The organism is Extensimonas vulgaris (assembly GCF_003337425.1).
In the GTDB taxonomy this organism is placed as follows: Bacteria; Pseudomonadota; Gammaproteobacteria; order Burkholderiales; family Burkholderiaceae_C; genus Extensimonas; species Extensimonas vulgaris.
On the sequence record NZ_QPJU01000004.1, the window covers coordinates 57,672 to 115,029 of the forward strand.

Genomic DNA, 57,358 nt, shown 5'->3' on the forward strand with positions numbered 1-57,358 from the left:
TCGAGGTCGCTGCCGCGCAGCGCCTTGAAAAAATCTTCAAGCGTGGCTTGCATGGGACACCTCTGCGTCCTTGCGGGCTTGTTGCAACAGATTCCCCATCTGCTCGTTCGCCGTGGCGATGTCCTGCTCGAACTTGAGGAACACGTTGAGCGTGTCGCGCACCAGGTCCAGGCTCAGGTGCTCGGCGTTGAGCAGCAGCAGCGTTTTGGCCCAGTCTATGGTTTCGCTGACCGAGGGGAGCTTCTTGAGGTCGAGCTGGCGCACCGCCTGGACGAAGGCGACCAGTTCGCGGTTGAGCGTGTCGGACAGGCCTGGCACGCGCCGCTCGAGAATGCGGCGCTCGAGCGCCGGTTCGGGGAAGGTGATGTGCAGGTGCAGGCAGCGGCGCTTGAGCGCGTCGCTCATCTCGCGCGTGTTGTTGCTGGTCAGGAACACGATGGGCTTGACCTTGGCCTTGATGGTGCCGAGTTCGGGCACCGAAACCTGGAAATCCGACAGCACTTCGAGCAAAAAGGCCTCGAATTCAGGGTCGGACTTGTCGATTTCGTCGATCAGCAGCACGCAGCCTTTTTCTTGGTGCAGCGCCTGGTACAGCGGGCGCGGCTCGAGGAAATGCTCGCTGAAAAACAGGTCGTCGTGCGCGTGCAGACGGTCCATGGACTCGGCCAGGCCCTGGGCGCCCTGCATCATCTCGCCGAGCTTGTCCTTGAGCAGCTGGGTATAGAGCAGCTGCTTGCCGTATTTCCATTCGTACAGCGCCTTGGATTCGTCCAGGCCCTCGTAGCACTGCATGCGGATCAGCGGTACGTCGAGAATCTCCGCCATGCTCTTGGCGAGCTCGGTCTTGCCCACACCGGCGGGGCCTTCGATGAGGATGGGCTTTTCGAGGTGAAAGCCCAGATAGACCGAGGTGGCGATCGCGGGGCTTGCGATGTAATCGACAGAAGCGAAGCTCTGGGCGACGCGGTCTATGGATGAAAAATGGTCGGAATGCTCGGTTTTCATGGGTGGAGTGACTGGAGCAACTGTTGCCCCGTTTGGAGTTGACGAGAGTGCGCGACGCCGCGCGCGATGCCCAGCACCAGACGCAGATCACGGGTGAGAGAGGGCAGCGCTGCGATGCCCAAGGCTTGTGACGCCGCTTCCCAGGCGTTTTCATACGCTGTCTGCCAGCGTTCGAGCAGGCGGCGCGCGCCTACGGTGGCAAAGGCCAGTGCGTCGTCGCAGCCGTGCACTTCGAGCTGGCGGGCGACGGCGTCGCGCACGGCGTGCAGCGCTTGCCATTCGAGTTGCAGCGCACCGAGTTCGCGCACGGCGTCGCTGGCAGCTGTGTCGGCAGTGCCCGCAGCCACGGCCGACGTGCCGAGGGCATGCGCGAGCGCTTCGAGCTCGCACTGCATGGCGCCGAGCAGCGGGCCGAGCAGCAGCGCATCTTCGACGGCGCGCACGGGCCGCGCGATGGTTTCGAACGCCCGTCCGGGCGGGCCGATGCGCCGGCTTGCGGGCACGCGGCAAGATTCAAGCCGCAGGTCGCAATGCCCCAGCGGCGCCAGCCCTTGCACGCGCGCGTTCGCCTCGCGCGTGAGGCCGGGGGTCTGGGCGTCGAGCAAAAAGGCGTCGAAGCGCTTGCGGCCCTCGTGCACGGCACTCACGGCAAGCACGATGATCGCGTCGGCCGCAGGGCCGTTGCTGACGAAGGCTTTGTGCCCGTCGAGCACCCAGTCGCCGTCACCCGCTGCGCCCGATGGCTGCACGGCGCGCGTGCGCAGGTGCTTGGGCTGCGCACCCACGCCGGGCTCGGAGATGGCCAGAGCGAGCAGGCATTCGCCCGCCGCCATTGACGCTAGCAGCTTGGTGAGCAATGCGTGTGATGCGTCCAATGCGCCCGCGGCACCCTGCTGCACGAGCGGGCCGAGCACGTAGCGCCCGAGCATCTGCTGCATCATCCAGGCCATGCCCAGCCCCAGGCTGCCGGTGGCGTGCGTGATCTGCCCCGCGAGCGCGCTGACCTGCACCGCGTCGGCTGCACTTGGGCGCCCGTCCAGCGAAAACCCCAGCCCCAGCATGCCGCAGCGGCCCAGATGCGCCCACCAGGCGCGCGGAAAGCCGCCGGCGCCGTCAGAGCTGCCTGTGGGCGGCGCCGTCTGCAATGCCTCGCGCAGGGCGCGGTGCAAGTCTTGCTTGGTTGCGCCAGCTGCGGCAGCAGTGGCCGGGGCGGAGGGTGTCTCGGGAACCACGGGTTACTACCTTAGATATAGCTGCCAACGCAGGATAGACGAGCTCTAGAGGCTGATTTCATGCATAAAACCCGAGCTGGCGCGAGGCCAGGTCGCGCATGACTTCCTCGGCGCCGCCGCCGATCGCGTTGACCTTGACCTCGCGGTAGATGCGCTCGACAGTGACGCCGCGGATGAAGCCCGCGCCGCCGTGGATCTGCACGGCCTCGTTGGCGCAAAAAGCCATGGTCTGCGTGGCCTGGTTCTTGAGCAGGCAGATTTCGCCCACGGGCTGCTCGCCCTGCTCGACGCGCCAGGCCAGCAGCTCGAGCATGGCCTGCGTGGCCTCGATGCGCATGGCCATGTCGGCGAGCTTGTGGCGCGTGACCTGCATGTCGATGAGCTTGCCGCCGAACATCTCGCGCTGCTTGGCCCAGGCGAGCGCCTCGTCGAGGCACACGCGCGCAAAACCATTGGCGCCCGCGGCGAGGAAGATGCGCTCGCGGTTGAAGTTCTTCATGATGGCCTTGAAGCCCTGGTTCTCCTGGCCGACGAGGTTTTCCACGGGCACGCGGCAGTTGTCGAAATACAGCGTTGCGGTGTCGGAGCACAGCCAGCCCATTTTGCGCAGCGGCGTCTGCGTGAAGCCGGGCGTGCCTTTTTCGATCAACAGCAGCGATACGCCGCCGGGCCCGGGGCCGCCGGTGCGCACGGCCACGGTGTAGAAGTCGGCGCGTATGCCCGAAGTGATGAAGGTCTTGGAGCCGTTGACGATGTAGTGGTCGCCCTCGCGCCGCGCCGTGGTCTTGAGGTTGGCCACGTCCGAGCCGCCCGAGGGCTCGGTGATGCCCAACGCGCTGATTTTTTCGCCGCGCAACACGGGTGGCAGCACGCGCTGTTTGAGCGCTTCGCTGCCCACGTTGACGATGGGTGGGCAGCCTATGGTGTGCGACAGCAGGCTCGCGAGCACACCACCCGCGCCGCAGCGCGCGAGCTCCTGCGAGGCGATGATGGTCATGAACAGGTCGCCATCGTTGCCGCCGTAGGCTTCGGGAAAGCCCAGGCCCAGCAGACCGACTTCGGCGGCCTTGCGGTAGAGCTCGCGCGGAAAGCTGCCGGCGTCGTCCCATTCATCGACGAAAGGCGTGATTTCTTTTGCGACGAAGCGGCGCATCACGTCGCGAAAGGCCGCGTGCTCGGCCGTGTAAAAAGGGCTGGAAGCCCCCTGGGCGGTGCTGGACATGGGCGTCTCCTTGGATCTTGGCTTGGATGGTGAGGGTGGTGAAAGCGTGGCTGACCGATCAAGCGCTTTCTTCTTCGACCAGCGACACGAGCACGGCTTTCGCCGGCACCTGGTCGCCTGGGCGCACGAGCACCTGATCGACCACGCCGTCGCGGCGCGCGAGCAGCTGGTGCTCCATCTTCATGGCTTCGAGCACGGCCACGCGCTGGCCTTTTTCGACGCGGTCGCCAGGCTGCACGAAAACGCCCAGCACCTTGCCATTCATGGGCGCAACGATGCGCGCCTCGGCGCTGCCTTCGGCGCCCGCGGGCGGCGCGTAGGTCAGGTCTTCGAAGCAGGCGCTGAGCGTCTTGAATTCCAGATGCAAGGAGCCGTCGTGGAACGCCGCGAGGGCGTGCTGGCGCACGCCGTCGGCGAGCAGACTGAGCCGGGCACCGCTGCGCTCGAGCACGCGGATCTGGTGCACTTGCGCGCCCACCTCGACGCGGTAGTCGTGCTTGTCCAGTGCAGTGACGAAAATGAGGTGGCGGCGCTCGTTTTCGCCCAGCGTCATGGGCCAGCGCGCCGGCCCCGTGGTGCGCCAGGGGCGCGCGCCTGCAGGCGTTTTGGCCTCGAACCAGAGCACGGCCGCGAGTGCGAGTGCGAGCGAGTCGGGCTGCGGGCGTACCCATTGCGTGGCATCGAAGTTCTGTGCGATGAAGGCCGTGGTGGCATTGCCCGCGGCAAACACCGGATGCTCGGCCACGGCTTCGAGAAACGAGCGGTTGTTCGCGATCCCCAGCAGCTGCGTGTGTTGCAGCGCGCCGATCAGGCGCCGGCGTGCTTCTTCGCGCGTCGCGCCGTAGGTGATGATCTTGGCGATCATGGGGTCGTAGTGCGGGCTCACGGCCTGGCCTTCGATCAGGCCGTGGTCCACGCGCACGCCGGGCCCGCTGGGCGGCTGCCACACGAGCACGTCGCCGCTTTGCGGCAAAAAGTCGGCGTAGGGGTCTTCGGCGTACAGGCGCACTTCGATCGCGTGGCCCGCGAGCTGCACCTGTTCCTGCGTCAGCGGCAGCGCCTCGCCGCGCGCCACGGCGATCTGCCAGGCGACGAGGTCCAGCCCCGTGACGCACTCGGTCACCGGGTGCTCCACTTGCAGGCGCGTGTTCATTTCGAGGAAGTAAAAATTGCCGTCGCGGTCGAGCAAAAACTCCACCGTGCCCGCGCCCACGTAGTTCACGGCGCGCGCCGCGGCCACGGCGGCGGCGCCCATGCGCGCGCGCAGCTCGGGCGAGACGGCGGGCGAGGGCGCTTCTTCGAACACTTTCTGGTGGCGGCGCTGGATCGAACAATCGCGCTCACCGAGGTGGATGATGTTGCCGTGGCGGTCGCCGAACACCTGGATTTCGACGTGGCGCGGCTCGATCACAGCGCGCTCGAGGATCAGCTCGTCGCTGCCGAAGGCATTTTTGGCTTCGGAGCGCGCGCTCGTGAGCGCGTTGGGCAGGTCTTCGGGCCTGGCGACGAGGCGCATGCCACGCCCGCCGCCGCCCGCTGCGGCCTTGACCATGATGGGGAAACCGATTTCGCGTGCCTGCGCGATCAGCGTGGCGTCGGACTGGTCGGCACCCTGGTAGCCGGGCACGCAGGGCACGCCCGCAGCGAGCATCAAGCGCTTGGCGCCGGCCTTGTTGCCCATGTGCAGGATGGCTTCGGGGTCTGGCCCGATGAAGACCAGCCCGGCGTCCTGGCAGGCTTGCGCAAAGGCTTCGTTTTCGGACAAAAAGCCATAGCCCGGGTGCACGGCGTCGGCGCCCGTGCTGGCCGCGGCGCGCAGCAGCGCCTGTATGTTCAGGTAGCTCTCGCGCACGGGCGGCGGGCCTATGCACACGGCTTCGTCGGCCAGGGCGACGTGCAGGGCCTGGGCGTCGGCCTCGCTATAGACAGCCACGGTGCGGTAGCCCAGGGCTTGGGCCGTGCGGATCACGCGGCAGGCGATTTCGCCACGGTTGGCGATCAGGATTTTGCTAAAACGCATGGGCTTTCTCACATCCGGGCCACACCGAAGGTGTTGGGGTTCAGTTGACGGGCTTCGGCCTCGCGGCACACGGCCAGGGCCATGGCCAGCACGCGGCGCGTGTCGCGCGGGTCGATGATGCCGTCGTCCCACAGGCGCGCCGTGGCAAAGAAGGCGTGCGACTCCATGTCGAAGCGCTGCAGGATTTCCTCGCGCATGGCCTGCATGGCATCGGCGGGTGGCGTCTTGCCCATGCGGGCAAATTTTTCTTCGGTGACGATGCGCATCACGGTTGCGGCTTGCTCGCCTCCCATCACGGCCACGCGCGCATTGGGCCAGGCAAAGACGAAGCGCGGGTCGTAGGCGCGACCGCACATGCCATAGTTGCCGGCGCCGAAGGAGGCGCCGATCATCAGCGTGATGCGCGGCACAGTGGCGTTGGTGACGGCCTGGATCATCTTCGCGCCGTGCTTGATGATGCCTGCCTGCTCGACGTCCTTGCCCACGAGAAAGCCCGTGGTGTTCTGCAAAAAGACGAGCGGCGTGCCCGATTGGCAGCACAGCTGGATGAATTGCGCGGCCTTGGTCGCGCCTTGCGGATCGATGGGGCCGTTGTTGCCGAGGAAGCCGCAGGGCTGTCCTTCGATGGAGCCCATGCCACACACCGTGGCGCTGCCGTACAAGGCCTTGAACTCGAGGAAGTCGGAATCGTCGATGATGCGCGCGAGCACCTCGCGCACGTCGTAGGGGTGGCGAAAATCGACGGGCACCGTGCCCACGATTTCGTCGATGGCGTAGCGCGGCTCTTTCCAGCTTTTAGGGGCGCGCAGTGGCAGCTTGTCGTTCCAGGGCAGGCGCGCCATGATGTCGCGCGCAATGCGGATGCCGTCGGCGTCGTCCTCGGCCAGGTATTCGGCCACGCCCGAGGTAGTGCAGTGCATTTCGGCCCCGCCCAGTTCCTCGTCGGTGGCGATTTCGCCCGTCGCGGCCTTGAGCAGTGGCGGGCCGGCCAAAAAGGCCTTGGCGCGTCCGCGCACCATGATCACGTAGTCGGACATGCCGGGCAGGTAGGCGCCGCCGGCCGTCGAGTGCCCGTGCATCACGCAGATCTGCGGAATGCCTGCGGCCGACAGGCGTGCCTGGTTGGCAAAGCCGCGCCCGCCCTCGATGAAGACCTCGCCCACGTGCATGAGGTTGGCGCCGCCCGATTCGACGAGACGGATGACGGGCAGCTTGTTTTCCATCGCGATGGCTTCTGCACGCAAGCCCTTGCGCATGCCCATGGGTGTGATGGTGCCGCCCTTGATGGCACTGTCGGACGCGATCACCACGCAGCGCACGCCCGACACCCGGCCGATGCCGGTGATGATGCCGCCACCGAGCACGTTCTTGTCGCCATCGTCGTCGTGCATGCGCAGGCCCGCGAGCGTGGAAAACTCCAGCCATTCGGAGCCGCGATCGAGCAGCAGCGCGATGCGCTCGCGCGGCAGTAGCTGCTTGCGCGCGCGAAACTTGGCCTCCTGGCTGTTGGAGGTGTTGCGCACGCGGTCTTCATAGTCGCGGAAGTGGTGGATCAGCGCGAGCATCTGCTCGCGCTCGCGCTGAAAGCTCTGCGATTGCGGATCGACTTGGCTTTGGATGACGGGCATGGGGGCTTTCCCTCGCTCAACGGGTGTAGAAGGCGGCACCGCGCTGGGCCATGTCGCGCAGCAACTGGGGCGGGGCGAAACGCGGGCCGACGCGCTGCGCCAGCGCATCGCAGGTCTGGACGAACTCGGCCACGCCCACGGTGTGGATCTGGCCAATCGGGCCGCCGAGGTAGGGCGGAAAGCCCCAGCCCAAAATGGCGCCCACATCGGCGTCGATGGGCGCGAGCAGCACCTTTTCTTCGAGGCAGCGCGCGGTTTCGACCGACTGGATGAACATCAGGCGTTGCTTGACGTCCGCCACGCTGGGCTGCGTTGCGGCTTGTGGGAACTCCTGCGCGAGGCCAGTCCACAGGTGTTTGGGCGCGCCTTGCGGGTAGTCGTAAAAGCCCTGGCCGGTTTTTTTGCCCAGGCGCCCGAGTTTGTCCACCATGCGCTCGCAGACCTCGTCGATGGCGCTGCGCTGGTAGGCTGGGCCGAGGTCGGCCGCGGTTTGTTTGCGGATGCGTGCCATGAGTTCGAGCGACACTTCGTCGGCCAGTGCGAGCGGCCCCACGGGCATGCCGCACATGCGGCCGGCGTTTTCGATCAGGGCCGGCGCCACGCCCTCGGCGAGCAGCGCCAGGCCCTCACCGACGTAGGTCGAGAACACGCGGCTGGTGTAGAAGCCGCGGCTGTCGTTGACGACGATGGGCGTCTTGCGGATCGCCTTGACGAAGTCCATGGCGCGTGCGAGGCACTCGTCGCTCGTCGCCTTGCCGCGGATGATCTCGACAAGCGGCATCTTGTCCACAGGTGAGAAGAAGTGCAGGCCGATGAAGTTCGCCGGGCGCGCCGAGGCTTCGGCCAGGCCCGTGATGGGCAGCGTGCTGGTGTTGGACGCAAAGATGGCCGTCGGTGCGAGCTGGGCTTCGGCCTTGCGCGTGACCTCGGCCTTGATGGCGCGGTCTTCGAACACGGCCTCGATCACGATGTCGCAACCGGCGAGCGCAGCGAAATCGGTCGTGGGCTGGATCAGCGCAAGCTTGGCGTCGCGCTCGGCCTCGCCCATGCGCTTGGCGGCCACGCGCTTGTTCCACAGCTCTTCGCTATAGCCCTTGCCTTTGTTCGCAGCATCGAGGCTGGTGTCGAGCAGCACCACCTGCATGCCCGCTTCGGCACACACATAGGCAATGCCCGCGCCCATCATGCCCGCGCCCAGGACGCCGACCTTGCGGTAGCTGGCCTTGGGTACCCCCTTGGGGCGCGAGGCGAGCTTGTTCGCGTCGCCGATGCCGAAGAACAGCGAGCGGATCATGTTCTTCGACACCTTGCCCGTCGCGAGCTTGACGAACTCGCGCCCTTCGACCTTGCAGCCCGTGTCTATGTCCACCTGGCAGCCGTTATAGACGCTGCTCAGGATGGCTTCGGGCGCCGGGTAGTTGCCGAAAGTCTTGGCGTGCAGCATGGCGTTGCCGACCGTGAAGATCTCGTAGCCCACGGGGCTTTGCACCGCGCCGCCGGGCAGCTTGAAGCCTTTGCGATCCCAGGGCTGTACGGCGTTCTTCGGGCCTTCGGTGAGCAGCCACTCTTTGGCGCGCGCGAGCAATTGCTCGGCGGGCACGACCTCATCGACGAGTCCGGCTTCGAGGGCCTTTTGGGGAGCCAGCTTTTTGCCTTCGAGCAGCAAGGGCAGGGCACTGCGCAAGCCGATCAGGCGCGGCAGGCGCTGCGTGCCGCCGCCACCAGGCAGCAGGCCGATGGAGACTTCGGGCAGGCCGATCTGGGCCTTGGGGTTGTCGGCCGCAATGCGGCGGTGGCAGGCCAGCGCGACTTCGTAGCCGCCGCCGAGCGTGGTGCCGTTGAGCGCGGCGACGAAGGGCTTGCCGCTTTTTTCGATGCCGCGCAGCAAAGTGTGCAGGCGCGCGACGAAGTCCATCAGGCCTTGCACGTCGGTGATCGCGAGCATCATGTTCAGGTCGGCACCGGCGATGAAGTCGGGCTTGGCCGAGGCGATGATCACGCCCTTGACGGCAGCGTCTGCCACGGCCTTGCGCACGGCCTCGCTGAACGCGGGGATGGATTGTTCGTTGAGGACGTTCATCGGCACGTCCTGCATGGCCCAGGTGATGGTGGCGATGCCGTCGGCATCCACCTTGTAGTCGATCGTCATGGTGAAAATCCTGGTGAAATGGAGTGAAACCTGCGTGCTCCGGGGTGCAGCCGGGTCAGACGCGCTCGATGATGGTGGCGGTGCCCATGCCGGCGCCCACGCACAGCGTGACCAGCCCGGTAGCAAGGTTGCGGCGCTCGAGTTCGTCGAGCACGGTGCCCAGGATCATCCCGCCCGTCGCGCCCAGCGGGTGCCCCATGGCGATGGCGCCGCCATTGACGTTCATCTTGTCGTGCGGCACGTCCATCACGTCCATGAAGCGCAGCACCACCGCGGCAAAGGCCTCGTTGAGCTCGTACAGGTCGATGTCCGAGGCCTTCATGCCCGCGAGCTTGAGCGCTTTTTCGGCCGAATACGATGGCCCCGTCAACATGATGGTGGGCTCGCTGCCGACAGAGGCGAAGGCGCGGATGCGTGCACGCGGCTTGAGGCCCATGCGCTGACCGACCTCGGCGTTGCCGATCAGCACGGCCGAGGCGCCATCGACGATGCCGGACGAATTGCCCGCGTGGTGCACGTGGGTGATGCGCTCCAGCGTGGGGTAGCGCTGGATGGCGACGCCGTCGAAGCCATATTGCTCGCCCTGCACCTTGAATGAAGGCTCGAGTTTGGCGAGCGACTCGAGCGTGGTTTCCGGGCGCATGTGCTCGTCGTGGTCGAGCACGGTGCAGCCGTTGACGTCCTTGACGGGCACGATGGACTTGGCAAAGCGCTTTTCTGCCCAGGCCTGCGCGGCGCGGCGCTGGCTCTCGACGGCGTAGCGGTCGAGATCCTCTCGGCTGTAGCCATACAGGCTTGCGATGAGGTCGGCCGAAATTCCTTGCGGCACGAAGTAGGTCGGGATGGCGACGGCCGGATCGACGGCCCAGGCGCCGCCGCTCGTGCCCATGGGTACGCGGCTCATGCTTTCGACGCCGCCGCCAATGGCCAGCGGTGACTGGCCGGACATGACTTTGGCCGCAGCCATGTTGCAGGCTTCGAGCCCGGACGCGCAAAAACGGTTCACCTGCACGCCGGCCACGCTCTGGTCGTAGCCCGCCGTGATCGCAGCCACGCGCGCGATGTTCGCGCCCTGTTCGGCCGCGGGTTCGACGCAGCCAAGAATCACGTCATCGACCAGGGCGGTGTCGAGCTGGTTGCGGTCGCGCAGCGCCTGCAGCGCCGTGATCGCGAGCTGGATCGGCGTCGTGCCGTGCAGGGCGCCGGAGCTGCGGCCCTTGCCGCGCGGCGTGCGCACGGCGTCGTAGATGAAGGCTTCGGTCATGGTGGGGCTTTCCTCGAGAGTGGATTTCGGGGGTCGCATCAAAGCGTGCGGCCGATGATTTCTTTCATGATTTCGTTCGTGCCGCCGTAGATGCGCGTGACGCGCGTATCGGCAAAGGCGCGGGCAATGGGGTATTCCCACATGTAGCCGAAGCCGCCGAACATCTGCAGGCATTGATCGACGATCTTGCAGTGCAGGTCGGTAGTCCAGTATTTGGCCATGGCCGCGGTGGCGGCGTCGAGCTGGCCTTGCAGCAGCAATTCGAGCAATTTATCGACGAACACGCGCGCCACCTGCACCTCGGTCTTGATCTCGGCGAGCTTGAAGCGGTTGTGCTGGAAGTCGATCACGGGCTGGCCGAACACCTTGCGCTCTTTGGTGTAGGCAAGCGTCCAGTCGAGCGCGGCCTCGGCGCCCGCGACTGCGGCAATCGCGATCTGCATGCGCTCCCAGGCAAGCTCCTGCATGAGCAGGAAAAAGCCCTTGCCTTCGCCGCCGAGGATGTTGCTCACGGGCACACGCACGTTATCGAAAAACAGCTCCGACGTGTCCTGCGCCTTCATGCCGATTTTTTCGAGGTTGCGTCCGCGCTGAAAGCCGGGGCGGTTCGTCTCGACGAGCACCAGCGTCGTGCCCTTGGCGCCCTTGTTGGGGTCGGTCTTGGTGACCACGATCACCACGTCGGCGTTCTGGCCGTTGGTGATGAAGGTTTTCTGGCCGTTGATGACGAGTTCGTCACCTTCGCGCAGCGCCTGTGTGCGCACACTCTGCAGGTCGCTGCCGGCGCCGGGTTCGGTCATCGCAATGGCGCCTATGGCTTCGCCTGCGGCCATTTTGGGCAGCCAGGTTTTTTTCTGTTCTTCGGTGCCATAAGCCAGGATGTAGGGCGCGACGATGTCGGAATGCAGGCCAAAGCCCAGGCCGCTGGCGCCAGCGCGCGCGACCTCCTCGATCAGCACGGCGCTGTGCAAGCGCGTGCCACCGCCACCACCGTACTGTTCGGGGATCGCCGGGCACAGCAGGCCCGCGGCACCGGCCTTGCGCCAGACTTCGCGCGGCACGATGCCTTGTTCTTCCCAGGCGGCATGATGGGGGATGACCTCTTCCTCGAGAAAGCGGCGAACCTGGTCGCGGAAAAGTTCATGTTCTTCCTGAAAGATGGTGCGAGCGAGCATGACAGTCCTGTGGTGGGAGTTGAAAAGAATGAAAGGCGAGGGAAACAAGAAACCCGATCCGAGGTCAATCAAACGCTTGTTAGTTATGCTAAAGTTTACACCATGAAAAAGCCTGCTGCCGACGACCAAGTTCCTGCGCTTTCGCGCAAAGAGGAAATCCTTGCCGCAGCGGCAAGCCTGTTTCGGCAGCAGGGCTTCGAGCGCACTTCGGTACGCGAAATCGCTCAGGCGCTGGGCATGACCTCGGGTTCGTTGTTCTATCACTTCGCCTCCAAGGAAGATCTGCTCGTGATGATCATGGAAGAGGGCTTGCGCGCGATCACGCGCTCGGTGCAGCAGGCACGGGACAGCGAAGCACAACTGCCGCAACGCTTGCTTGCGATGATGCGCCGCCATCTGGCTGCGCTGCTCGGCCCGCGGCTCGATGCGATGAGCGTTTTGCTTTATGAGTGGCGCAGTCTTTCGCCCGCAGCTCAGGCGAAGGTGTTGGCTTTGCGCGATGCCTATGAGGATTTGTGGACGCAGTCTTTGCAACAAGCTGCCGATCAAGGCTGCATCGATGCGGACGTGGCGCTGGTGCGCCAGACTTTGCTCGGTGCACTCAACTGGTCGGCGCAGTGGTACAAGCCCGGTGGCCGCCTGGATATAGACACCCTCGCGCAGCGCATGTTCGTCATGCTTTTTCCACGCATGGCGGTATCGCTGCCGCAGTCGCTGGCTGTCGCCTGACAGCCCATGGCGTAGCCCAACAATAGTTCACCATACTCGGGTAACTGCTGAGACGCAGCGGGCCGAGCACCCATAAAAATACCCCTTTCCCCGCACCCTTAAGGAGACGAATGAACATGCAAAAGTCCAGCATCCCCTCGACCATGATGCAAGTGCCCCTGTCGCTCAACCATTTTCTCGAGCGCGCCGGCGTCTATCACGGCAAAAGCGAAATCGTCTCGCGCCTGCCGGACAAGTCTTTGCACCGCTACACCTACGCAGACTTCCACCGTCGCGCCAAGGCGCTCGCCGAGGTGCTGGTCAAGGCGGGCGTCCAGCCCGGCGATCGCGTGGCCACGCTGATGTGGAACCATTACGCGCACCTCGAGTGCTACTTCGGCATTCCAGCCGCGGGCGCGGTGATGCACAACCTCAACCTGCGCCTGTTTCCGCACGACATCGCCTTCATCGTGAACCACGCGAAGGATCGCTTTCTGCTTGTCGATGACGTGCTGCTGCCACTGCTCGCCCAGTTTGCCAAGGACGTGAATTTCGAGCGCATCATCGTCGTGCCGCTCACGGGCCAGCCCGTCCCCGCGCCTTATGAAGACTATGAAAAGTTCATCGGCGCCGCCACGGGCGACTTTCAATACGTCGAGCTCGACGAAAACGCCCCCAGCGGCATGTGCTACACCTCGGGCACCACGGGCAACCCCAAGGGCGTGGTGTATTCGCACCGCTCCACGGTGCTGCACTCGCTGGTCGCGGCCTTGCCTGGCGGGCTGAACATTTCGGGGGCGGACACGGTGCTGCCCGTCGTGCCCATGTTCCACGCCAACGCCTGGGGATTGCCCTATGTGGCGACGTTCATGGGCGCCAAGCAGGTGTTCCCGGGGCCGCACCTCGATTCGGAATCTCTGCTCGACCTGTACCAGCGCGAGCGCGTGACGATCACGGGTGGCGTGCCCACGATCTGGCTCTCGCTGCTGCAAACCTTGCGCTCCAATCCTGGCAAATATGATCTGGTACCGGGGATGCGCATGCTCGTGGGTGGCTCGGCGGCGCCGGAATCTCTGTTCCGCGGCTTCGACGAACTTGGCCTGGTGGTCGGTACCGCTTGGGGCATGACCGAAACCTCACCGCTGGGCACCGTCTCCACGCTCAAGCCGTGGATGCTCGCCTTGCCCAAAGACCAGCAATACGCCTACCGCGTCAAGCAGGGTATGGCGGCGCCGCTCGTCGAGATTCGCCTCATGGGCGATCATGGCGAGGTGCCGTGGGATGGCAAATCGGTCGGTGAAATTCAGGTGCGCGGCCCCTGGATCACGGGCAGCTACCACGAAACCCCGGTAAGCGAGGCCAATTTCACCGCCGATGGCTGGCTGCGCACCGGCGACGTCGGCACCATTGACCCCGAGGGTTTTTTGCAGCTGACCGACCGCACCAAGGACTTGATCAAGTCCGGCGGCGAGTGGATCAGCTCGGTCGATCTCGAAAACAACCTCATGGGCCACCCGGCGGTGCTCGAGGCCGCCGTGATCGCCGTGCCGCACCCGCGCTGGGCCGAGCGTCCGCTCGCCGTAGTGGTGCTGCGCCCCGGAATGAGCGCTACGGCCGAAGAGCTGCGCGAGCATCTGGCCAAGACTTTCGCGAAGTGGCAGTTGCCCGACGCTTTCGTGTTTGTCAATGAAATCCCGCGCACCTCGACGGGCAAGTTCCTCAAGACCAAGCTGCGCGAGATGTACAAAGACTGGAAGTGGGAGCAAGAGTAAGCGGGAAGCAGTCATCCCCATCCTCCATCTATACCAAGGAGACAAAACCATGGCCGCTTACACCTCCTCTTGCACGCCCGTCACGCAGGGCGTGCCGCCGCCAGGCGCGATTGCGCGCGTGGCGATCGGTGACTTTTTGCGCCGCTCGGCGGCACGCGATCCGCACAAAACCGTGTTTGTGCTCGGCAAACAGCGCATGAGCTACGGCGAATTCAACGACCAGGTCACGCGCTGCGCGAATGCGCTGCTGGCGCAAGGCCTCACGCGCGGCGACCGCGTGGCCACGCTGTGCAACAACTCGCTCGAATTCCTCATCGCCATGTTCGGTATCCATCGCGCCGGGCTGATCTGGGTGCCGATCAACACCGGTCTGGGACTGGAGGACGTGCGTTACATCCTCGAGCACTCGGAAGCGCGTTTCGTGCTCGTCGATGCGGCCTTGTTCGCGCGTCCAGAATTGCGCGACTTGCTTCAAGCCCAGCCCGGACGCGGCTGGGTGCTCGAGGGCGAAGGTTCAGGGTCTTTTTCGGCCTTTGCGCCCGCCATTGCCGCCCAATCAGCTATCGAAACAGAAGTGGAACTCCACGACCGCGACGTGGCGCAGATCATGTATACCAGCGGCACCACGGGGCGCCCCAAGGGCGTGATGCAAAGCCATCTGTCCGTGGTCATGGCGGCAATGAACAACGCGATCGAATTCGGTCTGTGGCGCGATGCCGTGAACATCGCCGTGCTGCCGCTGTTCCACTGCGCGCAGCACACACTGATGTGCGGCGTGCTGGCTGCGGGCGGCACGGTGATCGTGATGCGCGCCTTCGACCCCGGTGCCGTGCTCGACGCGATCGAGAACGAGCGGGTGACTTTTCTGATCGGCCTGCCGCTGATGCACCAGGCGATCCTCGACCACCCTTCGCGGCCGGGGCGCGACCTCTCCAGCCTGCGCATGTGCGTCTATGCGATGGCGCCCATGCCCGAGACGCTGCTGCGCCGCTTGATAGCAGAAATCTGCCCGAACTACGCGCTCGGCACGGGTCAGACCGAGATGTATCCGCTGACCATGGCGTTTCGCCCCGAAGAGCAGTTGCGGCGTTTCGGCTCCTACTGGGGCGTGAGCGCGCTCATCAACGACACCGCCGTGATGGACGACCAAGGCAACATCCTCGGCCCCAACGAGGTCGGCGAGATCGTGCACCGTGGGCCCAACGTCATGGAGGGCTACTACAAAAATCCCGAAGCCACGGCCGAGGCGCGCGCGTTCGGCTGGCACCACACGGGCGACCTGGGTATGTGGATCGATGGACAGATGATGTTCAAGGATCGCAAAAAGGACATGATCAAGACCGGCGGTGAAAACGTCCCTTCGGTCAAGGTCGAAGCCGTGCTGCTGCGCCATCCCGCTGTGGCAAATGCTGCCGCCGTGGGTTTGCCGCACCAGCGCTGGATCGAAGCCGTGACGGCCTTCGTCACGCTCAAGCCGGGTGCGCAGGTCGATGAAGCCACGCTGATCGCGCACTGCAAGGAGCACCTGGGCGCGTTCGAGGTGCCCAAGTCAATCCGCATCGTCGATGCGCTGCCCATGACATCGACCGGCAAGGTGCAAAAGCATCCGCTGCGCGAAAAATACCGCCATCTGTACGAGCTGGAAAACTGAACCAGCGGTTTGCCGCCCTCCCTTCGTTATGGCGGACGAGGGAGGGTGAATTCAACTAGCTGAACCTAACTAACAACTGTTCTGCTAACATAGCGGCTCCCGGTCTGCGCAAAGGCACCTCATGCACTGCGATCGAGCCGGGCGTGTTGGTCGTTTCGTTTCTCACTCTGTCCGCGCCATCGAAAGTCCCCATGTCTGCCCAAGCCTCCATTTTGTTCAACACCGATGCCGATGGTATTGGTACGCTCACGCTCAACCGGCCTGAGCAGCTCAACGCCTTCGACATGGACATGGTCGATGCCTGGCGCGCGGCGCTGGAAGCCGCGGAGGCGGATGAGCGCGTCAAGGTCATCGTCGTTACGGGGGCAGGGCGTGCGTTTTGCGCAGGCGGCGATTTTGCCGAGATGGCCAAGTTCAGCGGCATGGACAGCATGGCGCGCAAGGATTTTCTCTACCGCCACGTGCACCGTATCGCGCTGACACTCGAGCGCATGGAAAAACCCGTGATCGCGGCGATCAACGGTGCGGCGCGTGGCGCCGGCTGCGACATGGCGCTGATGTGCGACATCCGCATCATGGCGAACTCGGCCACGCTGGCCGAGAGCTACATCAACATCGGCCTCATGGCGGGTGACGCCGGCGCGTGGTTCTTGCCGCGCCTCATAGGCACGGCGCGCGCGCTCGAGCTGTTCTGGACGGGGCGCGTAGTGGGCGCCGAAGAAGCCGAGCGCATCGGCATGGTGAACCGCGCCGTGCCCGATGCGCAGCTGCTGCCCGTCACTTACGAGCTTGCGCGCACCATCGCCTCCAAGTCGCAGCAGGCCGTGCGCTTTTTCCGCCGCGCCGTCTACCAAAGCCAGACCATGGCGCTGGCCACGCACCTCGACATGGTGTCGTCGCACATGGCGGTGCTCGAAGATACGCCCGAGCACCGCGCGGGCATCGCCGCCTTTTTCGAGCGCAACCAAAAATAAGGCAGGCCAGGGCATGCAAGGCGTTTTGCACGGCATCACCGTCCTCGACCTCTCGCGCCTGATCGCCGGCCCCTACGCCGCGATGGTGCTCGCGGATCTCGGGGCGCGGGTCATCAAGGTCGAGGCGCTGGCCGGCGAAGAAGGGCGGCATTTCGGCCCACCTTTTTACGGCGAGGACAGCGTCACCTTCGTCAACTGCAACCGCGGCAAGGAGTCGATCGCGCTCGACCTGCGCAAGCCCGAAGGGCGCGAGGTGCTGCACCGCCTGATCCGCCAAGCGCACGTGCTGGTGCACAACTTCCGCCCTGACTTCGCTGAAAAGCAGGGCCTGACCTACGAGGACGTGCGCGCCATCCACCCGGGCATCATTTATTACATGGTGAGCGCATTCGGCGAGCAGACCGCGTACCGGCTGCGCCCAGCAGTGGACAGCGTGGTGCAAGGCATGGCCGGCGCCTTCTACGCGAGCGGGGAGGAGGGCGATCCGCCCATACGCATTGGCTTGCCGGTGATCGACGTGGTCTCGGGCATGTGCGGCGCGCTCGGCGTGCTCACGGCCGTGATGCACTGGCAAAAGACCGGCGAAGGCCAGCGCGTGGAGCTCTCGCTGGCCGACACCATCCTCAACATCATGGCCAACAAGTTTGGCGAGCTCGCGGTCACGCACCGGGAGCCCGTGCGCTCGGTGAACCTGCCGATCGCCGTGCCGAGCCGGCATTTCTGCGCCGCCGACGGCGCCTGGTTCAGCGTCTCGGTGGTCAACGAAGGGGCGTTCAAACGCTTCTGTGCAGTGCTCGACAAGCCCGAGTGGCTCAGCGACGAGCGCTATCACAACAATACCGCGCGGATTCGCCACAGCAAGGAATTGCTTGCCGAACTCGAAGCCATTTTCCGCACCCGCCCGGCACACGAATGGGTGGCCGCGTTCGACGCAGCCGACATCCCCTGTGGCCCCGTGAACACGGTCACGCAGGCCATGGCCGATCCGGTGCTTGGCGGGCGTTTCGTGCAGCATCCGCAAATGCCGGGCTACCCCTTGATTCCTTTTCCGGCACAGCCCGCGGCGGGCATGCGCAAACTGAGTGACATGGCGCCGCCCCCCGCTTTGGGTCAGCACACGGCGGCCGTGCTCAGCGAATTGGGCTACGCCGCGTCCGAGATCGAGCGCCTGGCGACGGCCGGCGTGGTGCGCTTGCAGGATAGCGCCAAAAAATCCTCCATGGAGCAATGACACGATGAGCAGTGAAACGCCAGAGATTCTGTGGACACCCTCGCCCGAGCGCGTCGCGAAGGCCGAGCTCACGCGCTTTCAGCAATGGCTGGAGCGCGAAAGAGGCTTGCGCTTTGCCGACTATGCTGCGCTGTGGCAATGGTCGGTCGATGACCTCGAAGGCTTCTGGAGCGCGATCGTGCAGTATTTCGATCTGCCCCTCGAGAACTGGAACGGTCAGGTGCTGACCGAGCGCAAGATGCCCGGCGCGCAGTGGTTCGTCGGCGCGCGCACCAACTATGCACGCCAGGTATTCCGCCATGCCACCGATGCGCGGCCCGCGATCGTGTTTCGCAACGAGGTGGGCGAGCGCTCCGAAATGTCCTGGCGCACGCTGCAAGAGCAAGTCGCGGCGCTTGCGCAGTGGCTGCGTGAAGCGGGCGTGCAGCCCGGCGACCGCGTGGCGGCGTACCTGCCCAACATCCCGCAGACCATGGTGGCCTTTCTGGCCGTGGTGTCGGTGGGTGCGATCTGGTCGGTGTGCTCGCCCGACATGGGCGCGCCCACGGTGCTCGACCGCTTCCGCCAGATCGAGCCCAAAGTGTTGCTTGCCGTCGATGGCTACCAATGGGGTGGGCGCAGGTACGAGCGCCGCGACACCGTGGCCATGCTGCTCGAGGGCTTGCCGAGCGTGCAGCGCTGCATCTTCCTGCCTTATCTGGACACGAACGCGCGCCCCGATGGCCTGCGCAACGCCGTGCTCTGGAGCGAAACCCTGGCCAAGCCCGCCGAGCTGCAGATCGCCGCGCTGCCGTTTGATCATCCGCTGTGGATCGTCTATTCCTCGGGCACCACGGGCTTGCCCAAGCCCATCGTGCACGGTCACGGCGGCATCGTGCTCGAACAGGTCAAGCTCATGCGCCTGCACAACGACCTCGGGCCCGAAGACAACTTCCATTGGTTCTCGACCACGGGCTGGATCATGTGGAACTGCCAGATCGGCGGCTTGCTCGTGGGCGCGACGGCCTGCGTGTACGACGGCAATCCCGCCTGGCCCGATTACGGCACTCTGTGGCGCTTTGCGGGTGACGTGGGGCTGCACTTCCTCGGCGCGAGCGCGGCGTTTTTTGCTGCCTGTCAAAAACATGGCATAGAGCCGCGCGAGATCGCCGATTTGCGCTCTTTGCGCGGCGTTGGCTCGACCGGCTCGCCGCTTGCGCCCGAGAGCTACCACTGGCTCGCTGAAAAACTTGGGCGCGAGGTTTGGATCGATCCGATTTCCGGCGGCACCGACTTTGCCGGAGCCTTCGTCGGCGGCGTGCCCACGCTGCCGGTGTATCTCGGCGAGATGCAGGGCCGCTGCCTGGGCGCGCGCGTGGAGGCTTTCAACGAGCAGGGGCAGCCGGTGATTGACGAGGTGGGCGAGCTGGTCTGCACCGCGCCCATGCCTTCGATGCCGCTGTATTTCTGGAACGATCCAGGCAACAAACGCTACCTCGAGAGTTACTTCGACATGTTCCCGGGCGTGTGGCGCCACGGCGACTGGATTCGCATCACGCCGCGCGGCGGCGCCATCATTTACGGCCGCAGCGACACCACCATCAACCGCCACGGCGTGCGCATGGGCACGAGCGACATCTACAGCGTGGTCGAAGCATTGCCCGAAGTGCTCGACAGCCTGGTCGTGGACCTCGAATACCTGGGGCGCGAGAGCTACATGCCCATGTTCGTCGTGCTGCGTCCCGGGGTTACCTTGGATCAGCCGTTGATCGAGCGCATCAAAAATGCCATCCGCACCTCCGTCTCGCCGCGCCATGTGCCCGACGAGGTGTTCGTCGTTCCCGAGGTGCCGCGCACCCTCACGGGCAAAAAGCTCGAATTGCCCATCAAAAAGCTGCTGCTCGGGCACCCGCTCGAAAAAGTCGTGAACCGTGATGCGCTCGCCAATCCCGCGAGCCTCGATTGGTTCCTCGAATTCGCGCGCCGCCGCGCCGCGCAGACGCAGTAAGGCCTGCTCCAGGGCATTTTTTCTTCACCCCCCCGCCACCCTCATCACCAAGGAAGCACCATGAGCGACAAAGAAATCATGTACGACGTCAAAAACTACGTCGCCACGATCACCATCAACCGCCCCAAGACGCTCAATGCGTTCACAGGGGACAACATCAAGGAAATGGAAAGCCTGCTGGCGCAGGCCGCGGCCGACTCCAAGGTGGGCGTGATCGTGCTCACGGGCACTGGCGAGCGTGCATTCTGCGTCGGCGGTGACGTGAACTGGGAAAAGGGCACGGGCGGCAAGAGCGGGCTGCAAGACTTGAACTTCACCTTCAACCGGCAAATCGTCGAATGCCCCAAGCCCGTGATCGCGCGCGTCAATGGCTATGCGATCGGCGCCGGGCACCATATTGCCTATTTCTGCGATTACACGATTGCAGCTGAACACGCCATCTTTGGCCAGAATGGCCCGCGCGTGGGTTCGCCCGCAGGGGGTTACATCGTCGCGCATGCGGCCAATGTGCTGGGCCACAAGCGTGCGCGCGAGCTGTGGATGCTATGCCGCCGCTACACCGCGCAGCAGGCTTACGAGTGGGGTCTGGCGAACGCCGTCGTGCCCATGGCCAAGCTCGACGAAGAAGTGCAAAAGGTCTGTGAGGAATACCTCTCGCTTTCGCCCACCTGCCTCAAAATCGTCAAACGCTCGTTCTACCACCACATGGAGCCCATCCTGAAGTACGACATGAACGACTTGATCAAGGAAGTCGCCCCGAACTATTTCAGCACCGGCGAGCAGCAAGAAGGCGCGAGCGCCTTTCTCGAAAAACGCAAGCCCGATTTCAGCAAGTTCCGTTGATTGCAATAGCTATTTTTTAGATAGCTGCTTGCGCTTTATGGACGGGCGCTAAGGGCTGTTTTTGTTCAAATTTGCCAAGTGCCTTTGGCAATCCGCCCAGTCGTGTCCTTGGCTTACCTTCGTTTCCAAAATGACCACCACCGAACGCTACCCCGAGTTGCGCGCCGCGCTGCGCGATCTTTTCAAGCGCTTTCCTGACGAATACTTTCGCAAAATCGACGAGGCCCGCGGCTACCCTGAGGAATTCGTCGATGCGCTCACGCAGGCCGGCTGGCTCGCCGTGATGATTCCGCAGGAATACGGCGGCGCGGGGCTCGGGCTGGCGGAGGCTTCGGTGGTCATGGAGGAAGTCAACCGCTGCGGCGGCAACGCTGGCGCCTGCCACGGCCAGATGTACAACATGGGTACCTTGCTGCGCCACGGCTCGCCCGAGCAAAAGCGCCGCTACCTGCCCAAGATCGCGAGCGGCGCTTTGCGCCTGCAATCCATGGCAGTGACCGAGCCCACCACCGGCACCGACACCACAAAAATCAAGACCACGGCGACCAAGCAGGGCGACCGCTACGTGGTCAATGGCCAGAAGGTGTGGATCTCGCGCATCCAGCACTCCGATTTGATGATTCTGCTTGCGCGCACCACGCCGCTCAAGGACGTCAAGCGCAAGTCCGAGGGCATGTCGATCTTCATCGTCGATTTGCACGAGGCGATTGGCAAGGGCCTTACCGTGAAGCCGATCCGCAACATGGTCAACCACGAGACCAACGAGCTTTTCTTTGACAACCTCGAAATCCCCGAAGAAAACCTCATCGGCCAGGAAGGGCAGGGCTTCAAATACATCCTCGACGGGCTGAACGCCGAGCGCACGCTGATCGCCGCCGAGTGCATAGGCGACGCGCGCTGGTTCGTCGAGCGCAGCGCCCGCTATGCGCGCGAGCGCCGCGTGTTCGATCGCCCCATAGGCCAGAACCAGGGCGTGCAATTCCCGATTGCCGAGGCGCACATCGAAACCGAAGCCGCCGACCTCATGCGCTGGCGCGCCTGCGAGCTGTTCGACGCGCACCAGCCCTGCGGCGCCGAAGCCAACATGGCCAAATACCTTGCCGCCAAGGCCTCGTGGGAGGCCGCGAACACCGCGATCCAGACGCACGGCGGCTTCGGTTTTGCCTGCGAATACGACGTGGAGCGCAAATTCCGCGAAACGCGCCTGTACCAGGTCGCGCCGATCTCGACCAATCTGGTGCTGAGCTACGTGGCCGAACACGTGCTCGGGCTGCCGCGTTCTTTTTGAAGGGGACTCGCATGCGTCCCTTGGAAGGAATGCTCGTCGTCACGCTCGAGCACGCGATCGCCGCACCGTTTTGCACGCGCCAGCTCGCCGACCTCGGCGCGCGCGTGATCAAGGTCGAACGCCCCGGCGAGGGCGACTTCGCGCGCGCCTACGACAGCCGCACGCACGGCCTGGCCTCGCACTTCGTCTGGTGCAACCGCTCCAAAGAGAGCCTGACGCTGGACCTCAAGCACCCCGAGGGCCGCGCCATCCTGCAAAAGCTGCTGGAGCGCGCCGACGTGCTGGTGCAAAACCTCGCGCCGGGCGCAGCCGCGCGCATGGGGCTGGACCACGCGCGCCTTGCCGCGGTGAACCCGCGCATCGTCGTGTGCGGCATTTCGGGCTACGGCGACGGCGGCCCCTATACCGAGAAAAAAGCCTACGACCTGCTGATCCAGAGCGAATCGGGGTTCGTGTCCATCACCGGCACGCCCGAGCAGCCCTGCAAAGCCGGCCTGTCGATCGCCGACATCGCCGCCGGCATGTACGCCTACAGCAGCATCCTCGCAGCCCTGCTCGAGCGCGGGCGCACGGGCCAGGGCCGGCAGATCGAAATCTCCATGCTCGAAGCCATGGCCGAGTGGATGGGTTATCCGCTGTACTACACCATAGACGGCCAGCCGCCGCCCGTGCGCGCTGGCGCCGCGCACGCCTCCATTTACCCCTATGGCCCTTTCACCTGCGGCGACGGCAAGCAGGTCGTGCTCGCCGTGCAGCACGACCGTGAATGGGCCACGTTCTGCGAAAAAGTCCTGCAGCGCCCCGACCTGGTGCAGCCCTACCTCGGCAACGCCAAGCGCCTGGCCGAGCGCGAGCAGCTGCGCGTGGTGATAGAGCAGGTCTGCGCCACGCTCACCGCGGCGCAGCTCGTCGAGCGCCTCGACGCCGCGCAGATCGCGAACGGCCAGCTCAACGAGATCGCTGACCTCTGGCAGCACCCGCAGCTCGCCGCGCGCGGGCGCTGGACGCAGATCGATTCTCCCGCGGGCCCGCTGCCCGCGCTCTACCCGCCGCACCACCTGCAGGGCAGCGAGCCGCCGCCCATGGGGCCGGTGCCGGCGCTCGGTGCGCACACCGAGGCGATCCTTGCCGAACTCGGCTATGCCGATGCCGATGTCGCGCGCCTGCGCGCCGCCAAGGCCATCTAAGAGCGCCAGCCATTGTGTAGAACGACTGATTCCATGACCGAAAACGCCACCCCGAGCGCCACGCTGGCCGCCTTTGCCGCGGGCCTGCAGTTCGACGCCATTCCCGCTGCGGTGCTGCGCCGCACCGAAGACCTGTTCCTCGACTGGTTCGCCTCAGCCCTCGCGGGCAAGGGCGCACGCCCCGTCGAAGCCATCGAAAGCTATGCGCGCGCCATGGGGCCCGCCGACGGCAGCGCCGAAGTGCTGATCTCGCGCCGCATGACCTCGCCGCATTTCGCCGCCATGGCCAACGCCGCGGCCTCGCACTACGCCGAGCAGGACGACGTGCACAACGGCTCGGTGTTCCACCCCGCGGCCGTGGTGTTTCCGGCGGCGCTTGCCGTGGCGCAGGAGCGCGCCGCGAGCGGGCGCGAATTTCTCACCGCCGTGGTAGCGGGCTACGAAGTCGGCATTCGCGTGGGCGAATTCCTCGGGCGCTCGCACTACCGCATCTTCCACACCACGGCCACGGCGGGCACGCTCGCCGCGGCCGCTGCTGCCGGGCGCCTGCTCGGGCTCGACGCCGCGACCATGCTGCACGCCTTCGGCAGCGCCGGCACGCAGGCTGCGGGCTTGTGGGAGTTTTTGCGCGACGCGGCCGATTCCAAGCAGTTGCACACGGCGCATGCAGCTTCGAGCGGCCTCGCATCGGCCTACCTGGCGCGCGCGGGCCTGACCGGCGCGCGGCAAATCCTCGAAGGCCCGCAGGGCATGGCCGCCGGCATGTCGAGTGACGCCGATCCCGCGCGCCTCACCGACCAGCTGGGCACGCGCTGGGCCACGGCAGAGACCTCGTTCAAATACCACGCCTCGTGCCGCCACACGCACCCGAGCGCCGACGCCTTGCTGAGCCTGATGCAAACGCACGGCCTGCAGGCCGACGACATCGAAAGCGTGACCACGCTCGTGCACCAGGGCGCGATCGACGTGCTCGGCCGCGTGACGGTGCCCAGCACCGTGCACCAGGCCAAGTTCTCCATGGGTACCGTGCTCGGCTTGATCGCTGAGTACGGCTACGCGGGTCTCAACGAATTCGAGCAGCACTTCCTGAACCCGCGCGTGGCCGCGTTTCGCGACCGTGTGCGCATGGAGCTCGACCCCGAAGTCGATGCCGCCTACCCGCAGCGCTGGATCGGCAAGGTGCTGGTGAAAACGCGCGACGGCCGCACGCTGAGCGCGCGCGTCGATGAGCCCAAGGGCGACCCGGGCAATACGCTCACGCGCGCCGAACTCGAAGACAAGGCCCAGCGCCTGGCCGCCTACGGCCGAGCCGCGACGCCCCAGGAAATGCAGGCATTGATCGCGCGCATCTGGACCATTGCCGACGCACCACACATCGGCCGCTGGCTGGCCCCCGCAGCATGAGTAGCAGCACCCCCGCATTGCCGCCGGCGCTGCCGCGCACTTACTTGTTCGTCCCCGCAGACCATCCCGAGCGCATCGCCAAGGCGCGCGCGAGCGGTGCCGACGTGGTGATCATCGACCTCGAAGACGCCGTGCCCCCCGATGCCAAGCCGCGCGCGCGCGAGGCGCTGGCCCAGGTGCTCGACCAGGCCATGGCCCAGACGCCCACGCAAGGCGCCGGCTCCGGGGCGGTTTTGCTCGTGCGCATCAACGCCGCGGGCACGCCCTGGTTCGAGGACGACCTCGAACTGTGCCGCCACCCCGGCGTGGACAGCATCATGCTGCCCAAGGCCGAGGGCATAGACGAGGTCTGCGCGGTGGTCGAAACCACGTTCAAGGACGTCATCCCCATCATCGAATCGGCGCGCGGCGTGCACGAGACGGCGCAGGTTGCGCGCGTGCCCGGCGTGGTGCGGCTGGCTTTCGGCAGCGTCGATCTGGCGCTTGACCTGGGCATAGACTGCGCGCCCGAGGGCGAAGAAATCGAACTGCTGCCGTTTCGCGCGCAGCTCGTGCTCGCTGCGCGGCTCGCCGGCCTGGCCGCGCCCATAGACGGCGTCAGCACCGCGATCCATGACCTGCCGCGCCTGCAAAAAGACGCCGAGCGCTCGCGTCGCCAGGGTTTTGGCGCCAAGCTGTGCATCCACCCGCAGCAGATCGCCACCGTGCGCGCCGTGTTTGCGCCGAGCGCCGAGCGCGTCGCCTGGGCGCAGCGCGTGTGCGCGGCTTTCGACGCGGCAGGCGGGGCGGCCGTGGCCGTCGATGGCCAGATGGTGGACTTGCCCGTCTACCAGCGCGCCCGCGCCGTGCTGCGCGATGCGGGATTGCTGGGCTGAAAGCCGGCCCACGCCAGTCCGAAGACCGTATCACCCACGCGATTTTTCATTCACACTGACCGAACCAGGAGTCTCCCCATGGCCCGCAAAAGCAAACCCATCCGCTCCGATATCGCCTGGAGCACGCCCGACCGTATCGAAGTGCGCGGCAAGAGCCTGCCCGACGAACTGCTGGGGCACATTCACCTGGGCGACATGGCCTTTTTGCAGATCCTCGGCCGTATGCCCACGCCGCAGGAGTCCAACGTGTTCAACGCCATCGCGGTCACGCTGGTCGAACACGGCATCACGCCGAGCGCGCTGGCGGCGCGCCTGACCTACGCTGGTGCGCCCGAAGCCTTGCAGGCCGCCGTGGCCGCCGGCTTGTGCGGCCTGGGCAGCGTGTTCGTGGGCAGCACCGAGGGCACGGCCAAGATGCTCTATGAAGCGCTGCCGCCAGGCACCCAAGGCGCCGACCTCGAACGCATCGCCGTCGATACCGTGGCCGCCTACCGCGCGCGCGGGCAGATCATCCCGGGCCTGGGCCACCCGCTGCACAAACCCGTCGATCCGCGCGCGCCGCGCCTGTTCCAGATTGCCAAGGACAACGGCTTTTCGGGCGACTACATCCGCCTCGAACAATTGATCTGCGCAGAAGCCGAGCGCGCCGCGGGCAAATCGCTGCCCGTGAACGCAACGGGTGCCATAGGCGCGATCTGCTGCGAGCTGGGCCTGCCGTGGAAAATCGTGCGCGGCATCGGCGTGTTTGCGCGTGCGATCGGCCTCGTCGGCCACATCCTCGAAGAGAGCAACAACCCGATCGCCGTCGAAATCTGGCAGCGCGTGGAGGACGAGGCCACGCAGCACATCCGGCCGCAAAGCTGATTTTGCTTACCGAGCCGGCGGCACTTCGGCGGCTGCTCGGTGTTTGTCGCGCGCGGGCTTGCCTGGCGGGGCCTCGAAGGGCTGGCCGTTGACCGTCAGCCCCTCGGCCGAGAGCCGCGCCGCCGAGCGCGGGCCTACGCCGGGCACGCGGGCGAGGAAGTCGCTCCAGTCTTGAAACGGCGCCTGTTCGCGCGCCGCGAGGATGCGCCGCGACAGTGCCGGGCCTATGCCTTTGAGGCCATCAAGCTCGGCCACGCTGGCGCGGTTGAGTTCGATGGGGCCCGCCTCGGCAGCGAATGCAGCAGCCGCGCCAAGACCCAGCAGGGCGTACACCAGAATGCACGTGGATACGATGCGCTGCAACATGATGGGGTGCTCCTTGCGTCACTTCTTTGGCTGGATTCACAGCTCCTCGACGCGCCGCGGCGGGTAGCTGTCCCACGACTGGCAGCCGGGACAGTGCCAGAAATGCTGGCGCGCCTCGAAGCCGCAGGCTGCGCAGCGGTAGCGCAGCAGTGGCTTGGTGGCGTGGTCGAGCGCACGCTGCACCTGTGGGTGGAACTCCTCATGCGCGAACTTTTCCGTGCTCAGCCATTGCGCTGCGGCGACGAGCGAGAGCTCTGTGTCCAGGTGCTTGACCCACCACTGGCGCGCCTTCTGTGGGTTGTCCGATTGCACCGCCTCGAGCGTGACGATGGCCTGCAGCAGGTCGAGCGCAGGCGCCGCAGCGTAGTGGGTGCGCAGCAGGGCGAGCGTTGGCTCTACCTGGCCCGCGGCTTGTGCCACCTCGGCCAGCAGGGGGGCCGCCAAAGGCAGTGCAGCGGGTGCGCGTTCGGCGAGGGTTTGTAAGCTTGCGAGCGCTGCGGCGCTGTGCCCTTGGGCATGCTGCATTCGGGCGAGCTCCAGGCGCGGGCGCGGTGCATCGGGCGCGGTGGCCGCTGCTTGCTCTAGCAGCGCCAGCGCGGCTGGAGTGTCGCCCGCGGCGTGGCGCGTCTGCGCCTGTTCACACAGGTAATGCGCGAGCCGCGTGCTGAAATCGCCCTGTCCGGCGGCATGGAGCTTGTGCGCGATCACTGCGGCCTGTGGCCAGTCGCGCGAGCGTTCGTAGAGCGCGAGCAGGGCCAGGCGGGCCTGCGCCTCGAAAGCCGTGCCTTCGAGTGGCAGCAAAGCAGCTTCGGCGCGGTCCAGCAGCCCGGCCTTGAGGAAGTCCAGCGCCAAGGCGTACTGCGCGCGTTCGCGGTCGCCCTGGCTCAAGTCGCCGCGCGCGATCAGGTGCTCGTGCACGCGCACGGCGCGGTCGTACTCGCCGCGACGGCGAAACAGGTTGCCCAGGGCAAAGTGCAGTTCGGAAGTGTCGGGGTCGCTTTGTACGGCTTCGATGAAGGCGTCTATGGCTTGGTCTTGCTGCTCGTTGAGCAGAAAGTTGAGCCCTTTGAAGTAAGCCTTGGGGGCGCTGCGGTTTTCGGTGCGCAGCTGCCGCAGGTCCATGCGCGAGGCCAGCCAGCCCAGCATGAAGGCCAGGGGCAGCCCCAGCAGCAGCCAGCTGAGGTCAAATTCCATGGAACGGCGGTATTTCTGTAGCAGGGGAGGGGGACGAGTGCACTGCGCTGGATGGTGTAGCGGAGATGGCGGCATCCGGCGTGGCTTGAGCATGCAGCGCCTGCATGCGCTGCGCCGCACGGCGGTGTTTCCACCAGCGCGGCACCATCACGAGCATGCCGCCGACGAGCCCCAGGGCAAAAGCGGCCAGCACCACCAGCACCAGCGGGGCGCGCCACTCCATGCCGAAAAAGAAATGCACGGTGGCATCTTGCTGGTTGTTCAATGCAAAAGCGAACAGGGTGAAAAAAATGGCTGCCTTGAGCAGCCACAGGAAGTATTTCATGCGCCTCTCCGATGGAGCTGCGATTGTAGAAGGGGGCGCGCCGGCCTGCGTTCTATCACGACATGCAAATGCGGTGAATTTGCGGCGTCAGCGCCCATTTCGTGAGCCCGAAGAGCTCCTTTTTTGGGAGCTTTGCGGGAGCGCATCACCGTCCTGTGCAGATGCGGGGCGCAGGTCGACGGCTTCGCGCAGGGCCTTGCCGGGTTTGAAACGCGGCACGCGCCGCTCGGGGATGGCCACGGCAGCGCCACTGCGCGGATTGCGTCCTATGCGGGCCGGCAGGTGGTTCACGAAAAAACTGCCAAAGCCCCGAATCTCGATGCGCTGCCCGTGCACCAGCGCGTTGCCGAGCGCATCGAGGATGGTCTTCACGGCCTGTTCGGCATCGTGTTGCGTCAATTGATCGAAGCGCTCGGTCAAGGCTTCGACGAGTTCTGAGCGGGTCATGGCGTAGCCCCTGAGAGCGATAAGGCATGAGAAAAAAACGGGCGCACTAGCAGCCTGTCGGACTTTGGGCGTCGAAAGCGAGAAGGCGCCCCAGCGAGGCCAGTTTTTGCCGGGTTCGCCGCCCCATAGCGGGACTATGGGGCAAGAAGACGGTAAAAAATGGGCCGCTGCGGCGCATTCGCAGCCGACGATTCCAAAGTCCGACAGGCTGCTAGGCGCCCGCGATTGGAGAAAAGGCATGCTGGAACGCAGAGCGCCCGCATACCCTACACGGCTTACGCTTACTTTTCGGCAGTGTCGAGCTTGGCGCGCAGCAAGGCGCCCAGGCTGGTCGTGCCGGCGTTTTCGCGGGCAGACTGTTGCGTGAGGCTTTGCATGGCCTCTTGCTGATCGGCCATGTCTTTTTGCCGGATCGACAGCTGGATGTTGCGGTTCTTGCGGTCGATGTTGGTGATGACGGCCGTGACCTCGTCGCCCTCCTTGAGCACGTTGCGTGCGTCATCGACGCGGTCGCGCGAAATCTCGGAGGCGCGCAGGTAACCGACGATGTCTTGCCCCAGATCGATCTCGGCGCCCTTGGCATCGACCGACTTGACCTTGCCGGTGACGGTCTGGCCCTTGTCGTTGACGGTCACGAAGGTCGTGAACGGGTCTTGGTCGAGTTGCTTGATGCCCAGGCTGATGCGCTCGCGTTCCACATCGACGGCGAGCACCACCGCTTCGACCTCTTGGCCCTTTTTGTAGTTGCGCACTGCAGATTCACCGGGCTCGTTCCAGGACAGGTCGGACAAGTGCACCAAGCCATCGATGCCGGCGGCCAGACCGACGAATACGCCGAAGTCGGTGATCGATTTGATGGGCCCCTTGACGCGGTCGCCACGTTTGGTGTTTTGCGCAAATTCTTGCCAGGGATTGGGCTTGCATTGCTTCATGCCCAGGCTGATGCGGCGCTTGTCTTCGTCGATTTCGAGCACCATGACTTCGACTTCGTCACCGAGCGAAACCACTTTGCTCGGGGCGACGTTTTTGTTGGTCCAGTCCATTTCGGAGACGTGCACCAGACCTTCGATACCGGGTTCGAGCTCGACGAAAGCGCCGTAGTCGGCGATGTTCGTGACCTTGCCGAACAGGCGCGTGCCGGCCGGGTAGCGGCGCGATACACCCATCCACGGGTCGTCGCCCATTTGCTTGAGGCCGAGGCTGACGCGGTTTTTCTCGGTGTCGAACTTGAGCACCTTGGCGGTGATTTCCTGGCCCGGTTGCACCACTTCGCTCGGGTGGCGCACGCGACGCCAGGCCATGTCGGTGATGTGCAGCAGACCGTCGATGCCGCCCAGGTCCACGAAAGCGCCGTATTCGGTGATGTTCTTGACCACGCCGTGCACGATTGCGCCTTCTTTGAGCGTTTCCATGAGTTTGGCGCGCTCTTCACCCATGGAGGCTTCGACCACGGCGCGGCGGCTCAGCACCACGTTGTTGCGTTTGCGGTCGAGCTTGATGACCTTGAATTCCATGGTCTTGTTTTCGTACGGCGTGAGGTCTTTGACCGGACGCGTATCGATCAGCGAGCCCGGCAGGAAGGCGCGGATGCCGTTGACCATCACGGTGAGACCGCCCTTGACCTTGCCGGTGGTCGTGCCGGTAACGAATTCTCCCGTTTCGAGCGCACGCTCCAGGCTCATCCACGAAGCCAGGCGCTTGGCCGTGTCGCGCGAGAGAATGGTGTCGCCATAGCCGTTTTCGATCGAGCTGATGGCCACCGAGACGAAGTCGCCGACCTGGACTTCGACTTCGCCCTTGTCGTTTTTGAATTCTTCCAGCGGGATGTAGGACTCGGATTTGAGTCCGGCGTTGACCACGACGAAGTTGTGTTCCACGCGCACGACTTCGGCGGTGATGACTTCGCCCGGACGCATTTCCGTGCGCTGCAGGGATTCTTCGAAAAGGGCGGCAAAAGATTCTGACATGGGTTTCCTTGCCGCAAACAGGTTTCCGTCAGCACCATTGCTGCCGTTTTTAGGGCTGCTTGCGGTCGTTTGTGCGGCTGGGCCGCGGGTTGAAGTGGAGCTGCATCCTTGATTTGCAAGGCTTTGCAAACCGGCATGCAACGAAATCAGCCCTGCGCACCGAGAGCGAAGGGCTGACGCTCCTGCCACCAGACCCACACCTGCTCGACGGTTTGCTCTATCGTCAAATGGGAGTTGTCCAGCACCAGGGCATCCTGCGCTGGCTGCAAAGGCGCGACGCTGCGCGTGCTGTCGCGTGCGTCGCGCGCCTCGAGGTCGGCGCGAAGGTCTTGCATATTAGCATTAAAGCCTTTAGAAATCAACTGCTTATGGCGCCGCTCGGCACGTTCGGCCACGCTTGCAGTCAGAAAGACTTTGAGCCGGGCGTCAGGGAAGATCACGGTGCCCATGTCGCGTCCGTCGGCGACCAGGCCGGGCACGCGCCGAAAACCATGCTGCAGCGCGACGAGTGCCTGGCGCACGGCCGGCAAGGCGGAAACGCGCGACGCGTTCATGCCGGCTTCTTCGGTGCGGATGGCGGAGCTCACATCTTCATCGCCCAACAGGATACGCTCGCCTTCGAAGCGCACAGGCAAACTCTGCGCCAGAGCCGCGATCTGCGCTTCGTGCGCGGCGTCAATGGCAAGACCGCTGCGCAGCGCCGCAAGCGCCGTGATACGGTACATCGCGCCCGAGTCCAGGAAGTGGTAGCCCAGGCGCTGCGCGAGCCGCGCCGCCACCGTGCCCTTGCCCGAGGCCGTGGGGCCGTCGATGCAGATCACGGGGATGTGCTGGGGTGCGGTCTGCACGACAGAGAACAGCGTCTCGAAGTAATCAGGAAAGGTCTTGGCCACGCACTTGGGGTCTTCGATGCGCACGGGCAGGCGCGCCGGGTTGAAGGCCGCGAGTGCAAAGCACATGGCCACGCGGTGGTCGTCGTAGGTATGGATGCTTGCGGCGCGCCAGTCGGCCGCCCGTGCGGGCGCGGTGATGCGCAGAAAGTCCGCGCCTTCTTCGACCTGCGCGCCGAGCTTGCGCAGCTCGGTCGCCATCGCGGCGAGGCGGTCGGTTTCTTTGACGCGCCAGCTCGCGATGTTGCGCAAGGTGGTCGTACCCTCGGCGTAGAGCGCCATCACGGCGAGCGTCATGGCCGCGTCGGGGATGTGGTTGCAGTCCAGCTCCAGCGCCTGCAGGGGCCAGCGGCCGCGCTGTACCTGCAGCCAGTTGGGCCCGCCCGTGACCTGCGCGCCCATGGCGCGCGCGGCCTCGACGAAGCGGATGTCACCTTGGATCGAGTCCAGGCCCAGCCCCATGATTTTGATGCCATTTTGCCCCTCAGCGCTTGCTGCGATTGCGCCAAGAGCTATGAAATAGCTAGCAGATGAGGCGTCGGCCTCGACGTGGATGCTGCCGGGCGAGCGGTAGCGGCTGCCTGCGGGGATGGTAAAGCGCTGCCAGTTTTCATGCGCCACCTCGATGCCAAAGCGCGCGAGAAGCTGCAGCGTGATCGCGATGTAGGGCTTGGAAATCAGCTCGCCCTGCACCTCGATGTGCACGTCCTGCTGCGTGGCGACGAGCGGTAGCGCCATGAGCAGGGCGGTGAGGAACTGGCTCGAGACGTCGCCGCGCACGCGGATCGGCGCCTGCAGCGCGAGCGCGGGCACGCCTTGCGCGTGCGCGATGCGCAGCGGTGGATAGCCTTCGTTGCCCAGGTAATCGATGCGGCAGCCGAGCTGGCGCAGCGCATCGACCAGATCTCCAATGGGGCGCTCGTGCATGCGCGCAACGCCAAAGAGCTCGAACTCGCCGCCGAGCAGCGCCAACGCCGCCGTGAGCGGGCGCATGGCCGTGCCTGCGTTGCCGAGGAAAAGCCGTGCCGGCGAACGTGGCGCGTGCGTGCCGAGCCCGGTGATGCGCACGCTGTGCGGCTGCGCGCCCGGCTCGACTGCGCAGCCGATGTCGCGCAGCGCAGCCAGCATGACGCGCGTGTCGTCCGAGTCGAGCAGGTCGTCAATGGTGGTCGTGCCCTCGCTGAGCGCGGCAAGCAGCAGCACGCGGTTGGAGATGCTCTTGGAGCCCGGCAGTTGCACCGTGCCGCCCGCGGTAGTGAGCGCAGGCAGGTCGAGGAAAGCGGTGGCGTACATCGGCGCTGCGTCGTCAAGACTGGGGAGGCGTGGGACTCGTCGCGCCCTCGACGCCCATGCGCCAATGCGTGCGCATGCCGCTCGCGAGCGTGAGCATGTCCTCGAGCGCCTGCGCGTCGCCCGCGCGCATGGCCTGCTCGAAGGCATGCAGCGCCTGCTGGAACAGCTGCGACTGTTCCAGCACTTGCTCTCGATTGGTGAGCAAAATGTCACGCCACATCTTCGGTTCACCCGCGGCGATGCGGGTGAAGTCGCGAAAACCCGGCCCCGCGAGTGCAAGGAATGCGTCGCCCTCGGGTTGGCCGGCGATGCTTTGCATGAAGGCGAACGCAAGCAGATGCGGCAGGTGGCTCACGGCGGCAAAGGCTTGGTCGTGTGCTTGCGGCGACATTTGGCGTACTTGGCATCCCAGCGCCTCCCATAGTTGTTCTGCTTTGCGTAGCTGTGTGTCACCGGTGTGTTCGGTTGGCGTGAGCACCACCTGACAGCCACGGTACAGGCTGGCGTCGGCGAACTCCACGCCCGAAACCTCGCGCCCCGTGACCGGGTGCGCAGGCACGAAAGCGCTGGCCATGCTGCCCAGCGCCCTGCGCGCAGCCTGCGCCACGTCGGCCTTGGTCGAACCCACGTCCATGACCAGCATGTCGCGCGTGACCAAGTGTTTGATGGATTTGAGCGTGGTTTCGGTCGCTGCCACGGGCACGGCCAGCAGCACCAAGTCGGCACCCGCCACCGCAAGCAGCGCCGACGGCGCTGCCACGTCGATCACGCCGAGCTCGCAGGCGCGCTCGGTGGTCGAGGGCGACTTGCTATAGCCGACCACGCGCCGTACCAGCCCGGCTTGCTTCATCGCCAGTGCAAACGAGCCACCCATGAGACCGCAGCCGATCAAACCGAGTTGTTTGAACATGGTGACTCCTCAACCTGCCACGGGGTAAGCGCCGAGCATTTTGTAGAACGCGCAGAGCCCACGCAATTCCTCGAGAGCACGCGCCACGTGTGGCTGCGATGGATGGCCGTCGAGGTCGATGTAAAAGTAATACTCCCAATGGCCGGTGCGCGCGGGGCGCGACTCGAAGCGCGTCATCGAGACGCCGTGCGTCTTGAGCGGCACGAGCAGGTCGTGCACCGCGCCCGGGCGGTTGGGCACCGAGACGACCAGGCTGGTGCAGTCCTTGCCTGAAGGGGGCGGCATGTCGAGCGTGTGCGGCAGGCAGATGACGGCAAAGCGCGTGCGGTTGTAGGCGTCGTCCTGGATCGCGTGCGCGACGATGTAGAGGCCAAACTGCGCGGCCGCGCGCTCGCTCGAGAGCGCAGCCCAGGCCGGGTTGGTGCTGGCCAGGCGCGCGCCCTCGGCGTTGCTCGACACCGGCCGGCGTTCGGCGTGCGGCAGATGCTTGGCGAGCCAGGCGTGGCACTGCGCCAGCGCCTGCGGATGCGCGAGCACGGCCTCGATGCCGTCGAGCGAATTGAGCGTGCGCATGAGGTTGTGCCGCACCAGCAGGCTGACCTCGCCGACGATGTGCGTGGGCGAGTGCAAGAACAGGTCGAGCGAGCGCGCGACCACGCCTTCGGTGGAGTTTTCCACGCCCACGACGCCGAATTGCGCGCTGCCTGCGGCCGTGGCGTGGAACACTTCGTCGAAGGTGGCGCAATACATCAGGTCGGCCGCGCCGCCGAAGAATTCGATTGCGGCCTGTTCGCAGAACGTGCCTTCGGGGCCGAGCACGGCCACGCGCTGCGGCGCCTCGAGCGCGAGGCAGGCGGACATGATCTCGCGCCAGATGGCGGCCACGTGCGCCCCTTTGAGCGGGCCGGGGTTGGCGTTTTGCATCTTCTCGATGACCTGCGCCACGCGGTCGGGGCGGAAAAACGGCGTGCCTTCGCGCTTTTTGACCTCACCGACCTGCTCGGCCACGAGCGCGCGGCGGTTCAGCAAGGAGAGCAGTTCCTGGTCAATGGCGTCGATCTGCGCACGCAGTTTGGCGAGTTCAGGGGAAGCTTGGGGTTCGGTCATGGAATGGAAAGGGGCGTACCGGCAGGTTCAGGCCTGCGTGCGTTCAAATTCTTGCATGTAGTCGACCAGCGCCTGCACCCCTTCGAGTGGCATGGCGTTGTAGAGGCTCGCGCGCATGCCGCCCACCGATTTGTGGCCTTTGAGCTGCAGCAGACCGTGCGCGCGCGCGCCGGCCAAAAAGGCCTCGTTGCGGCTCTCGTCGCGCAGGAAGAAGGGGACGTTCATACGCGAGCGGCAGTGTGGCGCGACTTTGTTGTAGTACAGCTGCGACTTGTCGATGGTGTCGTAGAGCAGTGCAGCCTTGGCGATGTTGCGCTGCTCGAGCGCGGCCACGCCGCTGAGCGCGCCTTCGCGCTGGCGCAAAATCCACTGGAACACCAGCCCTGCGACGTAAATGCCCCAGGTCGGCGGGGTGTTGAACATCGACTGGTGCTCGGCCACGTTGCGCAAGTCGAAGGCGCTCGGGCACACGGGCAGCGCGTGGCCCAGCAGGTCTTCGCGCACCACCACGATGGTCAAACCCGCGGGGCCGAGGTTTTTCTGCGCGCCCGCAAAGGCAAGCCCGACGCGCGACCAATCGACGCTGCGCGAGGCCACGTGCGAAGAGAAGTCGATCACCAGCGGCGCCTCGCTGCCGAGCTGGCGCAGGTCGGGCAACTCCTGAAACTCCACGCCGTGGATGGTCTCGTTGCTGCACAGGTGCACGTAGCTCGCGCCGCGGCTCAGCGCCCAGCTCGCGGGCGGCGGCACGGTGGTGAAACCGCTGTCCGCGCTGGATGCGACGATGTTCACTTCGCTCGCGTACTTGTGCGCCTCGCGTTCGGACTTCTGACTCCAGCTGCCCGTGACGACGAAGTCCACCACCCCAGCGCGCGAGAGGTTCAGCGGCACGATGGCGTTCTGCGCGAGTCCGCCGCCTTGCATGAACAGGATGCGAAAGTGCGCGGGCACGGCGAGCAGCGCACGCAAGTCGGCCTCGGCCTGCTCGTAGATAGCGATGAACTCCTGGCCGCGGTGGCTCATCTCCATCACACCCATGCCGCAGCCGTGCCAGTCGAGCATCTCGGCCGCGGCTTGTTCCAGCACCTCGACGGGCATGGTCGCAGGGCCGGCGGAAAAGTTGTAAGGGCGCTTCATGGTTTATAAGAAAAAAAGGGCATTAGCGCAGATGTATCAAGCGCAAGCAGCTCTTCATTCAATAGCATAGGCTTCAGGCGGAATCGTCACCCGCGTCTGCATCGTCAGCGTCCCCAGCATCGCCGCCACCGGCCTGTGCGTCGTTTTCGACGATGCGCTGCAGGCCGATGAGCTTGGCGCCTGCGTCGAGCGCGATCAGCGTCACCCCTTGCGTGGCGCGGCCGAGCTCGCGGATTTCACTTACGCGCGTGCGCACGAGCACACCGGTGTCGGTGATGAGCATGATCTCGTCGTCGGGGCGCACCAGCGTCGCGGCCACGACCTTGCCATTGCGCTCACTTTGCTGGATCGCGATCATGCCCTTGGTGCCGCGGCCGTGGCGTGTGTATTCGGTGATTGGCGTGCGTTTGCCGTAGCCGTTTTCGGTCGCGGTGAGCACGCTCTGCGTTTCGTCCTCGGCCACGAGCATGGCGATTACGCGCTGGCCTTCCTCGAGCTGCATGCCGCGCACGCCGCGCGCGTTGCGGCCCATGGGGCGCACGTCGTTTTCGTCGAAGCGCACGGCCTTGCCGCCGTCGGAAAACAGCATCACGTCGTGCTTGCCGTCGGTGAGCGCGGCGCCGACGAGAAAGTCACCCTCGTCGAGATCGACCGCGATGATGCCGGCCTTGCGCGGGTTGCTGAATTCAGACAGCGCAGTTTTTTTGACAGTGCCCATGCTCGTGGCCATGAACACGTAGCGGTCCTCGGGGAAGCTGCGTGCGTCCCCCGTGAGCGGCAAGACGACGTTGATTTTTTCGCCCTCGGCGAGCGGAAACATGTTCACGATGGGCCGCCCGCGCGAGCCGCGCGATCCCGTAGGCACTTCCCATACCTTGAGCCAATACAGCCGCCCGCGGTTGGAAAAGCACAGAATGTAGTCGTGCGTGTTGGCGATGAAGAGCTGGTCTATCCAGTCGTCCTCTTTGGTCGCCGTGGCCAGTTTGCCGCGCCCGCCGCGTTTTTGCGCGCGGTATTCCGACAACGGCTGCGCCTTGATGTAGCCCGCGTGGCTCAGCGTGACCACCATGTCGGTGGGCGTGATCAGGTCTTCGGTCGAGAGGTCTTGCGCGCTGTATTCGATCACGCTGCGGCGTGCGCCGAGCTTGGTCTGGCCGAACTCCTGTTTGAGCGTCGCGAGCTCCTCGCCCATGATGGCCGAGACGCGCTCGGGCCGGGCGAGGATGTCGAGCAGGTCTTCGATCGCCGCCATCACTTCCTTGTATTCGGCCACGATCTTGTCCTGCTCCAGGCCCGTGAGGCGCTGCAGGCGCATTTGCAGGATTTCCTGCGCCTGCGTCTCCGACAGGCGGTACAGCCCGTCGGCCTGCATGCCGAAGGCGCGCTCCAGCCCTTCGGGGCGGTAGTCGTCGGCGTTCACCACGCTGCCGTCTTCGCGGGCGCGCGTGAGCATCTGGCGCACGAGCTGGCTGTCCCAGCTGCGCGCCATGAGCTCGCTCTTGGCCACCGGCGGCGTGGGCGACTCGCGGATGATGCGGATGAACTCGTCGATGTTCGCGAGCGCTACGGCCAGGCCTTCGAGCACGTGGCCGCGCTCGCGCGCCTTGCGCAGCTCGAACACCGTGCGGCGCGTGACCACTTCGCGGCGATGCTGCAAAAAGACCTCGATCAACTCCTTGAGGTTGCACAGCCGCGGCTGGCCATCGACCAGCGCCACCATGTTGATGCCGAAGGTGTCCTGCAGCTGCGTCTGCTTGTAGAGGTTGTTGAGCACCACCTCGGGCACTTCGCCGCGCTTGAGCTCGATCACCAGACGCATGCCGGATTTGTCGGACTCGTCCTGGATGTGGCTGATGCCATCGAGCTTTTTCTCGTGCACGAGTTCGGCCATGCGCTCTTGCAGCGTCTTTTTGTTGACCTGGTAGGGCAGCTCATCGACCACGATGGCCTGGCGCTGGCCGCGGTCTATGTCTTCGAAGTGGCACTTGGCGCGCATCACCACCTTGCCGCGTCCGGTGCGATAACCCTCTTTGACGCCGTTGATGCCGTAGATGATGCCCGCGGTGGGGAAGTCCGGAGCGGGGATGATCTCCATCAGCTCGTCGATCGTGGCCTCGGGGTGCTGCAGCAGGTGCAGACAGGCGTCGATCACTTCGTTCAGATTGTGTGGCGGGATGTTGGTCGCCATGCCCACGGCGATGCCAGCCGAGCCGTTGACGAGCAGATTGGGCAACTTGCTCGGCAGCACCAGCGGCTCTTTTTCGCTGCCGTCGTAGTTGGGGCCGAAATCGACCGTTTCCTTGTCGATGTCGGCGAGCATCTCGTGCGCGATTTTTGCCAGGCGGATCTCGGTGTAGCGCATCGCGGCCGCGTTGTCACCATCGACCGAGCCGAAGTTGCCCTGGCCATCGACCAGCATGTGGCGCAGCGAAAAGTCCTGCGCCATGCGCACGATGGTGTCGTACACCGCAGAGTCGCCGTGCGGGTGGTATTTACCGATCACGTCACCGACGATGCGGGCCGATTTTTTGTAGGGCCGGTTCCAGTCGTTGCCAAGCTCGTGCATGGCGTAGAGCACGCGCCGGTGCACGGGCTTGAGGCCGTCGCGCGCGTCCGGCAGGGCGCGGCCCACGATCACGCTCATCGCGTAGTCGAGGTAGCTGCGCCGCATTTCTTCTTCGAGGCTGATCGGCAGGGTTTCTTTGGCAAACGGATTCATGAAGGCGGCAGGTGCGACGGCTGTGACGGAATTCGATGGCGCATTTTAGGTGCAAGGTCATGTAGCGATAGCGCAACACATCGCGCAGAAGCTGCTTTTGTGTCCTTTGCCAGCGCTTACAAGCCTGCGACAGGCCCGCTACGTATGGCACAATGAACTCAGCGTTTTGGTGGTGGTCATCAAAGACGTTCCATAGTTCCTATATCTCGCAGCGCGGCTGCGGCTTTTTCCCCAAAGAGGAGAACCATGAAGAAACTGAACAAAGTAGCAATACTGTTTGCCTCTGCAGCACTCGCAACCGCCGTGAGCGCCCAATCCTCGGACAACTGGAAGAACGGCACCGGCGAGTTGGTGTGGAAGAACGGTACGAATGAATTGTGCTGGCGCAATGCCAACTGGACGCCCGCAACGGCCGATCCACGGTGCGACGGCGCTATCAAGCCGCCGGAGCCCGCCCCTGTGGCGGCAGCATCCGAGGCGACCCCCGCTCCGGCACCTGCACCTGCCCCAGCCCCTGCACCGGTCACCGCTTCGAAAGTGACCTATGCGGCTGATACATTCTTCGATTTCGATAAGGCCGTTCTCAAGCCGCAGGGCAAGGCCACGCTCGATGATCTGGTATCCAAGATCAAGGACATCAATCTCGAGGTGGTCATCGCCGTCGGCCATACCGATTGGATTGGCTCTGATGCTTACAACCAAAAGCTCTCGGAGCGTCGTGCCGCAGCGGTCAAGGCTTATTTGGTGTCCAAGGGCATCGACAAGAACCGCATCTACACCGAAGGCAAGGGTGAAAAGCAGCCCATCGCCGACAACCGCACCAAAGAAGGCCGCGCCAAGAATCGTCGCGTGGAAATCGAAGTGGTCGGTACTCGTCGCACCGACGCCCAGTAAGGCATTCAACGGTTCTGCCGTTTTGCCGCCAAGAAAAAAGCCCCGCAACAAGGGGCTTTTTTCTTGCATGTGCGGTGTGCGGCAGGCGGTATGGCAAGGCCGCCGCGCACCGGCACTGCCTTATTCCACCTTGGCTTTGCTGCGCAATTCTTCTTGGAATTTGGCGAGCTTTTGCTGCTGCAATTGCTGGGCGATTTGCGGCTTGATGTCTTCGAGCTTGGGCAATTGTGCTTCGCGCACGTCATCGAGGCGGATCACGTGCCAGCCGAATTGTGTTTTAACCGGCGTCTCTGTGATCTTGCCCTTGTTCAGCTTGACCAGCGCTTCGGTAAATTCGCTCACGTAGCTGGACGGATTGGCCCAGTCCAAGCTGCCACCACGTGCAGCAGAACCTGGATCTTTGGATTGTTTCTTGGCAAGGTCTTCGAACTTCGCTCCTTTTTTGAGGGCCGCGATGATGGCCTTGGCGTCGGACTCTTTGTCGACGAGGATGTGGCTGGCCTTGTATTCCTTACCAGTATTCGCCGCCACGAATTTGTCGTATTCAGCCTTGATTTCGGCGTCCGTGACGGGGTTCTTTTTCTGGTAATCGGCAAACAGTTCTCGAATCAGGATCGACTGGCGCGCCAATTCCATTTGTGTCTTGAAATCCGGCGTGGCATCGAGACCGCGCTTTTGCGCCTCTTGCATGAAAATTTCACGCGCGATCACTTCTTCTTTGATCTGGTTTTCGAGCTCGGGCGTGATGGGTCGGCCTGCGCGCTCGATTTGTTGTTTGAACACCTCGACCCGCTCTTTGGGGACGGGTTTGCCATTGACGATGGCAATGTTTTGCGCAAAAACGGGCAGGGTTGTTGCACCCAGCACGGCAGCGGCCACGAGGCCGGACAAAAGGCTTTTCTTCATGGGAATACCAAAGTGGTGAACAGGCCGGCGCATGGCCGGCAAAGAGAAAAGAAACGTCAAAACGTCGGGGGGAAGGGAAGTCAAAGAATCTCAATGGCCAAGGCATGCACGCCCTGCACCATGAAACTCTGCAGCGCATCATACACAAGCCGATGCTGCGCCACACGGCTTTTGCCCGCAAAGACGGGCGCCGCAATGCGCACCCGAAAGTGTGTGCCCATGCCGCTGGCATTTGCGCCGGAGTGGCCCGCATGCGCGGCGCTCTCGTCGATCACTTCGAGATGGGTCGGCTCAAGTCTGCCGCGCAGGCACTCGGCCAGGGCTTGTGCCGTAGGGACTATGGTCTGCATCGTGGGCTCATGGCTTGGGGCTATCGGTGCCCGGGGGTTCTTTGATGAAACGGCTCAAATAAAGGGCCTGACCAAGTGCGAACAGGAACATCAGCCCCAGCCCGCCAAAGAGCTTGAAGTTGACCCAGATGCTGGTTTCGAAACGATACGCTATCCAGAGGTTCAAAGCCCCCATGCAGCCAAAAAATGTGGCCCAGGCCCAGTTCATGGTGCGCCAGACCGGGTCGGGCAACTCGAGTTGGCTGCCTAGCAGCCATTGCAGCAGGTTTTTGCGAAAAACCATCTGCCCGAGCAGCAGCGCACCGCCCATGAACCAGTAGAGCGCGGTGGGCTTCCATTTGATGAAGGCCTCGTCGTGCGCGAGCAGCGTGGCGCCGCCGAACAGCACGATGATGCCCAGATTGACCCACTGCATGGGCTCGATCTTGCCGTGGCGCCAGCGCAGGTAGCCGATTTGCAGCACGGTCGCAGCAATGGCAACCGCCGTGGCCGTGAAAATGCCCCAGAGCTTGAACGCGGCGAAAAACAGGAAGATAGGAAAGAAGTCGATCAGGAGTTTCATGGTGCCCGCGGCGTCTCGCCGTGCAAATCAGGTATTGTCGGCTTCTTTCCGGGCGGCGTTGTCGGCGTCGAAGTCGAGCGCGGCAGAGTTCATGCAGTAGCGCAGACCGGTCGGCGCCGGGCCGTCTTCAAACAAATGACCCAAATGAGCGCCGCATCGTGCACACAAGGTTTCGGTGCGCACCATGCCGTGGCTGCGGTCTATGCGCTCGACGATGGCGCCGGGAACGGCTTGCCAAAAGCTCGGCCAGCCGCAGCCGGCGTCGAATTTGGTGGCGGAGTCGAACAACTTGGCCCCGCAGCAGATGCAGTGGTAGCTGCCATCGGCCCAATGCGCCTCGTACTTGCCTGTGAACGGGCGCTCGGTGGCCGCATGGCGCGTGACTTCGAAGGCGAGCGGCTCGGCGCCTTTTTGCGCGAGCAGCGCGCGCCACTCGGCCTCGGTTTTCTGGATCGGGAAGCTCATGAGGAACAACTGACGGTGATGGATGCGGCCCAGTCGGGCGGGAAGTCGGCCCAGGCTTCGTGGCCTGGGTGCTCGGCGAAGGGATTTTCGAGCAGCGTCTGCAGGGTGCGCAAGGGGGTGAAGTCGCCTTGCTGGGCGGCGCGGATGACCTGCTCCGCCAGGTGGTTGCGCAGCACGAACTTTGGGTTGGTTTTGAGCATCAAATCGGCCGCTTGCGCTTGATCTACCTGCGCTAGCTGCTCTTGGTATGAGAGCAGCCAACGCTCCCAGCCGCTGCGCTCGGCAAACAAGGCAGCGACGGGCTCGAAGTCGCCGCTGGCGACGGCGTGCGACAGACGCCGCCAGAAAATCGGGTAATCGACGCGCTGGGCTGCGAGCAGCTGCAGCAATTGGCCGACGAGCGCAGCCAGATCAGGGTTGCCGTCAGGCGCACCCGCACCCGCATCTGCGCCCAGCCCCAGCTTGTCCGCCATGCGACGCAGGAATTCGCGCGTGAACGTGGGCTGAAAGCTCTGCAGCGCCGCGACGGCTTGGCCTTCGTCAGCGAGCAGCGGCAGCAGGGCCTGCGCGAGGCAGCCCAGGTTCCAATGGGCGATGGCGGGCTGGCGGTGAAAGGCATAGCGGCCTGCGGTGTCGCTGTGGTTGCAGACGTGGCCGGGGTCGAAGTGGTCGAGGAACTGGAACGGGCCATAGTCCAGCGTCAGGCCCAGGATGCTCATGTTGTCGGTGTTCATCACACCGTGGCAAAAACCCACGGCCTGCCATTGTGCGAGCAGCGCCGCCGTGCGCTCGCTCACGGCGCGCAGCAGCGCTGCATAGGTCTGAGCGGGTGTGTGTGCGGGCGCGCGGCACTCCGGGTAATGGCGCGCGATCACGTGGTCAGCGAGGGCGCGCAGGGATTCGTAACGGTCTTTTTGCAGTCCTTGGGCATAGAAATGCTCGAAGTGCCCGAAGCGCACGAAGCTCGGCGCCACGCGCGTGAGCACGGCGGCGGTCTCCAGCGTCTCGCGGCGCACGGGCGCGGGCGAGCCCGTGAGGCACAGCGCCCGTGTGGTCGCAATGCCCAGGCCGTGCATGGCCTCGCTGCACAAGAATTCGCGGATGCTCGAGCGCAGCACGGCGCGGCCGTCGCCCATGCGCGAATACGGCGTGCGTCCCGCGCCTTTGAGCTGCACTTCGAGCCCTTGCGCGCTTTCGCCGAGCAGCAGCGCGCGCCCGTCGCCAAGTTGCCCGGCCCAGACGCCGAACTGGTGTCCGCTGTAGACCGTGGCGATGGCAGGCGTGTCCGCGCGCATCCGGTTGCCGCTCAACAGCTGTAGCGCTGCGTCGTTGCGCCAGGTATCGACGTCCAGACCCAGCAGGCGCGCGACGTGGGCGCTCGATGCCACCCAGTACGGCGCGGGCAGCGGTGTGGGCGCCTGTGCGGCATAAAAACCCGGGCCGAGTGCAGCGAAGCCGGACGCGCGCAGCGCGAGCGGGTCGGCGGGTGCGTCAGCGTGGGCGTAGGCTTGGGTGACAGACATGGCGCGGATTGTGGCGCAGCTTCCATGCCCCTGCTGTAGGTTGGGGCAGGCGGGTAAACAGCCCCGTATCTTTGAGGGGCTGGGTATCAGAACAATTCGACGTCGTCGTGCGCGACCTTGGCTTGCAGCAGCCCCTGTGCGACGAGATCGTCGTAGTAGCGGACCTGGTTGCGTCCATGTTCCTTGGCGTAGTAAAGCGCCTGGTCGGCCAGGCCCAGCACCTCGACAGGCGCGCCTTTGTCGGCGCCGACGAAGCCTATGCTCACGGTGATATGACCGATCTGCGGGAAGGTGTATTCCTGCACCGCCGCGCGAAAGCGTTCGAGCACCTTGCGCGCCGTGGGGAGTGTGATCGAGCGCAGCAGCACGACGAATTCCTCACCACCGAAGCGGAAAATCCGGTCTTCGCTGCGAAAGGACTTGCGCAGCAGGTTGGCCACGAGGATCAGCACTTCGTCGCCGAAAAGGTGGCCGAAACGGTCGTTGATCTGCTTGAAGTTGTCGATATCGACGAGTGCCAGCCATTGCTGCAACGCTTCGGTTGCGCCAGCGTCCGGGGCATCGGGATACAGCGGCGCAAGGCCCGCGTCAGCCACCAATTCGGTGGGCGCGATGAGCTGGGAAAACTGCTCGTCGAAGGTCTTGCGATTGAGCAAGCCTGTGAGGGCGTCGCGCTCGCTGTATTCGAGCAGACTCTGGTAGTTTTTGTAGACCTGAAAAATGCCTTTGATGACGTCGAGCTTGTGCGTGGAAAAGGGGCGCGTCTGCGTCACTTCGAGGCAGGTGCTGACCTTGTCCTGCATCCACACTGGCAGCCAGAGCGTGTAGTTGCCGCGACGCAGCGAAGCCATGGCGCTGTCGCGCCGGTCGGCTATGCACTCGCTGAGTGCGGGGTAGTGGGCCAAAGGTTCGCGCCGGGGATCGGTGCTGGCGCTCGTGCGCGTCGAGACGAATCTGCCCTCGGCGAGCCAGGTGCGTGGGCGCAGACTGGGCACGCCGGCGTCGTTGAAAATTTCGAGCGCGCGCACGTCGCTGACGCTGCTGAGCTGCTGCAGGGTAGAGAGCACAGAGACTTCCAGGCGCACGTGGTCGCGGTGCGCGGTCATGTCGGCGAGGTTTTGCAGAATCGGCTTCATGGTGGGCAGAGTCTCTCAATGGCGGCGCACGAAGACCAGGTCCCACACGCCGTGCCCGAGCCGCAGGCCGCGGTTTTCGAACTTGGTCAAGGGGCGGTAGGCGGGTTTGGTGGCATAGCCTTGCGCGGTGTTTTGCAGCAGGGGCTCGGCGCTGAGCACTTCCAGCATCTGCTCGGCGTAGGGCTGCCAGTCGGTCGCGCAGTGCAGGTAGCCGCCGGGCGCGAGGCGTTGCGCGAGTTTGGCGACCAAGGGCGGCTGGATCAGGCGGCGCTTGTGGTGGCGCTTTTTGTGCCAGGGGTCGGGAAAGAAGATGTGCACACCGGCGAGCGACGCAGGCGCGAGCATGTGCTCCAGCACCTCGACGGCGTCGTGCTGCACGATGCGGATGTTGGTCAAACCTTGCTCGCCGATGCGCTTGAGCAGCGCGCCCACGCCGGGCTCGTGCACCTCGCAGCACAGGAAGTCGTCCTCGGGGCGCAGGCGTGCGATGTGCGCCGTGGCCTCGCCCATGCCGAAGCCGATTTCGAGCACCAACGGCGCCTTGCGGCCGAACACGGCCTCGGCGTCTAGCAGCGCGGGCGTGTAGGGCACGAGAAAGCGCTGCCCCCATTCGGCCAAAGCCTTGGCTTGGCCCGTCGTGGTGCGGCCCGCGCGGCGCACGAAGCTTTTGATGGCCTTGGGATGCGGCACGTCTGCCGGGGCGCTGCCCGTGGGGCGTGCGGCAGCAGGCGGCGGATTTTCAGACAAGGGTAGAGAGGACGGCGTGCTCACGGGTTTGCATTGTAGTTTTGTGTAACCATGCCTGCACCCACCAAGCCAATGCCTCGGGAATGGAGCTGTGGGGCAGCGTTGGCGGGGCCGGCAAGCCTAGCACATGCGCAGCCTCGCCGAGCGCGCGCAAAGGCTCACGCAGGTCGAGCGCCGCGGCGCCGTTTTGCTTGGAGAGTTTTTCGCCGTTCGCGGCGCAGACCAGCGGCGTGTGCAGATAGCGGGGTGTGGGCAGGCCCAAGGCGTTTTGCAGCAGGATCTGCCGCGGCGTGTTGTCCGCCAGGTCGGCGCCGCGCACCACGTGCGTGATGCCTTGCGCTGCGTCGTCGACGACCACGGCGAGCTGATAGGCCCACAGGCCATCGGCGCGGCGCAGCACGAAGTCGCCGACCTCCTGGGCCACGTCCTGCACTTGCGCGCCCAAGCGGCGATCCTGCCAATGCACCGTGTTGCTTGCAATCGAAAAATGAGCGCCTTGCGCTTGCTGCATCTGCACTAAAGCCTGATTTGGCTTGAATTCTGCGACGCGAAAACGCCACGCCCGTGCGGGCCGGCCGTGCAGGCCATCGCGGCAGGTGCCGGGGTAGGGCAGGGTGGCGTGGCGTTCGGGTGCGTGGCCCAGGGCGCGCAGGGCAGCGGCAATGTCTTTGCGCGAGCAGGCGCAGGGGTAGGCCTGCCCTTGGGTGATGAGCTGGTCGAGCGCGGCTTGGTACAGCGCGCTGCGCTGCGATTGCCACACGGGCGGCTCGTCGGGCAGCAGGCCGCAGGTGGCAAGCTGCTGCAGGATGTGCTCTGCCGCGCCCGGCACGCAGCGCGGCGTATCGACGTCTTCGATGCGCACGAGCCAGCGCCCGCCGCGGCCACCGTGCCAGGCGCGTGCATCGAGCCAGCTCGCGAGCGCGGCCACGAGCGAGCCCGCGTGCAGCGGCCCCGTGGGGGAAGGCGCGAAGCGGCCGCGGTAGTGCAGTGATTGTGCCGGTGTAGTGGCGGGGATAGGTGCGTGGGCTAGCAGCCTGTCGGACTTTGGAATCGTCGGCTGCGAATGTGCCGCAGCGGCCCATTTTTTACCGTCTTCTTGCCCCATAGTCCCGCTATGGGGCGGCGAATCCGGCAAAAACTGGCCTCGCTGGGGCCCATTCTCGCTATCGACGCCCAAAGTCCGACAGGCTGCTAGGGGCACTATCATGGAATCCTTGTCATCCTTTTTTGGGAGAGTTTGCATGCCGCACACCATCGTCGTTTACCACTCGGGTTATGGACACACGCAACGGCTCGCGCAAGCCGTGGCCGAAGGGGCCGGGGCGCAATCGATCGCCATCGATGCTGACGGCAATCTGCCCGAAGGCGGCTGGGAGGCGCTGCAGGCCGCGCAGGCCATCATTTTCGGCGCGCCTACCTATATGGGCGGGCCGAGCTGGCAGTTCAAGAAGTTTGCCGATGCGTCGTCCAAGCCTTGGTTCAGCCAGTCCTGGAAGGACAAGTTGTTTGCCGGCTTTACCTGCAGCGCCAGCGTCAACGGCGACAAGCAGGTCACGCTCGACTATTTCTTTCACCTTGCGATGCAGCACGGCGGACTGTGGGTGGGGCTCGGGCATCTGCCCTCCAACACCAAGGCGGCCACGCGCAACGATGCGAACTGGATAGGCACTTTCAGCGGCGCGGCGGCGCAGGCGCCTGCCGATGCCTCGGCCGGCGAGATGTTTGCGGGTGACCTCGAAAACGGCCGCATCCTGGGCCAGCGTGTCGCGCAGCTGGCGGCGCGGCTCGGCGCTTGAGCGGCGAGGTCTTGCGCAGCCTCACTTTGGCGCCGCAGCGCCAGGCAGCGTGGCTTCGATTTTGCCGGCGAGCTGCAGCATGGCCAGCGCGGCCGGGCAGCCGGGCAGCAGTTGCAGCAGCAATTGACGGCGCATGATGGCCTCGCGCACCGAGGGGTCGGCCGGGATGTCGCCCATGTGGATCAGGCGCACCGGGCGGCCCGAATCGGTCTTGACGAAGCGCTCGAGCACCTGCTGCAGCTGGCTCGTGATCGCGCGGCCGTCGCCGGGGCGCGCCGTCTGGTTGATGACCAGGCGCACGTGCTGGCGTTTTTGCTGTGTGCACAGCACCTTGATCGCAGCGTAAGCGTCGGTGAGCGAGGTCGGCTCGGGCGTGGCGACGAGCAAAACCTCGTGCGCCAGCGACACGGAAAACAGCACCACGTCGGAAATGCCCGCGCCCGTGTCGAGCAGGATCACGTCGTAGCGCGGTCGGATCGTGTCGATGACCTGGATGAACTGGTTGCGCACCTCGGGCGTGAGGCGCGAATACTCGACCATGCCCGAACCCGCGAGCAGCGCGGAAAAGCCGCCGGGCGCTTGCACGATGGCCTCGTCGAGCGTGGCCTTTCCAGTGAAAACCTCATGCAGTGTGACCTTGGGGTGCAGGTTCAGCACCACGTCGAGGTTGGCCAGGCCCAGGTCGGCGTCGAGCACGAGCACGCGCAGGCCGCGGCGCGTGAGTGCGGCGGCCAGGTTGGCCGAAATGAAGGTCTTGCCCACACCGCCTTTGCCGCTCGTGACGGCAATGATGTGGGCGCCTGCACCCTGCGGCCCGGACGCAGGCTTGGCCGCAGGCGCAGCAAGGGGAGGGGGGGACAGCGCGTCGTTCATCTCATGCTTTCTTCAGGCGCTGCTGGCGGAATCCGCGGCCGGGAGACTGCCCCAGCCGGAATTTTCGAATGGTGGGCCAAACAAAAGGCTTTTTTCCTCGGCGCTCACGGTGCTGTCGGGTTGTGCTTCGATGCGCACGCAGTTGCGTCCCCCGGATTTTGCGAGGTAGAGCTGCTGGTCGGCGCGTTCTATCCAGAGTCGGGGCGTAGAGCGTATCCAGGGCATGGCGTAGGCACCGCCCACGCTGATGGTGATGTGCAGCTCTTGCGTCGCTGACACGCGGATGGGTGTCTGCGCCACCGCACGGCGTATGCGCTCGGCCACCATGGTGCCGAACGCAATCTGACAGGTTGGCAGCACCACGGCGAATTCTTCGCCGCCGTAGCGTGCCAGGGTGTCCATGGGGCGCACGCAAGTGGCCAGGATGCGTGCGACGGACTGCAAGACCTTGTCGCCTGCCACATGGCCGTAGCTGTCATTGATGCGCTTGAAATAGTCTATGTCCATCATCAGCAGCAGGGCCGACTCGCCCGAGCGCGAGACGCGATCCATTTCTTGCTCCAACACCGACTCGAAATACCGCCGATTGGCAAGACCCGTCAGGGGATCTTGCAGCGAAAGTTCGCACAGCTCGTCGATCAGGCTTTGCACATACTGCACCGGGGGCAGGGAGCGCAGCGCAGCATCGTCGGCGCCCGCCTGCACTGCCAAGGTGTGGGCCGTGTCCAGGCGCAGATCGCGCACGTCGATGAGGGAGGAGGCTGCGCAGGAAGGCACTTTGCGATGGGGGTGGCCAGCAGAATCGTTCAAGTGTAGCAGTGGCGCAAGCGCGAACGGGGCGGGGCAAGGGAAAGAGCCCCCAATGGTGCGTGGCTGCTCATGGCTGCATGTGTATGCCTTTGGCGACGCTGCCCCAGAGCTTATAGTCGCGCGCCGCGCGCTCGGCCAGCGCCTGCGCGTTGCCGCTCCAGACGTCGTAGCCCTGCTCGACCAGCTTGCGCCTGAGTTCGTCCTGCGCGAGGGCGCGGCGCGCGGCTTCGCTATAGCGTGCGACGAGTTCGGCCGGCATTTTGGCCGGGCCGTACAGTCCGATCCAACCGCCCACGTCGTAGTCTGCAACGCCGGCTTCCTGCATGCTGGGCACTTGCGGCAGCGAGGCATTGCGCTCGCGCGAGGTTACGGCAAGCGGGCGCACGCGGCCCGAGGCGATGTAGTTGCGCGCGCTGCCGATGATGTCGAACATCATGCTGATCTGCCCGCCGATCACGTCCGTCATGGCTGGCGCGTTGCCTTTGTAGGGTACGTGGGTGAGCTGCGTGCCCGTGCGTGCGGCAAAAAGCTCGCCGCTCAGGTGGTTCGAGCTGCCTATGCCTGCCGAGCCGTAAGACAGCTGCCCCGGATGCGCCCTGGCATAGGCCACGAGCTCGGCCACATTGTGAAACGGCAGGTCTTTGTTCACCACGAGCACGTTGGCGTAGCTCAGGATGGGGGCGATGGCGACCAGGTCTTTGCCCGGATCGAAGGGCAGGGTACCGAGGATGTGCGGACTGATGGTCATCGTCGGGCTGCCCGCGAAGAAGATCGTGAGGCCACTCTGCGCGGACTTGGCGACCGCATCGCCCGCAAGCACGCCGCCCGCGCCGGGTTTGTTGTCCACCAGCACGGCTTGGCCCAGCGCCTGCGCGAAATACGGCGCGAACAGGCGCGCCGCCGCATCCACCGGCCCGCCTGCGGCATAGCCCACGAGCAGTTTGATGGGTTGGTTGCCAGAAGATGCGGCAGCGGTGTGCGTCGTTTGCGCTTTCAGCGCCGCGGGCAAGGTGAGCGAGGCCAGCAGCGCAGCAGCCGCGCGCCGGCGCAAGAGGGGGTTCGAAGCGGGCATGGGGTTGTCTCCGGGGCGCATGCGGCGCGCCTTGTTTTTGATGAAAATGGCCTCTAGCGCTTATGTATCAAGCGCTAGCAGCTATCATAATAAAAGCGAAAGGCTTGTCAAACGGCTTATTTCAGGATGTCGCCTACGCACAAATACTTGAGCTCCACGTACTCGTCGATGCCGTGGTGCGAGCCTTCGCGGCCCAGGCCTGATTGTTTGACGCCGCCAAACGGCACGTGCTCGGTTGCGAGGATGCCCACGTTGATGCCGACCATGCCGTACTCGAGCGCCTCGGCAACGCGGAAGATGCGCCCCACGTCACGGCTATAGAAGTAGCTCGCAAGGCCGTATTCGGTGGCGTTGGCGGCGGCGACGGCTTCCTGCTCGGTGCGGAACTTGAACACGGGCGCGAACGGCCCAAACGTCTCCTCGCGCGCGCACAGCATCTCGGGCGAGGCGTCGGCGACCACGGTGGGCTCGAAGAACAGGCCGCCCAGGCGCTTGCCGCCCGTGAGCACGCGGCCACCCTTGGCGACGGCGTCCTGCACGTGGCGCTCGACCTTCTGCACCGCAGCCTCCTCGATCAGCGGGCCCTGGTTCACGCCTTCTTCAAAACCGTTGCCCACCTTGGCCGTGCGCACCTTGGCGGCAAACTTTTGCACGAATTCCTCGTACACGGCCTCTTGCACGTAGATGCGGTTGGAGCACACGCAGGTCTGGCCGGCGTTGCGGTATTTGCTCGCGAAAGCGCCTTCGACGGCGCTGTCGAGGTCAGCGTCGTCGAACACGATGAAGGGCGCGTTGCCGCCAAGCTCGAGCGAGAGCTTTTTCACCGTGGGCGCGCACTGCGCCATCAGGATGCGGCCGACCTCAGTCGAGCCCGTGAAGCTCAGGTGCCGCACCACGTCGCTCGCGCACAGCACCTTGCCGATCTCCACGCTGCCCGGGCCGTCGCTCGTGACGACGTTGAGCACGCCGGCCGGAATGCCCGCGCGCACGGCGAGTTCGGCCGCGGCGAGCGCCGTGAGCGGCGTGAGCTCGGCCGGCTTGATGACCACGGGGCAGCCCGCGGCGAGCGCCGGCGCCACTTTGCGCGTGATCATGGCGAGCGGAAAATTCCACGGCGTGATCGCGGCGCACACGCCTACGGGCTGGCGCAGCACCAGCAGACGGCGGTTGTTGTCGAACTGCGGTAGCGTCTCGCCGTTGATGCGCTTGGCCTCCTCGGCAAACCACTCGACGAAGCTCGCGCCGTAGGCCACTTCACCCTTGGCCTCGGGCAGCGGCTTGCCCTGCTCGGCCGTCATGATGCGGCCCAGATCGTCGGCGTTGGCCATGAGCAGGTCATACCACTTGCGCAGCAAAATGCTGCGCTCCTTGGCCGTGAGGTTGCGCCAGGCGGGCCAGGCGGCGTTGGCGGCGGCGATCGCGGCTTCGGCGTCGGCCGGGCCGAGCTTGGCCACGTCGGCGAGATGGCGGCCCGTGGCCGGGTCGTGCACGGCAAAGCGTGCACTGCCGGCCACCCAGCGGCCAGCGATGAGCGCGTCGGTCTTGAGCAGGCTGGGGTCTTGGAGAGAGGCGAGGGGAGAGGCGGTCATGGGCAAAACTCCAATAGCGGAACGGATGACGAAAACACTACAGGATAACAAGCGGCGGCTTTGTGCGCTGCAGCGCCTGAGCGATGAGCGAGCGGCGTCGGAAACAAGGCCAAACCTATAATGAAATGTTCTGCAAAGCGCGCCTGCGAGCCGGTGGGCCGGTATCAGCGGCGCGCGCTCGTTGCACACCACCGTCACACCATCCATGCGCACACCTCCCTTTTCCGTCGCGGACATCCGCAAGACCTTCCTGGACTTTTTTGCCGCGCGCGGCCACACCATCGTGCCCAGCAGCCCGCTCGTGCCCGCCAACGACCCGACGCTGATGTTCACCAACTCGGGCATGGTGCAGTTCAAGGATGTGTTCCTCGGCACCGACAAGCGCCCCTACGTGCGCGCGGCCTCGGTGCAGGCCTGCCTGCGCGCCGGCGGCAAGCACAACGACCTCGAAAACGTGGGCTACACCGCGCGCCACCACACCTTCTTCGAGATGCTGGGCAACTGGAGCTTTGGTGACTATTTCAAGCGCGAGGCGCTGAAGTGGGCCTGGGAGCTGCTCACCGAAGTGTTCTGCCTGCCGCCCGAGCGCCTCTGGGCCACGGTGTATATCGACGACGACGAGGCCTACGACATCTGGACCAAGGAGATCGGCCTGCCGCCCGAGCGCGTGGTGCGCATAGGCGACAACAAGGGCGGCAAGTACCAGTCCGACAACTTCTGGATGATGGCCGACACCGGCCCCTGCGGCCCTTGCTCCGAAATCTTTTACGACCACGGCCCTGGAATCCCCGGCGGCCCGCCCGGCAGCCCCGACGCCGACGGCGACCGCTACATCGAAATCTGGAACAACGTGTTCATGCAGTTCGACATGGCCGAAGACGGCTCGGTCAAGCCGCTGCCTGCGCCTTGCGTCGATACCGGCATGGGGCTGGAGCGCATCGCGGCCATTTTGCAGGGCGTGCACAGCAATTACGAGATCGACCTGTTTCGCCACCTGATCCAGGCCGCCGCGCGCGAGACGGGCACGCGCGATCTGCACAACCCATCGCTCAAGGTGATCGCCGACCACATCCGCGCCACGGCCTTCCTGGTGGCCGACGGTGTGATCCCGAGCAACGAAGGGCGCGGCTACGTGCAGCGGCGCATCATCCGCCGCGCGATCCGCCACGGCTACAAGCTGGGCCGCAAGGCGCCGTTCTTCCACAAATTGGTGCCCGACCTGGTGGCGCAAATGGGCGCGGCGTATCCGCACCTGGCGGCGAACCAGCAGCGCATCATGGACGTGCTGCAGACCGAGGAAGAGCGCTTTTTCGAGACCCTGGCCCACGGCATGGAAATTCTCGACGCGGCGCTGGCCGATGGCAGCAAGCTGCTGCCCGGTGAGCTGGCGTTCAAACTGCACGACACTTACGGCTTTCCGCTCGACCTGACGCAGGACGTGTGCCGCGAGCGTGGCGTGCAGGTCGATGAGGCGGGCTTTCATGCCGCCATGGAAAAGCAGAAAACCCAGGCGCGCGCCGCCGGCAAGTTCAAGATGGAGCGCGCGCTCGAATACAACGGCCCGGCGAGCACCTTCGTCGGCTACGAAGCGCTGGAGGCGCCGGCCAAGATCGTCGCGATCTACGTCGATGGCACGCCCGTGGCTGCGCTCAAGGCCGGGCAAAGCGGCGTGCTCGTGCTCGACAGCACGCCGTTTTACGCCGAAAGCGGCGGGCAGGTGGGCGACCAGGGGACGATCACCAGCGGCTCGGCGCGTTTCGAGGTGCAAGACACGCAAAAAATCAAGGCCGACGTGCACGGCCACCACGGCACGCTCGTCGCGGGCACGCTCAACGTCGGCGACCACGTCATGGCCAGCGTCAACCTGGAGCTGCGCGCGGCCACCATGCGCAACCACTCGGCCACGCACCTGCTGCACAAGGCGCTGCGCGAAGTGCTGGGCAGCCACGTGCAGCAAAAAGGCAGCCTCGTGAACGCCGAGCGCACGCGCTTCGACTTTGCGCACGACGCGCCGCTCACCGCCGCGCAAATCCGCGCAATCGAGCACCGTGTGAACGCTGAAATCCTCGCCAACACGCCCACCCAGGCGCGCGTGATGGACATCGAAAGCGCGCAGAAAACCGGCGCCATGATGCTGTTCGGCGAAAAATACGGCGACAGCGTGCGCGTGCTCGACATCGGCAGCAGCCGCGAGCTGTGCGGCGGCACCCATGTCAAAGCCACGGGCGACATCGGCCAGCTCAAGATCGTCGGTGAAAGCGGCGTGGCCGCAGGCGTGCGCCGCGTCGAAGCCGTAACCGGCATGGGCGCATTGGCTTACGTGCAGGAGATCGAAGCCACGCTGCATGAGGCCGCTGCGGCCTTGCGTGCGCCCGCGCCCGAGCTGCCCGCGCGCATCGCCCAGACGCTGGAGCAGCAGCGCGCACTCGAAAAAGAGCTGGCGGCGCTCAAAGGCCGGCTGGCTTCGGCGCAGGGCGACGAGCTGCTCGCGCAGGCCGTGGAGGTCAAGGGCGTCAAGCTGCTCGTCGCGCGCCTGGCAGGTGCCGATGCAAAAACGCTGCGCGACACCATCGACAAGCTCAAAGACAAGCTCAAGTCCGCCGTGATCGTGCTCGCCGCCGTCGATGGCGACAAGGTGCAACTGGCGGCCGGCGTGACCAAGGCCGAAACCGCGCGCATCAAGGCCGGCGAGCTCGTGAACTTCGTCGCGCAGCAAGTCGGCGGCAAGGGTGGCGGCAAGCCCGACCTCGCCATGGCGGGCGGCACCGATGCCGTGGCCTTGCCCGCAGCCCTGGCCTCGGTGCAGGCCTGGGTGGCTGAACGTCTGTGAAGCGGTGGCTGCAGGCATTGGGGTCAAATTCCGTTTTCTGAGATTCCGATTTCTGCAGCAGCGATTCGAATGCGGCAATGTCGTGACTGCATGGCGCTCGGTATGCTTGTTATTTGATAGCTGCTTGCGCTTGATGGACCTGCGCTACAGGCCGTTTTGATACATAAAACCGCGCAGCACGCAGGCTCCACGCCCTGCGCAGCTTTGGGGCCTGAAAAATCGGGCGCACTGTAAGTGGCTTCCAATCTGGCCGCGCATGGGCGAATTCCGCCTCCTTCTTGGCGCCCGTCGGTGTGCTGCGGTACAGTGGATCGAGCGCGATCTGACCCTTTAGACGTCCGCGATTTCCCGGCCCAAGCGGCCGATTCGGTCAGCATCAACCCACTCACATCCTGCACCTGACGACAAGGAGACCCCATGAGCGCAGACACCCCCACGCAACGCTTTGGCAGCGGCCAGGCCGTGCGCCGGCTCGAAGACGATGCACTGCTCACCGGCGCGGGCCGCTACACCGAGGACTTGCGCCAGCCGGGCGACGGCTGTCTGGTCTTCGTGCGCTCGCCCTACGCGCATGCGCGCATCGTGGGCGTGAAGACCGACGATGCCCTGGCCATGCCCGGCGTGCGCGCGGTGCTCACGGGTGCGCAGCTCGTGGCTGAGGGCGTGCCGCCCATGCCCACGGGCGCGGCCTTCCCGCGCGCCGATGGCAGCCCCTGCGCCACGCCGCAGCGCCTGCCGCTCGCGCACGAGGCGGCGCGCTTCGTCGGCGAGGCCGTGGCCGCAGTGGTGGCCGACAGTGTGCAGCAGGCCAAGGACGCCGCCGAGGCCGTGTGGGTCGAATACGAAGAGCTGCCCGTAGTGCCCAGCCTTGCTGCGGCGCTGGCCGAAGGCGCCCCCGCGCTCTGGCCTGCCGCCCCCGACAACATCGCCTGCGAGGCACGCCACGGCGACGCCGTCGCCTGCGCGGCCGCGTTTGCGCAGGCCGCGCACGTGGTGCGGCTCGATTTGACGCACCAGCGCCTGGCCGCGCTCACGCTGGAGCCGCGCACCGTGCGCGCCTGGCCTGAAGATGGACGCATGCAGGTGCAGATCAGCTCGCAAATGCCCACTGCGGTGCGCACGGTCGTCGCCAAGGCGCTGGGCGTCGCGCCCGAGCAGGTGCGCGTGCGCGTGGGCGACGTGGGCGGCGGCTTTGGCATGAAGGGCGCGCCCTACCCAGAGGACGTGGTGGTGGCCCTGGCCGCGCGCGCCACGGGCCGGCCCGTCGTCTGGGCGGCCGAGCGCAGTGAAGAGTTTTTGAGCTCTTGCCACGGCCGCGACGTGCAAACCCATGCCGAACTCGCCCTCGCCGCCGACGGCGCCATTCTGGGCCTGCGCGTGCACTCAAATGCCAACGTGGGCGCCTACGCGCAACCCACGGGTGTCGCCATCCCCTTGCTGATCGGCCCCTGGGTGCAGACCAGCGTCTATCACGTGCCGGTGATCGACTTTCACTTCCGCGCCGTGCTCACCAACCAGGCGCCCACCGGCGCCTACCGCGGTGCGGGCCGGCCCGAGGCCATATACAACATCGAGCGCCTGATGGACGAGGCCGCGCGCCAGACCGGCATCGACCGCCTGCAGCTGCGCCGGCGCAACTTCGTCCGCCCCGAGCAAATGCCCTACACCAACCCCATGCAGCAAACCTACGACGTGGGCCGCTTCGAACAGGTGCTGGACGGCGCGCTGCCGCTGGCCGACTGGGCCGGCTTCGAGGCGCGCGCGGCAGAATCCAGGGCGCGCGGCCTGTGGCGCGGGCTGGGCATCGCCACCTTTTTGGAGTGGACGGGCGGCAACGTGTTCGAGGAGCGCGTCACCGTCGAGGTGAAGGGCGATTTGAGCGGCGACGGGTTCATCGAGGTGTTCTCCGCCGTCAATCAAATGGGCCAGGGCATCGCCACCACGCTCGCGCAGCTCGTCGTCGATGCGTTCGACGTACCGATCGAGCGCGTGCGCGTGGTGCTGGGCGACACCGACCGTGGTAACGGCTTTGGCAGCGCGGGTTCGCGCTCGATCTTCACCGGCGGCTCGGCCCTGCGCACCGGCGCCGAGCGCACGCTCGACGAAGCGCGCAAACTCGCCGCGCAGGCGCTCGAAGCCGCGCCCGAAGACCTGCGCTATGCCGCGGGGCGCTTTCACGTCGCCGGCACCGATCACGCCATCGGCCTGTTCGAGCTCGCTGCGCGGCAGGCGGGCGGCCACATCTTCGTCGAGCACAGCTACACCGTGAGCGGCCCGAGCTGGCCCAACGGCTGCCACATCAGCGAGGTGGAGCTGGACCCGCAGACCGGCGCCGTGGCCGTGGTGCGCTACGCCTCGATGAACGACGTGGGCCGCGTGGTCAACCCCATGATCGTGCGCGGCCAGCTCGACGGCGGCGCCGTGCAAGGCATAGGCCAGGCGCTGCACGAGCAGATCGTCTATGACGGCGCGAGCGGCCAGCTGCTCACCGGCAGCCTGATGGACTACGCCGCGCCGCGCGCAGACGACATCGCCACCGAATTCATCACCGCCATGGACGAATCCATCCCCTGCACCAACAACCCGCTGGGCGTCAAAGGCGTAGGCGAACTCGGCACCATAGGCGCCACCCCCTGCATCGTCAACGCCGTGGCCGACGCGCTGGCGCGCAACGGCCGCGCCGATTTGGCGCCCAAGCTGCAAATGCCGCTGTCGCCGGGGCGTTTGTGGGAGTTGTTGCTGGGGTGAGGGTGTCGGTGGCTAAGCCCGCCGCCGCACCTCTCATGCGTTTGTGTCTTTTTGCCGTGCGGCGTTTCCCTCTGGCGTGGCTGGGGTCGTGGTTTTTGCCACCAATGGAAAGCGCTCAGGGTGGCGAATGGATTCGACGGACAGGTCGACATCGAGCTCTGGCCAATAAAGATGGTCGGAGCTTGGGCGCTCCACGGTACAAAGCTGCGCTATAGTGGCTTGC

General features: G+C 65.3%; 48 protein-coding genes (2 of these 48 only partly in view). 16 read left to right on the top strand and 32 right to left on the bottom strand.

All coding sequences use genetic code 11. From position 1 onward, the window contains the following. The 9 genes in view from DFR45_RS07400 to DFR45_RS07440 are tightly spaced (at most 58 nt apart) and all read right to left on the bottom strand, a layout consistent with a single transcriptional unit that may run on beyond the window. Positions 1-53, bottom strand: partial view of a VWA domain-containing protein gene (locus tag DFR45_RS07400; RefSeq protein WP_114483069.1) — the start only. 1,375 nt of this gene lie to the left of the window's left edge; the window shows 53 of its 1,428 coding nt (coding positions 1-53); the start codon lies at positions 51-53; the stop codon falls past the left edge of the window. Continuing rightward, positions 37-1,005 carry an AAA family ATPase gene (locus tag DFR45_RS07405; protein ID WP_114483070.1) on the bottom strand — a complete coding sequence of 323 codons (969 nt, stop codon included), beginning with the start codon at positions 1,003-1,005 and terminating at the stop codon, positions 37-39. The genes DFR45_RS07400 and DFR45_RS07405 overlap by 17 nt, the downstream gene beginning before the upstream one ends. Continuing rightward, positions 1,002-2,237 carry an acyl-CoA dehydrogenase family protein gene (locus DFR45_RS07410; protein WP_144686932.1) on the bottom strand — a complete coding sequence of 412 codons (1,236 nt, stop codon included), beginning with the start codon at positions 2,235-2,237 and terminating at the stop codon, positions 1,002-1,004. Before DFR45_RS07410 ends, DFR45_RS07405 begins: the two co-directional genes overlap by 4 nt. Positions 2,238-2,295: 58 nt before the next feature. Further along, positions 2,296-3,459: an acyl-CoA dehydrogenase family protein gene (locus tag DFR45_RS07415; protein ID WP_114483072.1), complete on the bottom strand. Its 1,164-nt coding sequence runs from the start codon at positions 3,457-3,459 to the stop codon at positions 2,296-2,298. A 58-nt stretch (positions 3,460-3,517) separates the two neighbouring features. Then, positions 3,518-5,479 carry an acetyl/propionyl/methylcrotonyl-CoA carboxylase subunit alpha gene (locus DFR45_RS07420; protein WP_114483073.1) on the bottom strand — a complete coding sequence of 654 codons (1,962 nt, stop codon included), beginning with the start codon at positions 5,477-5,479 and terminating at the stop codon, positions 3,518-3,520. Positions 5,480-5,487: 8 nt separating this feature from the next. After that, positions 5,488-7,107 (bottom strand): acyl-CoA carboxylase subunit beta, encoded by a 1,620-nt coding sequence (locus tag DFR45_RS07425; protein ID WP_114483074.1) that lies wholly within the window; start codon positions 7,105-7,107, stop codon positions 5,488-5,490. Between the two features lie 16 nt (positions 7,108-7,123). After that, entirely contained in the window at positions 7,124-9,256 is a 2,133-nt protein-coding gene (locus DFR45_RS07430; RefSeq protein ID WP_114483075.1) for a 3-hydroxyacyl-CoA dehydrogenase NAD-binding domain-containing protein, read from the bottom strand. Positions 9,257-9,311: 55 nt separating this feature from the next. Then, complete coding sequence (locus DFR45_RS07435) at positions 9,312-10,520, bottom strand: acetyl-CoA C-acetyltransferase (protein ID WP_114483076.1); 1,209 nt, start codon at positions 10,518-10,520, stop codon at positions 9,312-9,314. A 38-nt stretch (positions 10,521-10,558) separates the two neighbouring features. Next, the gene (locus DFR45_RS07440; RefSeq protein ID WP_114483077.1) at positions 10,559-11,695 is read right to left on the bottom strand and encodes an acyl-CoA dehydrogenase family protein; all 1,137 of its coding nucleotides are present in this window, start codon (positions 11,693-11,695) and stop codon (positions 10,559-10,561) included. Between DFR45_RS07440 and DFR45_RS07445 the strand changes: the two genes are divergently transcribed. The 12 genes from DFR45_RS07445 (at position 11,663) to DFR45_RS07500 (ending at position 26,479) form a co-directional block, all read left to right on the top strand. Next, positions 11,663-12,424, top strand: coding sequence for a TetR/AcrR family transcriptional regulator (locus DFR45_RS07445; RefSeq protein ID WP_241659366.1), 762 nt, complete (start codon positions 11,663-11,665; stop codon positions 12,422-12,424). The two genes, DFR45_RS07440 and DFR45_RS07445, sit on opposite strands and share 33 nt — an antisense overlap. 116 nt (positions 12,425-12,540) lie before the next feature. Beyond that, the gene (locus DFR45_RS07450; RefSeq protein WP_338324287.1) at positions 12,541-14,175 is read left to right on the top strand and encodes a long-chain fatty acid--CoA ligase; all 1,635 of its coding nucleotides are present in this window, start codon (positions 12,541-12,543) and stop codon (positions 14,173-14,175) included. 49 nt (positions 14,176-14,224) lie between these two features. Further along, positions 14,225-15,826: an AMP-binding protein gene (locus DFR45_RS07455; RefSeq protein ID WP_114483079.1), complete on the top strand. Its 1,602-nt coding sequence runs from the start codon at positions 14,225-14,227 to the stop codon at positions 15,824-15,826. A gap of 191 nt (positions 15,827-16,017) precedes the next feature. Further along, on the top strand, positions 16,018-16,800 hold the full coding sequence (locus tag DFR45_RS07460; protein ID WP_114483080.1) for an enoyl-CoA hydratase/isomerase family protein: 783 nt from the start codon (positions 16,018-16,020) through the stop codon (positions 16,798-16,800). A 13-nt stretch (positions 16,801-16,813) separates the two neighbouring features. Next, complete coding sequence (locus tag DFR45_RS07465; RefSeq protein WP_114483081.1) at positions 16,814-18,031, top strand: CaiB/BaiF CoA transferase family protein; 1,218 nt, start codon at positions 16,814-16,816, stop codon at positions 18,029-18,031. A 4-nt stretch (positions 18,032-18,035) separates the two neighbouring features. Next, positions 18,036-20,018, top strand: a complete 1,983-nt coding sequence (locus tag DFR45_RS07470; RefSeq protein ID WP_114483082.1) for an acetoacetate--CoA ligase — start codon at positions 18,036-18,038, stop codon at positions 20,016-20,018. Between the two features lie 60 nt (positions 20,019-20,078). Beyond that, positions 20,079-20,861, top strand: coding sequence for an enoyl-CoA hydratase-related protein (locus tag DFR45_RS07475; protein WP_114483083.1), 783 nt, complete (start codon positions 20,079-20,081; stop codon positions 20,859-20,861). A 130-nt stretch (positions 20,862-20,991) separates the two neighbouring features. Continuing rightward, positions 20,992-22,149, top strand: a complete 1,158-nt coding sequence (locus DFR45_RS07480) for an acyl-CoA dehydrogenase family protein (protein ID WP_114483084.1) — start codon at positions 20,992-20,994, stop codon at positions 22,147-22,149. A gap of 11 nt (positions 22,150-22,160) precedes the next feature. Further along, positions 22,161-23,336 (top strand): CaiB/BaiF CoA transferase family protein, encoded by a 1,176-nt coding sequence (locus DFR45_RS07485; protein WP_114483085.1) that lies wholly within the window; start codon positions 22,161-22,163, stop codon positions 23,334-23,336. Between the two features lie 33 nt (positions 23,337-23,369). Next, the gene (locus DFR45_RS07490; RefSeq protein ID WP_114483086.1) at positions 23,370-24,740 is read left to right on the top strand and encodes an MmgE/PrpD family protein; all 1,371 of its coding nucleotides are present in this window, start codon (positions 23,370-23,372) and stop codon (positions 24,738-24,740) included. Continuing rightward, complete coding sequence (locus DFR45_RS07495; protein ID WP_114483087.1) at positions 24,737-25,615, top strand: HpcH/HpaI aldolase/citrate lyase family protein; 879 nt, start codon at positions 24,737-24,739, stop codon at positions 25,613-25,615. Before DFR45_RS07490 ends, DFR45_RS07495 begins: the two co-directional genes overlap by 4 nt. 78 nt (positions 25,616-25,693) lie before the next feature. Beyond that, positions 25,694-26,479: a citryl-CoA lyase gene (locus DFR45_RS07500; RefSeq protein ID WP_114483088.1), complete on the top strand. Its 786-nt coding sequence runs from the start codon at positions 25,694-25,696 to the stop codon at positions 26,477-26,479. Between the two features lie 6 nt (positions 26,480-26,485). Here the strand turns inward: DFR45_RS07500 and DFR45_RS07505 are convergent, their stop codons facing one another. From DFR45_RS07505 to gyrA, 10 genes are all read right to left on the bottom strand, one after another. Continuing rightward, entirely contained in the window at positions 26,486-26,845 is a 360-nt protein-coding gene (locus DFR45_RS07505; protein ID WP_114483089.1) for a ComEA family DNA-binding protein, read from the bottom strand. A gap of 36 nt (positions 26,846-26,881) precedes the next feature. Further along, complete coding sequence (gene lapB / locus DFR45_RS07510) at positions 26,882-28,039, bottom strand: lipopolysaccharide assembly protein LapB (RefSeq protein WP_114483090.1); 1,158 nt, start codon at positions 28,037-28,039, stop codon at positions 26,882-26,884. Then, positions 28,029-28,364, bottom strand: a complete 336-nt coding sequence (locus DFR45_RS07515; RefSeq protein WP_114483091.1) for a LapA family protein — start codon at positions 28,362-28,364, stop codon at positions 28,029-28,031. Before DFR45_RS07515 ends, lapB begins: the two co-directional genes overlap by 11 nt. Positions 28,365-28,451: 87 nt before the next feature. Then, entirely contained in the window at positions 28,452-28,811 is a 360-nt protein-coding gene (locus DFR45_RS07520; RefSeq protein ID WP_114483092.1) for an integration host factor subunit beta, read from the bottom strand. Between the two features lie 281 nt (positions 28,812-29,092). Beyond that, positions 29,093-30,799 carry a 30S ribosomal protein S1 gene (rpsA, locus tag DFR45_RS07525; protein ID WP_277752672.1) on the bottom strand — a complete coding sequence of 569 codons (1,707 nt, stop codon included), beginning with the start codon at positions 30,797-30,799 and terminating at the stop codon, positions 29,093-29,095. A 125-nt stretch (positions 30,800-30,924) separates the two neighbouring features. Then, the gene (locus tag DFR45_RS07530; protein ID WP_114483094.1) at positions 30,925-32,961 is read right to left on the bottom strand and encodes a bifunctional 3-phosphoshikimate 1-carboxyvinyltransferase/cytidylate kinase; all 2,037 of its coding nucleotides are present in this window, start codon (positions 32,959-32,961) and stop codon (positions 30,925-30,927) included. Between the two features lie 13 nt (positions 32,962-32,974). Further along, positions 32,975-33,871, bottom strand: a complete 897-nt coding sequence (locus DFR45_RS07535; protein WP_114483095.1) for a prephenate dehydrogenase — start codon at positions 33,869-33,871, stop codon at positions 32,975-32,977. Between the two features lie 9 nt (positions 33,872-33,880). Next, positions 33,881-34,978, bottom strand: coding sequence for a prephenate dehydratase (gene pheA, locus DFR45_RS07540; RefSeq protein WP_114483096.1), 1,098 nt, complete (start codon positions 34,976-34,978; stop codon positions 33,881-33,883). A gap of 27 nt (positions 34,979-35,005) precedes the next feature. After that, positions 35,006-36,115 carry a 3-phosphoserine/phosphohydroxythreonine transaminase gene (gene serC, locus DFR45_RS07545; RefSeq protein ID WP_114483097.1) on the bottom strand — a complete coding sequence of 370 codons (1,110 nt, stop codon included), beginning with the start codon at positions 36,113-36,115 and terminating at the stop codon, positions 35,006-35,008. Positions 36,116-36,188: 73 nt separating this feature from the next. Beyond that, on the bottom strand, positions 36,189-38,834 hold the full coding sequence (gyrA, locus tag DFR45_RS07550; protein ID WP_114483098.1) for a DNA gyrase subunit A: 2,646 nt from the start codon (positions 38,832-38,834) through the stop codon (positions 36,189-36,191). A gap of 246 nt (positions 38,835-39,080) precedes the next feature. On the opposite strand from gyrA, the gene ompA reads away from it, so the two are divergent. Continuing rightward, a complete protein-coding gene (gene ompA / locus DFR45_RS07555; RefSeq protein ID WP_114483099.1) occupies positions 39,081-39,728 on the top strand; it encodes an outer membrane protein OmpA in 648 nt (215 codons plus the stop codon). Between the two features lie 120 nt (positions 39,729-39,848). On the opposite strand, the gene DFR45_RS07560 is transcribed toward ompA, so the two are convergent. The 8 genes from DFR45_RS07560 to gluQRS form a co-directional block, all read right to left on the bottom strand. Continuing rightward, on the bottom strand, positions 39,849-40,634 hold the full coding sequence (locus tag DFR45_RS07560) for a foldase protein PrsA (protein ID WP_114483100.1): 786 nt from the start codon (positions 40,632-40,634) through the stop codon (positions 39,849-39,851). Positions 40,635-40,714: 80 nt separating this feature from the next. Continuing rightward, a complete protein-coding gene (locus DFR45_RS07565; protein WP_114483101.1) occupies positions 40,715-40,984 on the bottom strand; it encodes a BolA family protein in 270 nt (89 codons plus the stop codon). A 7-nt stretch (positions 40,985-40,991) separates the two neighbouring features. Next, entirely contained in the window at positions 40,992-41,546 is a 555-nt protein-coding gene (locus DFR45_RS07570; RefSeq protein WP_114483102.1) for a septation protein A, read from the bottom strand. A 27-nt stretch (positions 41,547-41,573) separates the two neighbouring features. After that, entirely contained in the window at positions 41,574-42,011 is a 438-nt protein-coding gene (gene msrB / locus DFR45_RS07575) for a peptide-methionine (R)-S-oxide reductase MsrB (protein ID WP_114483103.1), read from the bottom strand. Beyond that, complete coding sequence (locus tag DFR45_RS07580; RefSeq protein ID WP_114483104.1) at positions 42,008-43,534, bottom strand: protein adenylyltransferase SelO; 1,527 nt, start codon at positions 43,532-43,534, stop codon at positions 42,008-42,010. The genes msrB and DFR45_RS07580 overlap by 4 nt, the downstream gene beginning before the upstream one ends. An 86-nt stretch (positions 43,535-43,620) precedes the next feature. After that, positions 43,621-44,670 carry a GGDEF domain-containing protein gene (locus DFR45_RS07585; protein WP_114483105.1) on the bottom strand — a complete coding sequence of 350 codons (1,050 nt, stop codon included), beginning with the start codon at positions 44,668-44,670 and terminating at the stop codon, positions 43,621-43,623. Between the two features lie 15 nt (positions 44,671-44,685). Then, a complete protein-coding gene (trmB, locus tag DFR45_RS07590; RefSeq protein ID WP_241659367.1) occupies positions 44,686-45,417 on the bottom strand; it encodes a tRNA (guanosine(46)-N7)-methyltransferase TrmB in 732 nt (243 codons plus the stop codon). Then, positions 45,410-46,522 carry a tRNA glutamyl-Q(34) synthetase GluQRS gene (gene gluQRS / locus DFR45_RS07595; RefSeq protein ID WP_114483107.1) on the bottom strand — a complete coding sequence of 371 codons (1,113 nt, stop codon included), beginning with the start codon at positions 46,520-46,522 and terminating at the stop codon, positions 45,410-45,412. The genes trmB and gluQRS overlap by 8 nt, the downstream gene beginning before the upstream one ends. Before the next feature lie 136 nt (positions 46,523-46,658). On the opposite strand from gluQRS, the gene DFR45_RS07600 reads away from it, so the two are divergent. Further along, complete coding sequence (locus DFR45_RS07600; protein WP_114483108.1) at positions 46,659-47,213, top strand: flavodoxin family protein; 555 nt, start codon at positions 46,659-46,661, stop codon at positions 47,211-47,213. A gap of 21 nt (positions 47,214-47,234) precedes the next feature. On the opposite strand, the gene DFR45_RS07605 is transcribed toward DFR45_RS07600, so the two are convergent. The 4 genes from DFR45_RS07605 to DFR45_RS07620 all read right to left on the bottom strand — a co-directional run bounded on the left by DFR45_RS07605 (position 47,235) and on the right by DFR45_RS07620 (position 51,563). Further along, positions 47,235-48,086 (bottom strand): MinD/ParA family protein, encoded by an 852-nt coding sequence (locus DFR45_RS07605; protein ID WP_114483109.1) that lies wholly within the window; start codon positions 48,084-48,086, stop codon positions 47,235-47,237. A gap of 12 nt (positions 48,087-48,098) precedes the next feature. Continuing rightward, entirely contained in the window at positions 48,099-48,863 is a 765-nt protein-coding gene (locus tag DFR45_RS07610) for a GGDEF domain-containing protein (protein WP_114483237.1), read from the bottom strand. Between the two features lie 100 nt (positions 48,864-48,963). After that, the gene (locus DFR45_RS07615) at positions 48,964-49,968 is read right to left on the bottom strand and encodes a Bug family tripartite tricarboxylate transporter substrate binding protein (protein ID WP_114483238.1); all 1,005 of its coding nucleotides are present in this window, start codon (positions 49,966-49,968) and stop codon (positions 48,964-48,966) included. A gap of 116 nt (positions 49,969-50,084) precedes the next feature. Beyond that, a complete protein-coding gene (locus DFR45_RS07620) occupies positions 50,085-51,563 on the bottom strand; it encodes an NAD-dependent succinate-semialdehyde dehydrogenase (RefSeq protein ID WP_114483110.1) in 1,479 nt (492 codons plus the stop codon). Between the two features lie 199 nt (positions 51,564-51,762). Between DFR45_RS07620 and alaS the strand changes: the two genes are divergently transcribed. Together alaS and DFR45_RS07630 are read left to right on the top strand one after the other, a co-directional pair. Next, positions 51,763-54,387: an alanine--tRNA ligase gene (gene alaS / locus DFR45_RS07625; protein WP_114483111.1), complete on the top strand. Its 2,625-nt coding sequence runs from the start codon at positions 51,763-51,765 to the stop codon at positions 54,385-54,387. 417 nt (positions 54,388-54,804) lie between these two features. Further along, positions 54,805-57,135 carry a xanthine dehydrogenase family protein molybdopterin-binding subunit gene (locus tag DFR45_RS07630; RefSeq protein ID WP_114483112.1) on the top strand — a complete coding sequence of 777 codons (2,331 nt, stop codon included), beginning with the start codon at positions 54,805-54,807 and terminating at the stop codon, positions 57,133-57,135. A gap of 33 nt (positions 57,136-57,168) precedes the next feature. Here the strand turns inward: DFR45_RS07630 and DFR45_RS07635 are convergent, their stop codons facing one another. Next, positions 57,169-57,358: the 3' portion of a DUF2442 domain-containing protein gene (locus DFR45_RS07635; RefSeq protein ID WP_114483113.1), read on the bottom strand. The gene runs 116 nt beyond the window's last position; the window shows 190 of its 306 coding nt (coding positions 117-306); its start codon lies beyond the right edge, outside the window; its stop codon occupies positions 57,169-57,171.

Bases quoted from the DNA above. Each gene is read 5' to 3' on its own strand.
- DFR45_RS07615 (WP_114483238.1), bottom strand. From the start codon at position 49,968: ATGCCCGCTTCGAACCCCCTCTTGCGCCGGCGCGCGGCTGCTGCGCTG.
- DFR45_RS07485 (WP_114483085.1), top strand. From the start codon at position 22,161: ATGCGTCCCTTGGAAGGAATGCTCGTCGTCACGCTCGAGCACGCGATC.
- DFR45_RS07470 (WP_114483082.1), top strand. From the start codon at position 18,036: ATGAGCAGTGAAACGCCAGAGATTCTGTGGACACCCTCGCCCGAGCGC.
- DFR45_RS07415 (WP_114483072.1), bottom strand. From the start codon at position 3,459: ATGTCCAGCACCGCCCAGGGGGCTTCCAGCCCTTTTTACACGGCCGAG.
- DFR45_RS07480 (WP_114483084.1), top strand. From the start codon at position 20,992: ATGACCACCACCGAACGCTACCCCGAGTTGCGCGCCGCGCTGCGCGAT.
- DFR45_RS07505 (WP_114483089.1), bottom strand. From the start codon at position 26,845: ATGTTGCAGCGCATCGTATCCACGTGCATTCTGGTGTACGCCCTGCTG.
- DFR45_RS07425 (WP_114483074.1), bottom strand. From the start codon at position 7,107: ATGCCCGTCATCCAAAGCCAAGTCGATCCGCAATCGCAGAGCTTTCAG.
- alaS (WP_114483111.1), top strand. From the start codon at position 51,763: ATGCGCACACCTCCCTTTTCCGTCGCGGACATCCGCAAGACCTTCCTG.
- lapB (WP_114483090.1), bottom strand. From the start codon at position 28,039: ATGGAATTTGACCTCAGCTGGCTGCTGCTGGGGCTGCCCCTGGCCTTC.
- DFR45_RS07560 (WP_114483100.1), bottom strand. From the start codon at position 40,634: ATGAAGAAAAGCCTTTTGTCCGGCCTCGTGGCCGCTGCCGTGCTGGGT.
- DFR45_RS07500 (WP_114483088.1), top strand. From the start codon at position 25,694: ATGGCCCGCAAAAGCAAACCCATCCGCTCCGATATCGCCTGGAGCACG.
- DFR45_RS07450 (WP_338324287.1), top strand. From the start codon at position 12,541: ATGCAAAAGTCCAGCATCCCCTCGACCATGATGCAAGTGCCCCTGTCG.
- DFR45_RS07585 (WP_114483105.1), bottom strand. From the start codon at position 44,670: ATGAAGCCGATTCTGCAAAACCTCGCCGACATGACCGCGCACCGCGAC.
- DFR45_RS07445 (WP_241659366.1), top strand. From the start codon at position 11,663: ATGTTCTTCCTGAAAGATGGTGCGAGCGAGCATGACAGTCCTGTGGTG.
- DFR45_RS07565 (WP_114483101.1), bottom strand. From the start codon at position 40,984: ATGCAGACCATAGTCCCTACGGCACAAGCCCTGGCCGAGTGCCTGCGC.
- DFR45_RS07630 (WP_114483112.1), top strand. From the start codon at position 54,805: ATGAGCGCAGACACCCCCACGCAACGCTTTGGCAGCGGCCAGGCCGTG.
- DFR45_RS07530 (WP_114483094.1), bottom strand. From the start codon at position 32,961: ATGTACGCCACCGCTTTCCTCGACCTGCCTGCGCTCACTACCGCGGGC.
- gluQRS (WP_114483107.1), bottom strand. From the start codon at position 46,522: ATGGGGCAAGAAGACGGTAAAAAATGGGCCGCTGCGGCACATTCGCAG.
- DFR45_RS07570 (WP_114483102.1), bottom strand. From the start codon at position 41,546: ATGAAACTCCTGATCGACTTCTTTCCTATCTTCCTGTTTTTCGCCGCG.
- ompA (WP_114483099.1), top strand. From the start codon at position 39,081: ATGAAGAAACTGAACAAAGTAGCAATACTGTTTGCCTCTGCAGCACTC.
- serC (WP_114483097.1), bottom strand. From the start codon at position 36,115: ATGAAGCGCCCTTACAACTTTTCCGCCGGCCCTGCGACCATGCCCGTC.
- DFR45_RS07435 (WP_114483076.1), bottom strand. From the start codon at position 10,520: ATGACCGAAGCCTTCATCTACGACGCCGTGCGCACGCCGCGCGGCAAG.
- DFR45_RS07520 (WP_114483092.1), bottom strand. From the start codon at position 28,811: ATGACCCGCTCAGAACTCGTCGAAGCCTTGACCGAGCGCTTCGATCAA.
- DFR45_RS07420 (WP_114483073.1), bottom strand. From the start codon at position 5,479: ATGCGTTTTAGCAAAATCCTGATCGCCAACCGTGGCGAAATCGCCTGC.
- gyrA (WP_114483098.1), bottom strand. From the start codon at position 38,834: ATGAATCCGTTTGCCAAAGAAACCCTGCCGATCAGCCTCGAAGAAGAA.
- msrB (WP_114483103.1), bottom strand. From the start codon at position 42,011: ATGAGCTTCCCGATCCAGAAAACCGAGGCCGAGTGGCGCGCGCTGCTC.
- DFR45_RS07535 (WP_114483095.1), bottom strand. From the start codon at position 33,871: ATGTTCAAACAACTCGGTTTGATCGGCTGCGGTCTCATGGGTGGCTCG.
- DFR45_RS07460 (WP_114483080.1), top strand. From the start codon at position 16,018: ATGTCTGCCCAAGCCTCCATTTTGTTCAACACCGATGCCGATGGTATT.
- DFR45_RS07580 (WP_114483104.1), bottom strand. From the start codon at position 43,534: ATGTCTGTCACCCAAGCCTACGCCCACGCTGACGCACCCGCCGACCCG.
- DFR45_RS07475 (WP_114483083.1), top strand. From the start codon at position 20,079: ATGAGCGACAAAGAAATCATGTACGACGTCAAAAACTACGTCGCCACG.
- DFR45_RS07405 (WP_114483070.1), bottom strand. From the start codon at position 1,005: ATGAAAACCGAGCATTCCGACCATTTTTCATCCATAGACCGCGTCGCC.
- DFR45_RS07465 (WP_114483081.1), top strand. From the start codon at position 16,814: ATGCAAGGCGTTTTGCACGGCATCACCGTCCTCGACCTCTCGCGCCTG.
- DFR45_RS07455 (WP_114483079.1), top strand. From the start codon at position 14,225: ATGGCCGCTTACACCTCCTCTTGCACGCCCGTCACGCAGGGCGTGCCG.
- pheA (WP_114483096.1), bottom strand. From the start codon at position 34,978: ATGACCGAACCCCAAGCTTCCCCTGAACTCGCCAAACTGCGTGCGCAG.
- DFR45_RS07430 (WP_114483075.1), bottom strand. From the start codon at position 9,256: ATGACGATCGACTACAAGGTGGATGCCGACGGCATCGCCACCATCACC.
- DFR45_RS07605 (WP_114483109.1), bottom strand. From the start codon at position 48,086: ATGAACGACGCGCTGTCCCCCCCTCCCCTTGCTGCGCCTGCGGCCAAG.
- DFR45_RS07490 (WP_114483086.1), top strand. From the start codon at position 23,370: ATGACCGAAAACGCCACCCCGAGCGCCACGCTGGCCGCCTTTGCCGCG.
- DFR45_RS07515 (WP_114483091.1), bottom strand. From the start codon at position 28,364: ATGAAATACTTCCTGTGGCTGCTCAAGGCAGCCATTTTTTTCACCCTG.
- DFR45_RS07495 (WP_114483087.1), top strand. From the start codon at position 24,737: ATGAGTAGCAGCACCCCCGCATTGCCGCCGGCGCTGCCGCGCACTTAC.
- DFR45_RS07440 (WP_114483077.1), bottom strand. From the start codon at position 11,695: ATGCTCGCTCGCACCATCTTTCAGGAAGAACATGAACTTTTCCGCGAC.
- DFR45_RS07600 (WP_114483108.1), top strand. From the start codon at position 46,659: ATGCCGCACACCATCGTCGTTTACCACTCGGGTTATGGACACACGCAA.